Raw genomic sequence first — 57,671 nt, forward strand, 5'->3', positions numbered from 1 at the left:
CCGTTGAACTAATCGTCGGCGCATCGTTGACGTTTGTCACTGTAATGCTAAAGGACTGCTCAGCCGTTAAGCCATCTGTGTCCGTCACTCGTAAGGTGACCGCATGACTGCCCACATCCGCATTGCCTGGCGTACCACTGAGTAAACCCGTCGCCGCGTTGAAACTCAACCAGCTTGGGTTGGTCACTGCGCTCAAGGTTAAGCTGTCGCCAGTATCGGAGTCGCTGGCCACTAAGTTGTAACTGTACGCCGCATCTTGGGTTGCCGCCGTCACCGCCATTGAACTAATCGTTGGCGCATCGTTGACGTTAGTCACCGTGATACTAAAGCTTTGCTCAGCCGTTAAGCCATCCGTGTCCGTCACTCGTAAGGTGACTGCGTGACTGCCCACATCCGCATTGCTCGGCGTACCACTGAGCAAACCTGTCATCGAGTTGAAACTTAACCAACTCGGTTTATTGATGGCACTCAGCGTTAATACATCACCCACATCAGAATCAATTGCAGTCAAGGTGTAGCTGTACGCGACATCTTGGGTTGCCGCCGTCATCGCCATCGAACTAATCGTTGGCGCATCGTTGACGTTTGTCACTGTAATGCTAAAGGACTGCTCAGCCGTTAAGCCATCTGTGTCCGTCACTCGTAAGGTGACAGCGTGACTGCCCACATCCGCATTGCTCGGCGTGCCACTGAGTAAACCCGTCGCCGCAGTGAAGCTCAACCAGCTCGGTTTGGTCACTGCGCTCAAGGTTAAGCTGTCGCCRGTATCRGAGTCGCTGGCCACTAAGTTGTARCTGTACGCCGCATCTTGGGTTGCCGCCGTCACCGCCGTCGAACTAATCGTCGGCGCATCGTTGACGTTTGTCACCGTGATGCTAAAGGACTGCTCAGCCGTTAAGCCATCCGTGTCCGTCACTCGTAAGGTGACAGCGTGACTGCCCACATCCGCATTGCTCGGCGTGCCACTGAGTAAACCCGTCGCCGCGTTGAAACTCAACCAGCTCGGTTTGGTCACTGCGCTCAGCGTTAAGCTGTCGCCGGTATCAGAGTCGCTGGCCACTAAGTTGTAGCTGTACGCCGCATCTTGAGTGGCGGCTGTGATGGCCGTTGAACTAATCGTCGGCGCATCGTTGACGTTTGTCACTGTAATGCTAAAGGACTGCTCAGCCGTTAAGCCATCTGTGTCCGTCACTCGTAAGGTGACCGCATGACTGCCCACATCCGCATTGCCTGGCGTACCACTGAGTAAACCCGTCGCCGCGTTGAAACTCAACCAGCTTGGGTTGGTCACTGCGCTCAAGGTTAAACTGTCACCGGTATCGGAGTCAGTTGCAGTCAAGCTGTAGCTGTACGCCGCATCTTGGGTCGCAGCCGTCACCGCCGTTGAACTAATCGTCGGCGCATCGTTGACGTTTGTCACTGTAATGCTAAAGGACTGCTCAGCCGTTAAGCCATCTGTGTCCGTCACTCGTAAGGTGACCGCGTGACTGCCCACATCCGTATTGCCTGGCGTACCACTGAGTAAACCCGTCGCCGCGTTGAAGCTCAACCAGCTCGGTTTAGTCACTGCGCTCAGCGTTAAGCTGTCGCCAGTATCAGAGTCGCTGGCCACTAAGTTGTAGCTGTACGCCGCATCTTGGGTTGCTGCCGTCACCGCCATTGAACTAATCGTTGGCGCATCGTTGACGTTAGTCACCGTGATACTAAAGCTTTGCTCAGCCGTTAAGCCATCCGTGTCCGTCACTCGTAAGGTGACTGCGTGACTGCCCACATCCGCATTGCTCGGCGTACCACTGAGTAACCCTGTCACCGCGTTGAAACTCAACCAGCTCGGTTTGGTCACTGCGCTCAAGGTTAAACTGTCACCGGTATCGGAGTCAGTTGCAGTCAAGGTGTAACTGTACGCCGCATCTTGAGTTGCTGCCGTCATCGCCATTGAACTAATCGTCGGTGCATCGTTGACGTTAGTCACCGTGATACTAAAGCTTTGCTGAGCCGTTAAGCCATCCGTGTCCGTCACTCGCAGTAACACAGCATGACTGCCCACATCCGCATTGCTCGGCGTACCACTGAGTAACCCTGTCATCGAGTTGAAACTTAACCAACTCGGTTTATTGATGGCACTCAGCGTTAATACATCACCCACATCAGAATCAATTGCAGTCAAGGTGTAGCTGTACGCGACATCTTGGGTTGCCGCCGTCATCGCCATCGAACTAATCGTCGGTGCATCGTTGACGTTCGTCACAGTGAGATTGAAAGCGGGCAGGCTCGCACTGAGCACTCCATCACTCGCACTGATCACAATTGCCGTCGTCGTACCAACATCTGCATTGCTCGGCGTACCGCTCAATGCCCCCGTAGCTGTATTAAAGCTCGCCCACGAAGGTCGATTCGTAATATCAAAGACTAAACTATTACCGTCCGCGTCTGCTGCGATGGGCATAAAGTTATAAAGTGTACCTTGAGCCACATTGGTCGCAGGTGTCCCTAAAATAGTGGGTACACTATTCACCACAACATCGAAGGTCCGAGTGCTAGAATTACCCGCAATATCTACTAGCGTCAGGGTGATGGTGCTCGTGCCCGATCCCAGCGCAGTCACAGTCACACCTCTATCAGCATCGCTTCCTGCCAATACAACATCCGCAAGTGGAACCACAGAGGTATCAGAACTCGCTGGCGTTACTAGGATATCCGTTGCAGCGGTTACATCATCGGTAATAGTAAATGCGAGCGTAGATGAGCTCTCGCCAGGTTGAATGTTTTGATGAGCAATTGCCGAGGAAGTGGGTGCACTCGTATCAATAGTCACAGAAAGGGCACTCGATGCAACACTGCTATTTCCTGCAATATCTGTCGCTACCGCTGTGATGCTATGGGTTCCAGGGCTCACGCTCGTTGCGTTGACACTCCAGTCACCACTACCATCCGCATTGACTGTACCAAGCACTCCATCAAGATGGCTGCTAAGGACAACGCTGGCGCCGGCCTCTGCCGTGCCAGTCAGTATGAGAGTCGTATTCTTGGTGATATTATCCGTTGAACTCACACCTGAATCGCTTGCCGCATCGAGATCAGGCGCAGAAGGTGCGACAGGAACAGTGGCGTCTTGAGTAATAGTAGGGACATTCTGGGGTGCGGAAACATTGCTCGCTGCATCGCTGGCAATCACAACGAAATTATTGTCGCTGTCCGTCGATAATGAGGCACTCAGAGTCCAAGTGCCCGCGACCACTATAGTGTCATCCAACACAGTCGCGTTATCGGCAACACCGTCATTATCCACATCGGCATAGAGGCTGATTGTCACCCCATCGTCAGCGTGCGTTCCGCTGATCAATGTCGTTGCCAGATTGGTACTTATAGTGCCAGCAGGCGTAGTAACAATAGGATCGACGGGGGCAGTCGTATCGACAATTACATTGACACTGTCCCACTGGCTATAGCTTAAATCGGCATCGTTGCTGCCCGTATCCCGCATGGTGTCACCATTAAGCACTATGCCATTAGCATCGACAATTAAACCACTCGCCCCCGTGTTATCGCCCGCTTGGACTGTATATCTATAGGTCAGCACACCGCTGGTAGCTGATACGAATACCGCTTGACGAGCCACACCATCAATATCGAGCGTCAGCGTAGAAAGTGTGCCAGAAACCGTTACATCCTCGGTCAGAGTGAGAGTGATATCAATAGCACTGCCGACCCCATAATGGCCATCGTTAACATTAACCATATTCACTGCGGGAATTACAGCATCCTTCGATATGGTATCGGTCACTGCGGGACTAGAAACATTACCCGCCGCATCGGTCAGGGTAAGGCTCACTGTCAGAGTGCCATCCCCTAAGCCGCTCACGTCTATATTGACGATCTGTTGTGACGCACTTGCGACCGCAATAGATCCTGTAACAGGCGTGCCTGAACTGCCAGTAATAGTGTAATTTGCGCTGGTTCCCACCTCCGCACTCGCTAAGGTCAGGCTAATCGCATTTTGATTTGCCTGAGTCACCGACGTCTGGTCAAAACTGACACCCGAAATAGTTGGTGCATCCGTATCGACAGAGTGTGCAGTGCCAGCACTATAGGTACCGAGTGCATTACCCGCATCATCAACAATATCACTCGTTGTGTGGCCTACCTTCAGACTACCCGTACCCGATATGCCATTAACAGTGACGACAACACCAGTTCCAGAGCTAGCAGAAACGCTCGAAATAGTGCCAGATGCAGTGCCTGTGCTCGCCAGAGCAAAATCATCCGTCGTCAGACTATTCACAGATTCACTAAAGGCGAGATTGAATATCACACTGGCATCCGCGGCCGCGGCACCTCCTGCGGGAGCCGAGCTGGTTATCGTGGGGATTTGTGTATCGAGCGTAAGCGCAAGTGCCGTCGACACCGCGCCAGTATTGCCCGCAACATCGGTCGCAGTGGCCGTAATGTTATGCGCGGAATTGCTGGTTAATAGTGGCGTGGTAAACGACCAATTTCCAGAACCATCTGCAGTTGTGGTACCCAATACACCATCGATGCTGCTCGTGAGCGTCACACTACTATTCGCCTCAGCGTTGCCTGTGAGTGTCGGAGTGGTATCGCTGGTTAAATTATCTGTGCTGCTGATCCCGGAATCGGAAGCCGTAGCAAGATCGAGCCCCGAAGGTGCTAAAGGCGCATCGCGATCGACCGCATGACTTGTGCCACCAGTATAAGCGGCGGTATAGCCATTGGTTCCATCGCCATTACCGGAAGCATCTTGGATATTGGAATTCGCCTTGACATCGAGTCTCAGGTTACCAGTGCCGCTCACAGTATTCACAGTCACATCAACACTTGTGCCAGATGCCGCAGAAACGCTGGCAATACTGCCACTTGCCGAGCCTGTTGCCGTGAGCACAAAATCATCGGCAGATAGATTGCTCGCTACCTCATCAAAACTCACAGTAAACACTAGGCTAGCAGCATTCACTACGGGTGATCCCGTTACGACAATCCCAGTCACCACCGGCGGTGTAACATCGGCAACGGTAAAGTTCCAATCGGTTTTATTGCTAATCCCAGCGTAAAGGTTACCCGCCAAGTCAGTAATAGCCCCATTGGCGATTTGAATGTAATAACTGGTATTTTCCACTAGATTAGCGGTTGGGTTAATAGTCAACACACCCGCCGTTATCGTTAACTGTCCAGCAGGTGAACCCACATCAATCGTCGCTACGGGCACATCGTCGGTGTTGTAAATAACGATATTATCGCTACCGAGTTGAATACTTTCATTCATGGTCAGCACAAAATTGGCACCAACTGCCACCCCAACATCGCCATCTAAGGGGTTAAAACTCTGTACTGTTGGCGTGGCTGTATCCACGAGAATCGCGGTAGTAGAACCAACCGAGTTAAGCGTAAGCGCTAAATTATTACCCGCACCGTCAAGCAAGGTTCCCCCGTTGGCATCAACGCTAGATGCCAAGCCAATACCATCGGTATCGTTATCACCAGACTGCACTGTATAACTAAAGACTAAATTGGAGGTTCCGGATCCACTGATATATGGGGCATAACGGGTTATTCCGCCAATAGTCAAGACGATACGCGGCGTACCACCGACCGTATTAACAGTCACATTTTCAGTGCTGCTCACCGTAAAACTCAAGGTTTCTCCAACCACATAAGTATCACCCGCAGGGACCGCGACGCTACTCACAGTAGGCGCTATCGCATCCACTAAGACGGACGAGGTACTACCGACTGCATTTAAGGTTGAGCTCAAGCTATTACCAGAACTCTCTTTTAAGGTGCCACCATTGGCTTCTATCGATCCCGCGATCGCTATCCCATCGGTATCGAGATCGCCACTTTGCACTGTATAGCGGAAAGTCAATGCGCTGCTGCCAGTACCGGCAAGATAACTGGCATACACAGTGGATGCACCGAGCGTCAATGCAATACGCGGCGTGCCACCAACAGTAATAGCTTCGCTGGTATTGACGGTAAAATCGAGGGATTGCCCGGTAATATAAGTCGCATTAGCCGGAACGCTGACACTGGTTACCGCTGGCACCACATTATCCACTGTGGCATTACTGCTATCAGCCTGGGTTTTGCTATTGCCCGCATTATCCGTCGCCGTGATCGACACATTACGACTCGAGGCATTAATGGCACCGGCAACCAAGGTATAAGTCGCCGTCCAAGTACCGCTGTTATTGGTTGCCGTGACAGCTGCCCCGCCGCCAAACTGGGAGAAGTCAGCAGTCACAGCATTCATGGTGTCGTTGTTGTTATCACCACCAGCGGTGTTATTCCAGGTAGCCGTGACCGTATCGCCGGCGATATAAGCGCCCGCAGTACCAGTGCCGCCGGAAATGCCGATATACACATCGGATACCAATGGCGCAATACTATCGACTGTCGCGTTGCTGGTGTCTGCAGTTGTTGTAGTGTTGCCCGCGTTATCAATCGCAGTAAGACTGATATTGCGGTTTGTGGCATCAATAGCACCTGAGGTAATAGTGTAGGTTGCTGTCCAAGTACTGCTACTATTGCTCGCCGCCACCGCAGCACCGCCACCAAATGCAGAAAAGTCCACAGTAGCACTGCTGATAGTGTCGGTGTTGTTATCGCCACCCGCAGTATTATTCCAACTGGCGGTTACTGTATCGCCAATTTTATAGGCACCTCCGTTACCAGTGGCACCGCTGATGCTAAGACGGTTATCTGTGACAACTGGCACAACGTTATCCACAACGGCATTGGTTGTGTCAGCAGTAGTAGTGTCCCCTTGGGCATTGGTTGCGGTCACGCTGACATTACGACTGGATGCATCAATCGCACCAGAAGTGAGAGTATAAGTTGCCGTCCAGGTTCCGCTGCTATCCGTCGCAGCCACAGCGGCGCCACCACCAAATTGCGAGAAATCGACAGTCACACCTGTGATTCCGGCATTATTATTGCCGCCAGCGGTATTATTCCAAGTCACAGTGACGGTATCGCCAATTTTGAAGGCTCCCCCAGAACCTGTCCCCCCTGAAATGCTGATATTGCCATCGGTTACTGTCGGCGTGGTTGACGCCGTTAATTGACTGCTATCTGCCGTGGTTAAACCACCAGAAGATGCGCGCAAATTGAAAGCTTCACTACCCGCGCCAGAATTGGTGTAGGTAATTTGCATACTGGTAAAAGTGGATACGCCACTGCTGGGAGTGATAGACACTGTGGCACCATTACCATCGGTATCTCCCGTCCCCGTGATCGTCGCGCTGCCCGCACCGTTAACTTCCGCCAAGGTAATACCTGTAGCATAACCCGTGTCCACAATGCTGTTTGCATCGCGTGCCGATACGATTGGCACAGTAGAGAAAGCAGTGTTCTGACCGCTAATGACGCTAGTAGGTGCAGGTTGAGTATCGAATACCAATTGGGTGGCTACTACATCTGAGGTTACAGAATTGGCATCAACAGTCGGCAAATTTGAACCAACGCCATCCTGATCATTCGCGGTCAGAGTGAATGCTTGCTGATCGGCGGTGGCGGTATAAGTCAGGTTGCTAAATGTCGCCACACCCGCGGTCGCCGCTTGAGTAGCGTTGGTTAAGCTTCCCGCACTGGACTCGGTCAAGGTAAGGGTTTCGGCGAAGTCCACATCGGTATTGCCGAACGCATCACGCGCCACAATAACAGGTTGGGTCGTCAATGCCGCGCTGGAAACAGAACCCGCAGGCTGGGTGGTAAAGACTAGCTGGCTAGCGACCACATCAAGGGTTGTGCCGCTGCCATTGGTGACAGCACTCTGCCCGCTTGCCATTTGCGTACCGCTGCCACCGACCGTGAGGTTGGTATCGCCATCCACACTCAAAATAATAGTGTGATCTTCTGTGAGCGTCGTATTGTCGTTGTAGTAGGCATTAACCGTGTAAGTTTCATTGCCCCCGTCAGCAACGGACATAGTCAGGCCAGAGAAGGTAATAGTATCTGCACCAGCGTTGTAAGTACCGGTCACATTGCTGGCATCCGGCCCGTTCAGGCGCCAGGTAATTTTACTGCGTTCGGCGTCGGTACTGGTGCCACTAACGTTGACAACAATTTGAGACACTGTGGTCGCAAGACCATCAGAGGTGCCACCGTCGCTGATGGTGAAGTCAAAAACATCCACAGCTTCGCCGACCGAATCAATGGTGGTTGCCAGCCCGACAGGCTCAGCAACCCCGCCTGCGGCGGTGAGGGTGGCGTCGGCGTCAGTGCCTTGGGTGGTGAAGTTCACCAGGGTGGCTGAAGCTTGAACATTGGGAGTGCCTTCATCGTCTTGCGCAACAACATAAAGATCATAGTTGGTACCGGAGGATAAACCGCTGAAAGCTTCGCTGCCAGTGGTGGCAGTGGTCGTGAAATTGCCACTGACGAGCGCAGCCGCGCCACTGCTATTTTGCCCGGCAACTACCTGGGCGGCACTCGGTGCGCCTGCGCCATCGGCTACCACTACGTAGTAGACGGTACCTTCCTCATCAAGATCAGCTGACAAGGTGGCGCCACTCAGGGTTTGACTGCCGACAGCGGGTGTACTGTTTTGGAATACCGGTGGATTTTCATCCACAGTTACACCAACGCCTACAACAGAAAAATTATCCAGCCAGGCATATACCAAAGTGGACGAAATGGTTACATAAGTAACATTGGCACCAAAGGACGTTAGATCGATGGTTGCCGGAGTTCCATTGACAACGTTTTGCGAAAAACTGCCTTTATTGCTGGTAAAAGTAAAGGAATGGGTAGTGCCGCCTCCGCCAGCGATATTGGCTACCTTTAATGATTGCGGCGAAAACGGTTCATTATTATTAAAGCGTAATGTAACCGAATTTTCGGTATTCAGCGTAAAAGCTGCCTGCCCAGTGGAACCCAAGCCGGTATAAAGTTCAGTGGCCCGGGTTGCTCCATCGATGATGAGAAAATATCCCGAAGTGCCAGTGGCCCATACTTCAGCATTAACAGTTGCATTCCCGTAATAGTCCCCGGCGTTTTTGGTTTGGCTAAAATTAATTGTTCCGGTAAATGGCGCTAGCACACCCGAAAAATCCCTTAACGCCTTCTCAGAAAACGCCAAAGTAGATTCAATATTTCCGCGGGTAACTTCTAAATCCCAGTCGCCTTGTAATTCGGCATTACCGGTTAAATTATTGGAGGCGGCAATATCCAAACCCGTGTTATTGCTGATGATATCCAGCAGCGCTTCACCGCTTTCATTCGCGGCCAGATCACAACCATAAAATAATAAATCGCCACCTTCACGCACCGCGCCTTTTAGCGCAGCAAATGCCTGCACTTCTTGCTGGATTGTCTCTGGGGTAATACGTGAATTGCCTAGCAGTATCACACCAGCTTGTGCGTGGGAAACCACATGAATAGCAGCGAGATTTTTGTGACCATCAAGTACATTAATTAATTGCGGTAATCCAGCGATAGAAGAATCTAACTCTACCAATTGAACACTAGGTTTAAGGGCGCGACGCAATACCGATTTATCAGCTTCAGCCACTGCGCCATCAACAATCACCAGCTCACGCACCGGATGTGCACTCTGGATATCCAGTTGATCGCCAGATAAATCAATTAGATCCTGTGGTAAAGAGGTGTCTGAACGCAATAATAGATCGGTCGATGCACTTATCGATGAACTCAAATAGGATCGCTGATAACTCGGCGCTGCAATAGCACCAGCACCATAGAGTCCGAATGGTAATAACAGCGAGGAAAGCCCACTAAGCAGTGCGTGTCTCATGATAAGTGATTCCCTTCATTTTTTGCGTTAGGTGCTACAGGTTTTTTACTTGCAATAATATTGGCTGCAGTGCCAGTACTATCCAGCCAGAAGTCCATTTCTTGATACTTCATAAATAAGTCAGGCGGTAAAATACTGCGCCTACTTTTGTATTCCACTTTCCGCTTAACGCTATGCAAACCTTTGACCCCAAGATTGTGGTCAAACTCATTTTCAGCATATTCGACATGATTAAAATCGTGTTCGAATTGCGGTTCGCCAATAAAACGATAGATTAACTCCAGCGTGCGTGCCGGATGCTGGGTAAGCAGATCATAATCCACTAATAGCAAGCGATCAGAAAACTCGCCGTAATAGGCTTCCTTTAGTGCCGTCCATGCACTTCCAACCGCGCCACCAGCATTGATTAATGACTCGCAGCGGCTATACACAGTCTGGCGCGAGGCCGAATTGAACATACGGCTGTAATCAAAAGGGTTTTTACGGTAAATCACTTCAAAACTATCCATAATCCAAGCCGGATTACGCACACAACAAATCACTTTAAAATCATCAACCAACTCTACCAATTGGTGCAAACGAGCAGTCCAGTGACGATTAGTGTCGAAAATCACCGGATGGTTTTTATCTTGGTAATAAGCATCAATTAATGCCCGACAAATGACCTTACGCTTATGTTCATCGAAAAATGAATAGGACTCACTACCAGCCCCCATTTGTTCGAGGGCGCCATTAACAAGCCCTGCTACAGGGCTACTCATAGCCGCATGAAAGCGTGGATTTTGCCGGAGTATACCTGCAAGCAACGTCGAGCCTGCACGCGGTAAACCTGAAATAAAATGTAATTTGTTTGGCATCAATGTGACTTACTAATTAAAAATATTTATAAAAAACTTCCCGACAAACATGCCGGGGATCATTCATCAATTAATTGCGTGCCGGAAATACACCATAAAGGGCAATGCAATAATTCAATGCCAGAAATGGCTGACGGTTTTCATGGGGTAGACCACCACCACTTATACCTAAAGTCTGTGTTGCCATAGCGGTATTTAATGTACCCGGTGCGGTCTGCATATAGTTGACGATACCACTGCCACCACGAATATCCTTGGCCAGATAGGTATTCGCTGCCGGAGAAGGCAAAGTCCCCTGATTATTCAAACCGGTCAGCGTGTGGTTGTGCGCTGGCATTTCAGTGGCAAGCAGCGTCACCCCATTTTCGCCAAACTGTTCGCCCCAATCCCAGGTTCTCAGCCCGGGCCCCTGACCTACGCCCGCAACGACCTGCCCCTGCAAATTAGGTAATTGGAACGTGGTTGTACCATTGCCACCATAAGTAATTCCTATAATTGAAAACAACGCGGTATTACTTGCGATTGACAATGTTTGGCCATTACACAGCGCCCAATTGTGGGGAGCGAAGCTGAATGGCAACAAACGGATTTCACCAATAAATGGATCCATAATTTCGCTCCTTAATTACGCGATGGGAAAATGCCTTCAATACATATGATGTAATTTATCGCTGTAGTAGGCATGATGTTATTGTGTGGTTGTGTTCCCCCAGAAGCTTGCACACTGAGTGCATTCATAACTTGGAGATCGGCACCGCTAGATGGCAAAGGAGCATAAATATTATCGGTATTACTATGAGCAAAGACATTACCCGTAGGGCTGGGTGATGTGGAGGAACTTGCTGTGCTCGCCGACAAACTATGACTGTGTGAAGGTATTTGCGGCGTTAATAAGGTCACGGATTCAACACCAAACTGCTGACCGATAACACGGGGAGTCAGACCAGGGCCATTACCCTGCCCAACCGGAAGGCGACCGCGCAAATCCGGCAATTGAAATGTTGTTACCCCATCACCACCATAAGTGGTTCCGATAATTGCGAAAAGAGTGCTTTGCTCACTAATACTTAATAGCTGACCAGCGCACAACATCCAACCTCTAGGTGCAAAACTACCCGCAAAAAGACGGATATCACCGATATAAGGATCCATAGTGATTCTCCTCTAGTTACGTGAAGGGTAAATGCCTTGAGTGGCAATGCAATAATTCATTACCAGTGAAGGCTGACAATTTTCATGGGCTTGATTGCCGCCAGTACTGGATACCGTTGCAGGGTCCAACCCTTGTAAACTTGCAGCGGACCCATACAAATTGACCTCACCTGCTGCATTTTTGGCGGCGGCAATATTATTGCCTGCAAACAACGTGGTATCGCCGGCAGTAGAACTGGCCATCACAAGGTGATTGTGTACTGGCAGGTTGTTAGGTACTAGGGTTACATTTTCAACACCCGCCTTACTGCCCTGAGGCAAACCTGCACTAACATTAGGGTGAACTGGTACGCGACCACGTAAATCCGGCAACGCAAAAGTATTAATACCGTCGCCACCGTAGGTCGTACCCAAGAGTGAAAAAAGCGCTTGGTTGGTGTTGATTGGCAATAATTGCCCTGCACACAAAGTCCAATACTTAGGTGCCCAGTTGTATGGGAGAAGCTTAATTTCTCCGAGAAAAAAATCAGACATCCATGACTCCTTAATAAAAATAAACCTATCTATACATCATCTGTTTGATTACACACGCTTTCCTCTTCCCTCAAACAACACTACCTATGGTGATGGCCACGATAGCCACTCTTGAGTAGGTGATATTTCAAAAGGTGAGAAACCCAAACGAAGATATAACTGTTTCGCACGCATATTTTGTCGATCAACACTCAGACTCACACTCGCCTCTTTTGCTTGGGCATAGGCTTTTACCGAGTCCAAAATGACTGAACCATAACCATAGCCACGAAATTGCGGCGCGATGACAAAGTCAACGATATGCACACCGTTAACAGAGGGATTAAGTATGATTTTGCCAATAGAAATTGATTGATATTCAATGATCAGAGTCATGGCTTGAGGATATTGGGCTGCGTAACCCGCTTGCTGTAAGCGGTATTGTTGTTGCACGAACAACTCTCGTTGCTGTGGGGAAAGTGGTAATAGAGACAGTTCCGTCCTTGCAGAACAAAATAGTGAAAATACAAAAGCATCGTCATTTTTATACGCATAACGCAATGAATAGGCTTTAGGTAATACTATGTCTTCTACCATCAAATACATTCCCTGTAATAAGTAACTCTAACAGCGCTTTATAGTTCTTTAATTCGTCGTGGCAGCTCGGGGTTAACGGGCAAAACTCAACAAATCGAATGACAGGTTTAAAGAATGGCTCAGGGGAATGCGTTCGCAGAATAAAACGGCTAACGGCTTGAAATGACATGATTGCATTTTCCATCCCTAGGATAAAAACGTTAACTTGCTGATATTTTTTAATATAGATAGTTGGCTAAAGCTAGTTCACATCACACAAAAATACAATATTTATGTTAACTTTTGGTTTCAAAAAGGTGAAGATTAGACCAGTTACAATAACGGTGGATCTGTTCTTTTTGCTTAGCCGAAAAAAAACTTTGTTTAGATTGTGAATCTGCTACAAAGGGCTGCGTGGCTGTTTTAGCATGTATTAACTGACATTGTTCGACTTGGCTGCACTCTTCTTTAGAGAGAGCCAACGAAAACCAGTTTGCGATTTTATTCGCTATCGCGGGTAACAACTCCTTATAATCCACGACCATCACTTGGTTACGCTGACTCATCTCTAACCCATAACCCAATAACAAGCGCAATACCTTACATTGATAATCCAGTATCAACTCCCCCTCCTCTGGTACTGATAATTCAAGGAATAAAGGTCGAGACGGTTGTCGCACCATATGATATCCAGCAGACTTTTGCTGTGAGGCTAAGATCTCGACGGGGTCCCTAAGTAGCAATAACACGGGAACTTGAGGATAAAGTGATAGGATCAATGGCCAAAACTGCAAATCCCACGCATTCCATTTAATCAACAAATGCTGTTCAGGATGAAACAACTGACCTTCGGTGTTAATGCAAAATATTAAAGCTGCACGTCTTTGTGTGTCTGATAGGCTCCTGTCCAATAGCACTTGAGTCAGCAAAGGCGATTCAGATAACGCCCTGCATTTAGATAACCCCGCAAAACTGCGCGACACTAAGGTAGATCCACAGCGGGAGAGGTGAAATATAAATCCGGCAGGCTGCACTTGTTCTACTAGCCCTGAAAGATTTGGCACTGGTAACAGAGCAGTTTGAGGTTTGATCAAGGCGGACAATAACTGACCCCGCACGGCAGAAATATGCTCCGAGTAGAAAGGATGAATCGGTTTTTCTGCGGCGGACATCCACTCTAATACTCTGCGTTTAGGGTCATAGTCAGTTGGCGCCCAAAACTGGCAGAAGAGTGAATAATCCGGCTCTATCCTTTGTCGATTACCAGTATGCAAGATAGCCAGTAACGTATCATCACCACAGTCTGGTAAGTGCCAAAAAAGCCGCAAATATTGGCAAAAGTTGGTGAGAGTCATAACCTTGCCAAGCTCCCTCAGGGCGGCTGGATTATGAACTAACAACCAATAGCGTTGCTGTTGTTCTTTAAAATCAACCATTAGGATGCCATAGGGTAAAAGTTAATGTATTGCACCATACGCGGTAACGTCCCACGATTAGGACTGGCGCCGTGGGGCAAGGCATGGTGCCAAATGATTAAATCGCCCGCTTTAGCCGCTATAGGTTTTACTTGCCAGCGATGCCAATCCTGTTGCTGAAGCTCAATGTCAGGCTTGTTCTGTTCGAGAAGCCACTCCTCAATCTTGAGATGAAATCCGGGGACACAACAGAATGCGCCTTGTTCCGCACTGGTATCGGTTAAATAAATTAACCCTTGAGTCGCAAACTTAACGGGGAGCTGTAGCGGCATATCCCAGTGCATATCAGGACCGGGGAAATGCCAAGTTGGCGTTTCTGGTGGATTAAAGCTGACTCTATCGGTTGTCATAACTAAATCCGTTTGCTGCCACAATTGTTCAAACACTTGACGGATTTTGGGGACTTGTCGATTCGCGTCCAGTTGCGGATGGCGAAACAGTTGTAGCATGATTTTCTGCATAAACTCATGAGGTTGATACCAAGTGGTGGGATCTTGTTCATTGGCTCCTAACTGCTGCCAAATAAAATCTCGAGTTGCGGCGCATTGCTCTGCCGTGAGTACTTGCGGGATCACTAAGTAGCCTTCACTTTGCCAAAAATTGAGTTGTGACTCACTGAGTACTGCCGCCGGATTTGAGTCTTCAACCTCCGCTGAATTGAAGTCTTCGACTTCTGGTACAGTGACCGATGGCGTTAATCCATGGAAAATAGCGCCTAATTGCTGATTAATCCCTGCAATATCCGCGGCTGTCAGCTTGGCGATTTGCTGAATGTAAGCAACAAAAGCTGACTGATGATCGTTTTGATATAAAGCTCTTAGACCCGGCTCTAGCCCTATTCCACAAAGATCCAGCAAGGTTTTATCTAAGTGCCATTCATTAGCCAGTTCAGTGAATGGCACTCCCCGTTTGCGTAGCTGTATCTTTTGCCAAAGCCGCTGCAAATGATAAATGCCTAAGCAGCTCAGATCGTCACTCGACACCAGCACTGGTTTTTGCTCTATAACATCAAACACAAAATCGGGATGAGTACCCTGCTCATATCGAAAAGCAAGGCATGAGAGTGGCTTAAGCCAATGTTCACGTCGATATCGAGGTAACGTGAGTTGAGATTGGTATTCGCTCAGCGTGGAATTACCATAGACTTGAACGGAAGTCGTGAACTTAAGCGTTACCGCACTCGGGGTGAAATCGGGGAGCAGTAAAGTACCAGCCAAGAAGCTACGGTCTCCACTGGCAAGTAAGCGCGCAGTTTGCAGGTTGAGTGCAAACAAAGGTCCTAAATAATGCGTCTCCACAAAATCCTGCACAGTACGACACTCAAGCCAAGCGTCTAACTCAATATTTTGCGGGATGAGCACACCATCATCTGCAAGATACGCCTGTAAATGGGTAAAAATTTGCACTTGCGGCTCCTGTTGCAACAAGTGCTTCATGGTTTCGGAAAGAATCACATCAAACTTTACGACTGTATTTGGCTGCCAAAGCGTGGCGTCCGCACAGGCACTCTCCACCACACGATCAGCCAAATCAAAGTGTTCAATAAGCTTGGTGACTTTATCTAACGAGGCTTGATGAATGTCGAGCAAGGTCACTTGAATTTGACTCGCAGAAAATAACGGCAGCAGAGGTAATAATAACCAAGCAAAAGGCCCAGTCCCCGCATATAAGATGTTCACAATCTGCCCGGGATGAGCCTTTAGACGATCTTGTATTGCTTGATAAATCCCTTGTATAAAGACTCGACCCCGTTCGGGATCTTCGGCACACTGCGCCGCGGTAGTGAATGACACCGCCTTACCAAAAGGCGTATGGCTCGCCTCAGTATCCAAAAAAGACTCGGGGTGTAACTCCACTGCCGCTATTTGGCACAACTGCTTCAGCATGGGATCAATGAGCCGTTTAGACTCCCCTGCTGAGGTTGACAGCAGTAGCGAATTAGCAAACTGAGTTAATACAGCTACATCCAAACTATGCCCTAATTCAAGCTCTGATCTTTGCAGCATCGATTAACTCCCTTAACCAAGTATTGACCTCGCAATCAATCACTAAATTGATCCGCGCATCCTGCCCTTTATTTTCAACCCAATGGACTTGGTCGGCATTGATATACCAAAGCTCTCCGGCCTGCATGGGTACACGTTTATCGTCCACGTAAAAGTTGAGTTGCTCATTCGTTTGCAGTGGCAAATGCAGTCTTGCCTCGCCTTGTTCTAGGCAGAGTCCTTGATCTCTATGGGGTTTGATTTCTGCCCCCGCATGTAAGCGCATCAAACGCACGGATTTCACTGGGCAGGCTAAAGATTGTAGAAAATGGCATAACGCAGGGCTCGATTCGAGTTGAGGCAAATCTTGCCAGTGCTGACCGGTAGAAATTGAGAAGGCTTGCAAGATAGGATGAGCACCGCGATACTCTGCTGCACAGCGTAAGACGAGAACATCCCAACCACCCATATAATCACGCTGATTTACATGGGGTAACCAGTCTTGTTGCAGCAAAGCATTCAACTCTTGCTGTAAACTAAGGGGGTTTGAAACTTGAGCTAATAGGGCAAAAGAACAGATATCCATATCCAACCGCTTAATTTTCAGACTAAAAATAATTAATCATCCAAGACTAGCACAAAGATTTAAGCATACAAGTGACTCGAATCATCGTCATCACTGAGTATTACGCAGTGCAACAATCAATGCTAAGCGTGATTCAGTTTTGCAAAAATAGGAAATACCCATGTTTAACTGGAAGACTATCGATACGGTTCTGCTCGATATGGATGGCACCCTATTGGATTTGCACTTCGACAATCATTTTTGGCTGAATTTAGTACCGCAGGAATTGAGTCGACAACAAGGTTTGAGCCACAACGAAGCGCAGCAATTAGTTGTGAACGCCTATGAGAAAGTCGTAGGCACGCTCGATTGGTACTGTCTCGATTATTGGCAGGAGCAACTGCAGCTCGACATTATGGGCTTGCACCGCACTTTAGTGGATCGTATTCAACTGCGCCAAGACAGCATGCCATTTTTAGCGGCCTTAGCCTCTGCAGGTAAACGGCGCATCCTAGTGACCAATGCGCATCCTAAGAGTCTTGCCCTAAAGCTTGAACATACCGATCTGGCCGCGGGGCTCGATGCCATGATCTCCAGCCACGAGACGGGTTACCCTAAGGAACACCCACAATTCTGGCTCACCTTGTTTGAAAAGTTTCAACTTGAGCCAAGTCGCTGTCTCTTTATCGACGACAGCGAAGCCATACTCAAGGCCGCTAAACTTGCTGGCGTGGGCCATCAATTGGGGATTGCTAACCCAGACAGTAAAAAACCAATCAAAGTCTTTCACGATTTCCCCGCGATTACCGACTATCACTCACTACTGACTGATCTAACGCGATAAAAAAGACTATAAAAAAGGCACCTAAGGTGCCTTCGTTTCTATTCATCGCGTTGTTTTATGATCGAACGTTTTATCACAACTCTCGCATTACGGCCTTCACATCTGAGCACTCACATTAAGTTTAAGTGCTCATCTAAAACAGCACTATAACCCAGGGATCCGCCCCTGATATACCACAGGGAAATAACCATCCGCACCACGCTTACCTAAAATATTCAGCGACTCACGCATATCTTCCGGTTGCTCTGCCGTTTCTTTAATCTTAGCCTCAACCTTCACCATATTGCCTTCATCTAACTGTAAGGTACCAACAATACCAAGCTGGTTCTTGGTTTCATCTGTGGCCAATTGCGCTTTGCCTTCGACACAACTCAGTCCGAGTTCAATATTACCTAGAGGATAGTTACCAAACTGATTCTTAACATTGGTTTGATTCAAAAACAGCTTACCAGACAGCTGCTCGCACCAAGGCTTACCTTGCTCTAACGTCTCGACTAATAGGCTGACTTCACCGGATATTTCGGTTTTAAAAGGCAGTTTTGCATTGCCGAGTAAAAAGCTATCCGGCGCTTCGAAACGTAACCCCTTCGCACTTAAGCCTCCCATAGACCAAGAAATTAATCCCTTAGCACTGACAGGTGTTGCGCGGCTACCCACTTGAAAATCAACTTTCACTTTACCTAAAAATAGCGCCCAAGGACTCAGATCCCAACGCACTTGCTCTACCTGGCGCTGCGGCATACTTAAGGTTTCTATGCTGCCAGACCAAATACTGCCACTCACACCCGAAACACTGATATTCGCGGGCAATGGGGCTAACGCTATCGCAATCTTAGCGGGGAATAGAACGACTAAAAACATTAAATAAATCAGTACGCCTATGATGACTTTTTTTATCAAACTCACAGCTACACCTTAATTTATTGCGCTAATTGGATACGTCTCACTTTGACATAGCCAGGTACATCAGCCTCAGCCAAATCAACACTTTCGAGCGAAAGTCCTTTCTTCTGCACTAACTCACTCAAATAACCTAACAAGGCATCAAAAGGAACATCGTCCATCCACACTTGGATCTTATCGCCTTGGGGTTGCATGCGAGTAATCACTAACCCATAATTGCCCGCAGTTTGGTTAACCACTGAGCTTAAACTGCCCGACGTAGTTGGCTTAGCACCGTTCTGCTTAAGACTCGCTATTTTATTCGCCGTTTGTTTTACATAGTTCAACGTCTGTTGCTGTGCATTGAGGTTACGTAATGCATCGGCTTCAGCATTGGCAATCGGCGTCCAAACACCCCAATAAAAAATACCAATGACTAAAAATACCGAGCAAAAGCCTACTAACTGCTGCTCGCGCGATGCGAGCCCTTGCCACCAAGTCCGCAAATTATCCATCTTATTTGCTCCTCAAGGTTAAGGTACTGGTGACTTGCTCTTCACCGCTATTCATAGTGCCGCCATCGAGTTGAAAACGACGACCGACAATCTCTTTAAACTTCTCGATCTGCGCGTAATTTTTCGCACTCACTTGCATACGGATCTCGTTACGCGCGCTTTCGAATCTTAGGCTATTAGGTTTAAGTTCAGGCACTTGCTTAAAGGCATCCTGTAAACCATCGAGCATGGCAAAAAACTCGGCACCACTGCCCTGTCCCTGCAATGCACGTAACTGACTTTCCATCTGCGAACGTAGGTTAACAATGCGCGAATTTCCCGGGATCACTTGCTGATAAATGGATTCACTCTGGGCTTTAAGATCGGCAACCTGACCATTGACTTGATGTATAGTCAGCCCTTTATTCACTAAGGCCAGCACGCACGCGATGGCGATAACGATGGCAGCGCTCTTCCACATCACCAACTGTTTGCTGTATTCACGCTTCGGCGTGTAAACGCCGCTCAGTAAATTCACTGGCGCATGCAAAATACCGCGGGCTAACACTAACATAGGTAGCTCGAGTGACTGCGGCTTAAGCTCGACACCCTCGAGTTGCATCTCGGTATAACTGGCGACAGAGACTTCGCCCTGTGCAGGCTTAAGTTGTTCTAACGCAATTGGCAACCAAGGCAGAGGTAAGCTCTGGCCCGAAGCTAATCCGGTACGCAGCAATAGCTCATTGCCAAAATTCATTGCCGCCCATTGGCACTCTTGCAATGGCAAGGCTAAACAGTCAGGCACAATGCGCTTCACTTTTAAACCCGCTTCAGTCAAACAACTCAGCCAAGTCTGCATTTGCTCATGGGCCACTGCGACCACACTTAAGGCGTCACCGTCACGTGGACCAACAGTAAAATGCATAGCATCGACATCATCGGCTAAGGCTTCTTCGAGCATAAAAGGCAAGGCTTTCAATGCTTGGCGTTGGCCTTTTTCGGGCAAATGCACACTAGTGAGTGTCATTGCCGCGGCGGGCACTAACACATCGACGGGACGATTGCCCGCACGCTCAGTTAAGGTCGACAAACCTTGGGCATTGGCGAGCTCGCCAGAGGCGATAATTTCCTGTTCTTGCTCCGACCAAACGAGCCAAGAGCACGCTTGCTCTGCTGTTCTGCCTAAGCGAATAAATAGCCGTTCACTCACAGTTTTTCTCCACCAGTCCCAGTCAAGAAAGTGTGACTGAGCTCGTTGCTATTATTTTTGTCCACCAGATTCTGCCGGGTGAGCACTGCCATTATTTTTGCCCACCAACATCAAACCCTGACGGGTGAGCACTGCCATTATTTTCGGCCACCAACATCAAACCCTGCCGGGTGAGCACTGCCATTATTTTTGGCCACCAACATCAAACCCTGACGGGTGAGCACTGCCATTATTTTTGTCCACCAACATCAAACCCTGCCGGGTGAACACTTCCATTATTTTTGGCCACCAACATCAAACCCTGCCGGGTGAGCACTTCCATTATTTTTGGCCACCAAACTGACGGGTGAGCACTTCCATTTTATTGCCACCGCTCTTTTTGAGCACACTTTCCATTCTAAATACGGCGTTATCAACCTTCGCCCCCGAGGCCAATAAAAAATATTGGCTATCGATGACAAAGCTCGACTTCATGGCACCTTCCCACTTGATCGATCCCATGGATGAGCTTTCATAAAAATCATCTATCTTGGCAAAGCCATCGCCGGGGCGTTGGTTGATGATACTTTCTGCTTCGCCTACCGAAATCTGATTTTCAAGCATGCCAGCTAACAGTGCCGCTTGCTCGACTTCCAAGGTATTCACATTCAGTAATTGCCTGTCATTGCCAGGGATAACGCATACATAGGGCAAGAGTTTCAAATAGATATCTTGGGTGTATCCCATCACTGCCCGTAATTCGCTGCGATGATTCATCAGCGTATTGGCCGCACGGTAAGGCACATTTCGCGCTTCGTATTCCGCATCTTCGGCACCATAAGGGCTAGCAGTGGTGTCTTCGTCGATATAATCTTTTAAGGTCTGGGTCAGACGGTCCGCACTAAAGTCGTCCATCCCTAAACTCACCAACAAGGCCTTATATTGCTTCGCCGCCAGCGGCAGCTTAGGTTGACTGTTTTCCACCTCTTTCGTGGTCACAGACAAGGCATTTAAGTTAAAACAGGCGCGCATATCAGTGATCTTGCCAGCAATTTCACCGTATTCCGCCGGAAACACAACATCGGCCATGGCCCAATATTGTTGCCTGTGGACCCGGCCTTCCGAGTCGTCTAAATCTTGTTTTAAAATCTTCTTCGCCAGTTCTTCGGCAGAAATCGCGTACCAATAGGCTTGATCGTACTGGGCCAAGTTCAACGTTCGACGCATGGATAACTGATTACGGCCTGTGATATTTGTCGCGATGATCACCACCATGGCAACTATCAAGAGCACAACTATCAGTGCGACACCGCGCTGTTTAGACCGAGATTGGGTTCTCATTCGCGGCCCTCATCTTCAGGGTCGCCATCACCTGGATCACCAGAACCGTCACTTGGATCGTTCCCCGAGCCATCATCGACTCCATCTTTGTCTTTATCTTTGTTCGTATCGTCCGGATTTTCGTCTTTATTATCGTCATCCTTAGACTTTTCTGGTGCAACAGCACCCAGCGGCAACAAGAACTTACGTTGGATCTTGCCTAAACCTTCAATCTCAATCTCCATGGCGATCGCTTTAGGCAACTTAGTCGCCTCGACTTTGCGCTCCCACTTGTCTTCCATGAAGAAGGAATATTCCACCGACAGCACTTTGTCGATAATCACTGTCTTAATCGGCTCGGCGCCAAATTCAGGCTCAGGATAAGGAAAATACCAACGTTCCAGCCGCCCTTCATGCACCACATACGCCACAGACTGCAAGCTGCCTCGCGGTAATAAACCGTCGGGATTTAACCAGCCTAAGCGGTAAAACACTAAGGCTTCTGATTCCGAATCTAAGATATCATTGCCCGTTTGGAAGACGGTCGAACCTCGACCACCTTCGAGTAATCTTGGCGTGCGCGCCACCATTTGCGCGAGATCACGCTCAATCGCACCAAAGCCTTGTTGTAGAGCTTTAAGCCGAGTTGAAAAAGCGCGCGTCACTTCATCGTTAGTCAGCACTGTGCTGAGTACCGCATTAGAAGCCAAACCTATCATGGCGAAAATCGCGATGGCGATCAGCATTTCCAACAGGGTGAATCCCCGCTGCGCACTAGTTAGTTTTAAGGACATAACTGCTCACTTGTGCGGCAATACGCTGATAGCGTTCGTCCTCACTCACACTTATGCGGATCATACGAAAATTATCGTCCGTCGTTTTCACCACTTCTTTACGCCAATACCAATCCTTTCCTGCGAGCTCAACTTGACCTTCTTTTTTACCGATTTCAGGAAACTGTGGCTCGAGTCTGGCATCGACCATCTGATTATCAGCCACCCACTGTGCCAAAGTGCGCGATTCCAGAATCGGCATGTTTGCCATCTGCTCGCCCAAACTTTTAGTGATAGACACGGCCGCAATCGAAAATACGGCAAGGGCAACAATCACTTCGAGTAGGGTCATGCCCTTAACGCGTTTCATCGGGGCGCCCTATGGTTAATCTGCCCAGCGCATCACCGACCACTAACGTTTCGGCCTGCTGGCCTTTGTTAGTTTTAGCGATAAACGTCAGCTCAAAAGCGCTCATTTCACCGCTCGGGAATAGCATGACCTGTGGCTCAGGGTGTTTCTTCTTATCATCGGCAGAGGGTTCAATCAGCGGTTCTTCGAACCAAGAATCGTCTTTCTCATCCTCTTGTACCAAAGGTAAACCATCGAGCACTAAGTTCAGTTCAACCCCTGGCTCCATTTGCTTTTCAGATAAGAGTCTGTCTTTATCCAAAGGCTCCCACTTACCTTCTTTATAAAAAACAAACTGATAACTGGTTTTCTCAATCACAATACCAATAAACTGGCCACTTAAAACAGTTTCATCAAGCACCATTTCAGTGGCCGCAATAAACTGCCGCGCCGTTCTATCTAAGGCCTGTTGCGGCCCAGAATTGCCGATAGACATAGTCACAGCCGCAGCCGTGAGCCCCATCAACAAAATCACTAGCATCACCTCCATTAAGGTGAAACCAGCGTGACGCAGCTTTAGCATCTTATTGGAAATTCTGTAAATTCCAGTTACCGATGTCATCTTCGGTACCTGGTTGACCATCGGGGCCTGCACTGAAAATATCTAACTTGCCGTTTTCGCCAGGGCTTAACAACAGGTAGTTATTGCGCCATGGATCTTCTGGCAAACGTTTTACATAACCATCTTCACGGTAGTTACGTGGCTCAGGCGAAATCGTAGGCTTTTGCACTAATGCTTCTAAGCCTTGTTCGGTCGATGGATAGACACCGTTATCTAACTTATACATATCTAAGGCATTTTCGAGTGCAACTATGTCAGACACGGCTTTTTGTTGGTCAGCCTTATCTTTGTTACCCATCAAGTTAGGCACAACCATAGAGGCTAAAATCCCTAAAATCACGATAACAACCATCACTTCGAGTAAGGTAAAACCTTGATGTTTCTTGTTCATTTGCATCGACTACTTCTCCTAAAAAATCCTATGCCAATCGACTTGGTCATAATCCATAAATTCAAAAATTAACCGCTAATCAAGTTATTCAAGGCTAAAATTGGCTGCAAAATTGCCATCACGATAAAGAGCACAACACACGCCATACTGACCACCAGCATAGGCTCGAATACACCCAATGCTATGTTGACGTTACCTTCGAATTCCCTGTCTTGGTTATCGGCGGCCCGCTCTAACATCTGCTCAAGTTGACCACTCTTCTCGCCCGACGCAATCATGTATAACATCATAGCCGGAAACAACTTAGTATTAGTCAACGCTGCACCTAAGCTAGTTCCTTCCCGCACGCGTGCGGTCGCATCGTCAACTGCGGCGCGCACTCGCATATTCTGCAACACTTCACTGGCGATACGCATACCATCGAGCAAAGGCACTGAACTGGCGGATAAGATACTTAACGTCCGCGCAAAACGCGCCGTATTTAATCCCTTACTCACGCGGCCAACAACCGGCATGCTCAATAAAAAATTATCGTACTTCATCCGAAACGCAGGTGACTTTAACATGCGCCGAAAGAGTGCGAACAGCAGCACTAAGGCGATGACCACAAACACACCATAGTTTTGAACAAAGTCAGAGGCCGAGATCAAAAATCGGGTCGAGGCGGGAAGCTCCGCGCCCATGTGCTCAAACTGTCCGACCACTTTAGGCACAACCGCTGCTAGCAGGATTGAAATCACCCCTATCGCCACTGTGGTCAAAACCGCGGGATAAATCATGGCTTGGGTCAGCTTAGATTTAAGCTGTTGGCGTCGCTCTGTGTAATCTGCTAACCGATTAAGCACCACTTCTAAGTGACCGGACTTTTCACCCGAGGCCACCATGGCACGATATAAATCATCGAAAATATGCGGAAATTCAGCCAAGGAATCGGCCAGACTATAACCTTCCACCACCCGAGAACGTACCGCCATAATCATGCTCGCGAGACGATCTTTCTCGCACTGCTGACCAACGGCTTTAAGGGATTCTTCAATCGGTAAACCCGCGGCCACTAAGGTCGCAATTTGGCGGGTGATCAAAGCTAATTCAGCAACTGAAATACCACGTTTGAAAAACGAAAAACTGCTGCTCTTAGCTTTGGCTTCTTTTTCAGTAACAGGCAGTATTTCCAAGGGCATCATGCGCTGATCGCGCAGTTGGCTGCGGGCGTGTCTGGCGGTATCCGCCTCAATCACGCCCTTAAGCTGCTTTCCCTTGGCATCCAGTGCCTTATATTCAAATGCTGGCATAAATTACTCCTCGCGAGTCACACGTAGCACTTCTTCGAGAGTGGTGATGCCCGCGAGCACTTTGCTCATGCCATCGTGACGAATGCTCGGTACAAACTGACGAATATACTTTTCGATGGCTAACTCTCCGCGGCCGCCATGGATCAATTCACGCACATTATCGTCAACCAGTAATAGCTCATGAATACCGGTTCGACCACGGTAGCCATTGTTACCACAGGATTTACAACCATTGGCACGGAAAATACGCCTGTCATCATCAGCGGCTATGCCCAGCAACTCACGCTCACGCGCATCGGGCACATGCTCGATTTTACATTTAGGACAAAGGGTTCGGATCAAACGTTGAGCCAACACGCCGAGTAAACTTGAAGACACGAGGAAAGGCTCTACGCCCATGTCTTGCAAACGTGTAATCGCGCCAGACGCTGTGTTGGTATGCAGGGTTGAAATCACCATGTGGCCAGTGAGTGACGCTTGTACCGCAATTTGCGCGGTTTCGAGGTCGCGGATCTCGCCTATCATCACGACATCGGGGTCTTGACGCAAAATAGCGCGCAGACCACGGGCGAAGGTCATGTCGGCCTTAGTGTTAACTTGGGTCTGACCGATACCGTCTAACTCGTATTCGATAGGGTCTTCTACTGTGAGTATGTTGGTGTCTTTGGAGTTGATCTCCGTCAAACCCGCATACAAAGTGGTACTTTTACCCGAGCCCGTTGGGCCAGTCACCAAAATGATCCCGTGAGGGCGACGAATAAGATCTTCAAACTTAACCCGAATACTGTCGGTCATCCCCAATTGCTCTAAATCGAGGTTGCCAGTATTTTTATCCAGCAGACGCAGTACAACACGTTCACCGTGGCTCGATGGCATGGTCGATACCCGCACATCCACCGCACGACCTGCGATACGCAGCGAAATACGGCCATCCTGTGGCACACGTTTTTCGGCGATATCGAGGCGAGCCATAACCTTAATCCGCGAGACTAACAGCGACGACAGTTTACGGTTTGGCTTAAGGACCTCTTTGAGCACACCATCGATACGGAACCGCACTACAAGCTGTTTCTCGTAGGTTTCGATATGGATATCCGACGCTTCTTCTTTAATCGCTTCAGATAACAAGGCATTAATCAATTTGATGATAGGCGCATCATCATCACCTTCAAGTAAGTCTTCGGTCTGCGGCAGCTCTTCGGCAAGGGTGAATAAATCCATCTCGTTGCCAATGTCTTCCATCAACTGCTGCGCTTCAGACGAGTTCGCCTGATATGCTTGAGTGAGTTTGGCCTCAAACTTTGCCACTTCGAGCTTAACCAAAGGCAAATCAACACCCGAATAACGCCGCGCTTCGAGCATAGCCGTTAAGGGTGTTTTACTCGTATAGAACAAGCTTAACTCGCCCGTTTCACCCAGCGCGAGCACCACATCGTGGCGGTGTGCAAAGGCAAAAGGTAAACGCTCTTTACTGCTCGAACGAAATACCTCATCACCTTCAGCTTCAAGGCCTAGCTCATTAGAGACTTGGCTGAGGTCATCGACTTGGGATAGTTGAATTTCACTCATTGGTTTTATCTTTGTTTTTGTTTTCATCGAGCGTTTTGAGCGTTGGATCCGTTTTACGCATCTGAGTATCTAAGCCTTTACCTTCTTTATAACGCTCTAAAATCTCGTTAACTTCAGGAGGTAAATACTCAGACTGATTCCATTCTTCCAACACTGGCACTTGAGTATTTGGCATTAAGTTCACGCCCCGCTCTTGCTGTTCAAGCTGTAATGCTCTGAAATAATTATATTTACGCCCAGCAATCCCTTCCATCGTGATGCCATCACGTATGATCGTTGGCTTGATGAAGATCATGAGGTTTTTCTTCGTTTTTTTGCTCGAAGAAGATTTAAACAAATGTCCTAGAATAGGGATATCACCCAAGAACGGTACTTTTTGTATACTTTCTTGTACTTCTTCGTTGATCAAACCACCGAGTACCACAATTTGACCAGAATCCGCCATAACGGTAGTGGTTAAGCGACGAGTCGCGAAGGAAATATCCACGCCTGTATTACCGTTAACCCCAGAAACTTCCTGTTCAATCGTCAGCTTAACTGAGCTGCCTTCGTTGATCTGTGGCACCACTTTCAGTTTAACCCCAACCTCTTTACGCTCAACGGTTTGGAATGGGTTGCTGTTGCTCGAGCTGGCGGTAGAACCTGTCAGAATAGGCACTTCGTCACCCACAATAAACGAGGCTTCTTGGTTATCTAAGGTCGTAATAGAAGGCGTTGCCAGTACGTTTGAGTTAGTGTCACTGGATACGGCTTGGATCAGCGCACCAAAGTCACCCATGGCCACACCCCATGCCATACCGTTCACTTTACCTAAAGCTTGGGCAAGTAAGGTAACATCGCCCTTCGTACTCGGGTTTTGACCTATCACCTGACCAGTACTCGGGTTAGTGATGAATGTGCCTTCTTTATCTTGCGCCTGCCATACACCAGCGCCAATCTCACCTATGGTTGGGCCTAAGTTATTAAACTGAGTGCCGCCGCCCGCTTTCGCCGCCCATTGCACCCCAAAGCCGACACTGTCGCCTTCGGCAACTTCGACAATAATGGCTTCTACGAGTACCTGAGCACGGCGGATGTCGAGTTGATTAATCACGCTCTCGATAGTGCGCATCTGATCGGGTTCAGCACTGATCACTAAGGCGTTGGTTTCAGTATGCGCCATGATATTAATTTCATTACGGCGTTTACCACCTGCAGCCTGAGCGCTCGGATCTTTCTCGCCTTCCAACTTTTGGGCAAAACCGGTCAGCACTTCAACTAAATCTTCTGCTTTGGCATAACGTAGATAACGAACTTTTGTGTTACCTGTGCTGGCTTGTTCGGCATCGAGACGACGGATAAGCTCGACCACACGTTGGCGGCTCTTCTCATCACCGCTCACGACTACGGCATTGATACGTTCGTCAGCAACCACTTTTGGCGCTTGGCCTGGCAATTGGGATTGGTTAGCAGTAGCACGATAAAGGGTATCTATGATTCGTACCATTTCACCCGCGGAGGCAAATTCTAACGGCACCACTTGCACCGAGGTATCGCCTTGCTTATCCACTCGACGGATAATTTCGACTAACTTGTTCACGACAGCAGCACGGCCAGACAACATCAAGACATTGGAGGGGTCGTAGTTCACTACGTTGCCGCCACCCGCATTATCATTAAGTTGACGTAATAACGGCGCTAATTGCTTAGCCTCAGTGTTATACAAGGCCACGATACGCGTCACCATTTCATCACCAAGGCCGGGGTCATTATCGTTAGCGACTCGAATTGCAGCGGTTTTGGCATCTTTGTCTTTGATGACTTTAATAACGTTATTTTCCATCTCAACGATGGCATAACCGTAAACTTGTAAGACGTTGAGGAAAAACTGGTAATACTGTTCATCGTTCAACAGATCATAACTGCGAACGTTGATTTTGCCGCGAATTGTCGGGTCAACTATGATGGTCTTATTCAGGTTTTTACCAACGATATTGATAAATTCTTGAATATCCGTGCCTTTAAAGTTGGCCGCATACTGTTCAGACCAAGCGAATTGGGAGGAGAACATGGCTGCACCCGCAACAACCCCAGCAATCAGCTTGCGTCGAATCCTTTTGTTATTCATTCTTTTTCTTTCCTCTAACGCGTGTTATTGCGGCAAACTAAACATGATTTCAACCAATTGTCCTTCCCGCTCAACCATAATAGAAACTTCGGTTAACTCGGGTAATTGGCTCATCATTTCTAACGCTTGACTCATTACGGTCAAGTCGTATCCATTAATCGATTTGGCTAAATCGTTAGCTTTAAAACCCGCCTGCTTAAACAAATTGGCGTCTTTCCCTGGATTCAAGCGATATCCCGCCACAGCGTCACCCTGTCTGACAGGTGAAATGGCAATATAATCGGTGATCTTACTGGGATCGGCTAACAATTCGGTGCGGGATTCGGCGAGTTCTTGGGAGATTTCGGCATTTTTACGTTGATCGACACGGCTCACTGCCGAGCCAGTCTTATTAGTCTTAGCTTGTTGTAACTGTTGATTGGCTGGGCTTTGGCTAGTGTAAACTAAGCCATCGAGCATTAATGTCTCGTAACGGCCAGCGTTAGTGATGATAATACGGTCGGCATAGACTTCTTTCAGTGATGCCGAAGTGCCCTTGATTTTATCGCCTAAGCTGTAGGTCTCTTGGCTGCCGTTTGACTCAATGATTGCTAAGCCTTTCTGATCCGCTGTCGATGCAACAACGCCAGTGAGCTGAATAGAGAGTGTGGTCTTAGGCGCGTCGGTCACAGTCTCAACAACCTCAGTTTTTGGCTTTTCAGATTTAGCATCTGCCTTACCAAAGAGACCAAGCTGCTGTAAACCCGCAAGATCAACCTGCCCAGCACCTTTACCCGTCAGGTTAACGGGCGTTGGCGACCAAGCACTGGGTGATGAGCTAGTAGGCACTAATTTCCATGTAATTTGCGCGGCTAACAACATGATCACAATAAAACCCAACCAGAAGACTATCCGGCTTAAGGGCTTATGGGGCATGCCAATGGCTTTTGCGATAACTTTATCTAATAAATCCATATTTTATGTGGACCCTCGATACAGGTCTCTGTTCTGATTATAATAATTAGGCGGTTACCGTCTCATGCTAACCTAGGCAGCATTTGGCAACAAGCCCATAACAGCATTCAAATTGGCGAAAATAGGCCAATTATGCTAACTTTGCCCGCCATAAAAGGGTGTGAAGCACGCCACCCTTTAACATAATAGAAATGCTCTTCACGCATTTTCTTGCTCGGCATGTGAACTCATCGATCTTTTAGCTGGAGACACTATGACTCAAGGTCAAAGCGATAAAACAGACATTCGACTCGATAAGTGGCTTTGGGCTGCACGTTTTTATAAAACCCGTGCCATCGCCAAAGAAATGATTAACGGCGGCAAAGTACATTACAACGGCCAGCGTGCCAAATCTAGTAGGAATGCCGAGATAGGCGCCGTCCTTAAGATACGCCAAGGATATGACGATAAAGAGATCGTCATAAAAAAATTATCGCAATTACGCCAAAGTGGTGCGATTGCACAAGAATTGTACGAAGAAACCGCGACAAGTCTGGCTAAACGGGCCATTAATGCTGAGCAACGACGCCTCCACATGCTCAATAACCCGATACCCGATCAGAAACCAGATAAAAAGCAACGACGCCAGCTCATGCGCTTTAAAGACCTTTAACAGTGAGATACACGATGAACCAAGATACTTTACACCGCTACTTGTTCGATAATGCCGATGTGCGCGGTGAACTGGTACAGTTACAAGACAGCTATCAACAAGTGATCAGCGCCCAAGAATACCCAGCCGTACTGCAAGTGCTACTGGGTGAATTAATGGCAGCCACCTCACTATTAACCGCTACATTGAAATTTAGCGGTGATATCAGCGTACAGTTACAAGGCAACGGCCCTGTTTCTTTAGCGGTGATCAACGGTAACAATTTACAAGAGTTACGCGGTGTGGCTCGCTGGAATGCTGAACTCGCCGATGATGCTAGCCTCACAGAACTCTTCGGCCAAGGCTATATGGTCATCACCTTAACACCCGACGAAGGTGAACGCTACCAAGGTGTCGTTGCACTAGACAAGCCAACGCTTGCTGCCTGTGTTGAAGAATACTTCAATCAATCTGAGCAGTTACCTACTGGAATTTGGTTATTTGCCGACGGCAAACAAGCGGCGGGCATGTTCCTACAAATTCTGCCAAGCCAGCAAGATCACAACGCTGACTTCGAACACTTGAGCCAACTGACGTCGACCATCAAGGCCGAAGAGCTATTTACTCTTGATGCAGAAAGCGTGTTACATCGCCTCTATCATCAGGAAGAAGTACGCTTATTTGATCCTATCGATGTGAGCTTTAAATGCACTTGTTCCCATGAACGCAGTGCTGGCGCGATCAAAACCTTAGATCAAGCAGAAATCGAAGCCATACTCGCCGAAGATGGCAAGATAGAAATGGGTTGCGAATATTGCCACGCTAAATACACCTTTGATGCCATAGACGTAGCAACCTTATTTGCTAACGGTCAAACATCAACAACCCAGCAGTAAAACGACTCCCGCTAAAAAATGGGCGCCCTATTTGGCGCCCATTTTTTATTCATACCTATAATCCCCTCACACATTGCACTCGGCTTAGGCTACAATCGCCCTCACTTTGTCACCTAGCACGACTCAGGCGATAAATAAAATTAAATCGGCAGACGATCGATATTAAAATAACCTTACAAATCAAATGGAGACCTCACTATGGCGGATGGATTAAACCGCGTTCACTTTAACCCCTCAACAGCACAACTTGTCGAATTTGCCCTGCTACGCGGCGAAGGTGAATTGACAGCCAATGGCGCATTAGTTGCTAAAACAGGCGCTCGCAGCGGTCGCTCACCTGGCGATCGTTTCATTGTAAGAGAACCCAGTTCAGAAGCTGATATCGAATGGGGCCCAGTCAATCAGGCTTTCGATCCAGGTGCTTTTGAAGGTTTATGGGCACGGGTTGAAGCTTACCTAGCCGATAAAGAACTGTTTGTATCTGATCTCGAAGTCGGTGCCGACACTGAACATTACCAACCAGTACGTGTTACTACGCAATACGCTTGGCACCAACTGTTCGCCCGCAATCTATTTATCATTCCTGAAGAATTTAATCGTAAAGACAAACCAGTGTGGCAGATCATCAATGCCCCTGACTTTGTTTGCGTACCAGAACGTGATGGCACTAACTCAGATGCGACCGTGATTTTAAACTTCGCCGAACGTAAAGTGCTGCTCGCTGGCCTGAAATACGCTGGCGAAATGAAAAAGTCTATGTTCTCAGTACAAAACTTCCTACTGCCAGCCCAAGGCGTGCTCCCAATGCACTGCTCGGCCAACGTAGGTAAAGATGGCGACACTACGCTGTTTTTCGGTTTATCTGGCACAGGTAAAACCACACTCTCTGCCGATCCAAAACGCTTCCTCATTGGTGACGATGAGCACGGCTGGGCACCCGGCGGCGTATTCAACATCGAAGGCGGTTGCTACGCCAAATGTATCGATTTAAGCCAAAAGAATGAGCCCGTGATTTGGGATGCGATTCGTTTCGGCACCGTGCTTGAAAACGTAGTGATGGACGAACACCGTGTACCTAACTACAAAGACAGCAGCCTAACGGAAAATACTCGCGCAGCCTATCCGCTGGAGCACATCGCCCAACGTAAAGAAGACAACTGCGGCGCTGAGCCACATGCGGTTGTATTCTTAACCTGCGACGTATATGGCGTATTACCACCGGTTTCTATCCTGACCAAAGAACAAGCGGCATACCACTTCTTATCTGGCTATACCGCCAAAGTGGGCTCGACTGAAATCGGCTCAACCTCGGCGATTCAATCCACCTTCTCAACGTGCTTCGGCGCACCTTTCTTCCCTCGCCCTGCTGGCGTGTACGCAGAACTGTTGATGAAGCGCATTGAGTCATTCGGTAGCCAAGTGTACTTAGTCAACACAGGCTGGACTGGCGGTCCACACGGTGTGGGTAAACGTTTTGACATCCCAACCACCCGCGCCATCGTCGATGCGATTGTCAGCGGTGAATTGAAAGATGTGGAAACTGTCCACTTAGACACCTTGAACCTCGCCGTTCCTGTGGCAGTCACAGGCGTAGACAGCAATTTACTCAACCCAATCAACACTTGGGGCGATAAAGCGCTATATGCCGAATACGCCCAGAAGCTGGCCGAAGCTTTCACTAAAAACTTCGCTAAGTATCAAGTGTCAGACGCTATCCGCAACGCAGGTCCAAAGGCTTAAGCACGTAGCGGCTCCATTCGGATAATGTAATCAAACACATTGTTGAGTAAAAAAGCGCGGGTTCAGTCATGAACCCGCGCTTTTTATTTGCGGCTAAATTGATTTAGTGATGATTAAATCCACCCGCACTAAAGCCACTGCGATAGATTTTTATGTGTTTTATTTCTTATCGATTAGTTAAACCAAGCTTAAATTAATGCTGCGTTTTTATAATCACCGATAACAATCATCATTTTTTAGGAAGCGGCACCCAAATGGAAAATCATAAACCTGTCACTGGATTCCAGCGATTTCTCAATGGCGTCGAAGTCGTCGGCAATAAACTGCCTGATCCGGCGGTATTATTTGCGATGTTTCTGGGCTTAGTCTGGTTGATCTCTTGGGGATTATCGGGTGTCAGTTTTGATGAAATCGACCCTCGTACTGGTAACCCGATTCAAGTCGTCAATATGCTTGATGGTGGTGCGTTAACCGCTTTTACCTCGGCGATAGTCACGACCTTTGTCACTTTCCCGCCGCTAGGTGTGGTGCTTGTGGCCATGCTGGGCCTAGGCGTTGCTGAACATACTGGCTTTATTAATGCAGGGCTGCGCTCCATTTTATCTATTACCCCCAAGATGTTACTCACTCCGGTATTGATAGCCGTGGGTATTCTAAGCCATGTCGCGGTTGATGCGGGTTATGTACTCGTTATCCCACTCGGCGCGGTGATCTTCTATGCCGCGGGTCGTCATCCCTTAGCCGGTATTGCCGCCGCTTTCGCTGGCGTATCCGGCGGTTTTTCTGCAACCGTTGGCGTGCCATCCAGCCTTGATCCTATGTTAGCGGGCTTAACTCAGGCAGCGGCAAGATTATCGGCCGATCCCGCGGCCGCCACATTAACGATTAACCCACTGAATAACATCTTTTTTACTTCGGCTTCTGCCATTTTAATTATCTTAGTTGGCTGGTTCTTAACGGATAAAGTTATCGAGCCGCGCCTAAAAAACACTGCGGTGAATGGCGATCCCAGCACGCTCCCAACCCTAGATGAACTGCAACCCCATGAGCGCCGCGGACTCAAATTCGCCATGGCCGCCATGTTGTTGTGTGCATTAGGATTAGTATTAACCGCCTATGGTGAACATTCTGCTTGGCGTGCTACTGACGGCGCCTTAACCAGTGCTTCAGCCCCCTTAATGCGCTCCATTGTGGCGATTATTTTTGTGTTCTTCCTCGTGCCCGGCATAGTGTATGGCTATGCCGCTGGCACGGCAAACAACCACAGAGCCATTATTCAAGGCATGAGCAAATCCATGAGCGGCATGGGTTATTACATCGTGATGGCCTTCTTCTGCGCCCAGTTTATTTATGCTTTTGGTCAATCTAATTTAGGCGCGTTAATGGCCATTAAAGGCGCGTTGGCGTTAAAGGAATTAGCCCTTCCTATGGGTGTGACTTTGGTGGGAATTGTGTTTCTCACGGCGTTCGTCAATCTATTAGTGGGTTCCGCTTCAGCCAAATGGGCATTGATTGGTGCCATTATGGTGCCCATGTTAATGGAGCTGGGTGTATCACCGGATTTGACTCAAGCCGCTTACCGAGTGGGCGACTCATCCACTAATATCATCACCCCACTGATGCCTTACTTTCCGTTAATTGTGGTGTTTTGCCAAAAATACGTTAAGGAATCAGGCATCGGCACCTTAGTGGCACTGATGTTACCGTTTTCAATCAGTTTTCTTTTACTTTGGAGCGGTTTCTTACTGGCATATTGGGCCTTAGGCTTGCCTCTAGGGATTGGCAGCTCGCTCTCCTTCCCGGCACTATCTTAGTGTGAATATCGCTTGGCTGAGATTTTCGGCTGAGCGATCACAGATAAACAAAAATGGCGCCCACTTAGTTAACTGTGAGCGCCATTTTTATATCTATTGAATCAAGCTATTGTGTTTACTTAGTATCCGATCTCAGCACTAACTCTACTCGACGATTCTGTTGTTGCCCCGCCTCATCATTATTGCTGGCAATGGGCGCATGCTCGCCAATACCCACAGCTTCAAGCTGTTGAGTTTTAATACCATGACTTGCGGTAAGCAACTTGACGACTGCAACAGCACGACGTTGTGACAAACCTTGGTTATAAGCTTGGTTGCCTTTGTCATCAGTGTGGCCAACCACATAAAATGCGCGGCTTGGGTTAGCGCTTAAATAACTCGCCAGCACTTCCACAACGGGCAGAGCTTCTGGTAATAACTTGTCGCTATCGTACTCAAATAACAGCCCTTCTAGGGTGACATGTCCTTTAGCTTCAATTTGATCAGTCAAAGCCGCAAGGTTGATACCGACACGGTCATCCTTAAGTTGAGTTTCTTCCAATACCCGTAACTCTGTCCATAAGCCGCCAATAAAGCCAATGGTATAAGTACTTACATGCACATTGCCCTCGGGGCGAGTTAAGGTATACCAGCCATAAAACTGGCTCTCTTCATTACCAATATTGACTAAAGAATCAATTGCCTCGACAAATTTTCTTTCAGGGCCACAGGCCTCTCCCTTACACTCAAATTGCGCCTCGAAGCCGAGTTTAGTCAGCGCTGCTTTATAGTTGCTAAACACCTCATAACTTGAGTATTCCTTTGGCAACTGATAACCATTCTGAGTCAGCTTACCTGCACGCTCCACCACCACAGGTTTGTTGGTAGCATCCATAGCAGATACGAAAGCTGTGCTAGCAAAACCCTGACGTTTAAATTCATGAATCACAGCGCCCTTTAAGCGACTTAGCAACGGATGATCTTCAGCACCTTCAGTGTCCTTTTGTACATTGTCATTAAACTCAATCTGCTTAGGTGCTTGTTGTAAAAATGCCGCATTAGCAGTGACTAAACCTAAAGGTTCAGGCACAACTTCTAAGGTCGTGATATGGATAGTTGCATAAGAATTAGTCGTGCTTGCAGTTTGTATCGCAGTATAAAACTCTTTCTGCTCATGCTTAACTCGAGCGAATAAATAACCATTATCGACACCAATCACGCCATCCAACAAGGCAATATTCTCTTGCAATAGACGAGTATTACCGCACGTTTCAAGACGACACTCGAATAATACTTCACCGCCAAGCCTTTTCAATTGAGCCCGATAATTATCGAGTATATGGTTAGGACTATATTCAGGTGCTAATTCGTATGTTTGCTGCTGTAACTGGCCAAATATTGGCTTAAAGCTAAAGTCCGCTCTACTCTCGCCAACGCTGATAATAAAAGGATACTCAACATAGTGGCGAGTCAGCTCTTCTTTTAACTTTGCCGTAGGAAACAGTGTAAATAATTCCTCATCGGCCGCCTGTAACGGCAACGACGTAAAAGTACCCATTGATAACGCCAATAAACCCACTAAGCAACCTGAACTGAAAACACGCATTAATATTTACCCTCCATAGAAATACTGGTGAGCAAGTTAACACTAAATGCAGTATCAAATAACAAATCAGAAACAAGTTAATACTTTAGCGTGATTGTGATGATGAACTCTACACGCAAAAATAACTGACGAAAAAAACAGGCTAACAACATATTAGATGTCAATCGCTTAGCCTGTCTGTTAGCCGAGATTCACTTTCATCACCAGGACGTTTATTTTGCGACTAACCCACTCCGCCCGAACTCTATCCATAATCGTCCTTTTATTTATGCCGCTATGTGTGCAAGCAGTAAATCAAAAATTAGACGATGAATTAACCCAACGCTGCTTAGGTACTTTCGATTTTATTAAGACCCAAGACCTAGCGGCCTTTATCGCTCTTATGCCGTACGCACCAACTCAAAAAGAACAGGAATATGCGGGCGAGATTTTGCAACGATCCCACAAGCGCTGGTATGTTGACCGAACCATGGATGAAATTACTCCCAAAGGCGTGAGCTATAGCACAGCAGACGAATTTAAACGGCAAAAAGGCGCTATCCAAGAAGCAAGAGTTAAACTGCTGATCACCAGCCCCAATAATCAAGCCTCGGTCAGTTGCAAATTTGTCGAAACACCAAAAGGTTGGTTCCTTTCCAAATTGCCGTAAGTGACCTAAAACAGACAACGACATAAAGGCAAGGTAGTAATGCAGTATTCGCAATTATCTAAAAAGGCCCAAAGGTTTATCAATCCTGATGGATTACCTGAACAGCTTCGCCTTGCAACTAAGGGGCATTATGCTCGTCGAGGGTTAGCATTATTGGCGCTATTGCCACTTTCGGCGTCTCTTATCATGGCGATCACCCTCGACGGCGGTGAGCAGACTTTTTACCAGTTTGTGGTGGCATTATTGCTACCTGTAGTGCTCATTCTCTGGGCGTTCAAGCAGCATTTGGTACTTGATAATCCAAGTCAGCAACGTTTCGTACAATCACAATTTTTGGGTTATCACTTCAAAAAAGTCTACCTAGCCCCACTGAAATCTACCGAGTTACTACTGCGCCACGATAGTTATAACAGAAACCAATATGAGCTTAAGTTGCATAATCTTGTGTACCCCATCGGCAGTTTAACCGATACCACTCAAGCTATGATGTTCTTTGCACAGACATTTAATCTTCCTGCCAAAGAGCAAATCACCCAATTCCCCAATATCCATGAGCTAGATATACTCTCATCGAATGAACCACTTATCGCATCACTCTCGCTAAATGATCAGAATAAACCGCTAGTGCAAGAGGTCGGCACCATCAACACTGTCGATGGATATAGCGCACAGGCGACTGACGTTAAAGAGAATGGCAACCTTACTCATCGTCCGCTTTCGGCAGATATCGAACCACTTTGGTCCCCTAAGTTAATACTTAAACTGTTTGATCCGCTGCCATTTATTATGGTGTTTGGCTTTGCGATGAAGTTTATTGGAAGCTTATAGCAATGCACTTTAAACAACTCTCACCGACCATAGCAATCATAGCTAAAACTCGAGCACAAACCATTGGGCGCTGGATTTTTGCAAGCCTAGTCGCTTCACTCACCTTATTTAACACACTAGTTTTTGAGCATTGGTCCTATGCCGAAGTGATTATCTGGTCGTTCCTTGCACTTCTTAGTTGGCATCTACTATTTGCTCGTAGGCGTATTCAGTTTGATCTCGAACGACAACTAATCACCATTAACGTCAGTTCGCTCTATCCGCTAACCCAACAAGTCATCCCCATCAACCACATTGCAGCATTTCAAATACAGCAACGTCTCGGCCAGCCCCATGGGTATGATTTGTTGATAGTGATGGATACTCAAATTGAACCATTGAAATTTCAATATGGTGACTTGCACCAAATACAGGAGATAGGTAAGCAATTATCAACATTTTGCAATGTTCCCCTGCTTAGCTAACTGGAACCTACTATGTATGTTTTTAAAATAATCTGAAAATTGAAGCTAAACGGATATTGATACTTATGGAAAAGATAAGAATTATTGCACTGTGTAGTTTACTTGCCTGCAGTATTTTTCCTGCTAGCGCCGCACAGGATAGAGATCAGGCTTTGGCGACTTTTGACAGCCAAACAGTACCACTCATAGAGCAAGCCATTGCATTAGGGGAAACAGCGCCTGAGGACAAAATTGACGATGCGTTAGATCGTCATCAAGGCGATGCACTTGCCGTTATAAGGGAAGGCATTCCTCAACGTCTGGCGATTAAGGCAAAGCAACAGCTTACGTTAGCGAATGAGTACCTTAGGTATTTTAAAGAATTACAGCAGCAAGTTCCGCATGCGAGTCAATGCCATCAACCAGAACTTGTGGCAGATTTCAGAACACAAATCAAAGAGCTCAACGCCTATGTGGATAGGCTCAACACTTACCCTAAACTCCAAAACCTAGGCGACGCTTTTCCAGCCTTAATGGACATGAATATTAATCAGGCACGGGTTAACACCTTAACGAGTCTGTTTCATCGATTTCGGCTCTGTGTTTTAGGCGATGATACACCAGCTATTGTCGATGGACTCACAGGCGAGAAAGGGGATGCAATAGCCAACGCCTTGACCAATGCATTTGCTGCTAAACAGGGCTTGCCCCACCCAACTGCATCACAAAATATGGCGGATGAAATGGCTGAAGATGATGCGCCAATACTCGATGATATGGGAGATGAACAAGCCATCGAAGAGGATACTGAGCAAGACAATAGCGAGTCTGATGAGCCTGAAACTGAGCTCGCTACTGAAATTTCACAACCGATATCCGCCGTTAAATTCAGCAATATGCCACTTAATGACTGCATCCAAAAACAATCGAAACTCTTCGCTATTCAGCAGAGCCAAGAACTCAGCCTACTTAACTGCCAATTTAATCCCACTGACATAGTGACGCTGCAAGATCTCAGCGCCTTTACCCATCTCAACACCCTAAGCTTAAAAGGTGGCACGCTCAGCACACTCGGTAATCTGAACAGTAATAATCTTAAAACCTTAATGCTGACCGATATGAAGGTAACTGACTTTTCTGGTAAAAACCTGCAACTCGATAGCCTGTTCCTCAGCCGCATTAGCTCAAATAATTGGCCAAGCTTAATCGAACTTAACGTCCAGACCATCAGCATTGACAAAACAGTGAATTGCGCTGAACTCAAACCATTATTGGTATCAGAAAAGCTTATTCCTATCCATCCTGGACTGAGTCCAACAGACATGGCAGAACGTATGCAACAAGCTGAAGCCAATGGCATACCACTGTTAATGCTCGAATGTGCGATCTAACCAGCTCAAGTCTCCCATTAAAATCTTCAAGCTAAGTATGCACCTTTCATACTTTTGTATACTTGATTGATTTTTAAACAGAAAGGAAAATACACAAGCAATTAACACTAGCACAACAGTCGCCTGAGTTAATTACAGGATTGGATGTTAAGTCGTAGCGAAAGGGATTTCTCTAAAAAATGGTAAACGTCTCATCAAAAGCGTTCTCAATTGCTATCCGCTATTGCCTACCCCGTCATCGTACCCAATGTAAAGCCAATCACATTTTAACAATAGAAAAACGCTCCAAGATATTGATTCATATTAAAATAAAATAGACACAGCTTAAATAATGGCGATGGAAGTTGCCGAGTATATTCACGTAAGGATACAAGATGTTTAAACCTAAACTGCTCTCTTTGCTTATCGCCACTAGTTTACTGACGGCATGTTCTGGCTCGGACGATAAAGATGATACAACACCGATCCCAGAACCTACTCCACCGACTGAATATGCGCATAACGTTACTGGGCAAGTCAGCTATATCGGTGCCATCGCTGGTGCAAATGTGTGTGTCGATCTCAACCAGGACTTAAGCTGCTCTGAGGGCGAACCCAGCACAACGACGGATAGCGATGGTAAATATCAAATAGATTGGAAAAGCGAGACCGAAAAACCGAACTATTACCTGCTGGCAAATTGGGTTGATAGCGCGCCTTCATCTTCACGCTCAGCCTTGGCGGTTAGCCCAGCCGCAGATTATGCCAACACCACAACAGGCGGCGTGAATATCGTTGCCCTGCCCGATCACGCAGGTCACATCAACGCACTGACGAATATTGAGTTTTCACGCTATCGCAAGATGATTGAGGCCGACTTAACACCACAACAAGTGATTGAGTTCCGTGCAAAACTCAAAACCTTATACGCCAGTGGATTTAAACAAGTCGAAGTCGATTTATTTAGGCTTTCTCCCGAAATCACCCTGCAACCAACATTTATCGACACGCTGCTGTTACACGATTATCTGCTAAACCTCACCAATGAGCGCACAGTGGAAATTTTGGCAGCCATCGAAGTGTTAATCGCCGGATTTGAAGCCTTCGAGAATTTAATCAAGGGTTATGGCTTTGGGACAACGGCTTACCTGCAAACTAATCCCGTCGCCATCACCAATAAGGTTGAAAGCACACTAGTGTCCTTCGGCTATATGGAAGCGCCAGTTGATGATAAAGCGATGAACAGCACTGACTGGGATACAGTATTTAGCAGCATGCTCAACCATGCTGGCGAATCTCATCTGCTCAATATCGAAACTGTTCGTAGCAGCCATTTCATTACCTTAGATTATGGTGTTGAGCATCAAAGCATGCTTGGCGTGATCTCAGGTAGCGCAGTGATGCTTATCGACCAAACGCCGGGAGAGGAGATCGCCAACGAATGCTGGAATGAGCCGATGAAAAAATGGATTAATCCCTCGCGTAACGATCAAGGTTATATCCTTAAAGAACCGATTATCGAAGGTAATCTATTAAAAACCGTTTACGCTGGTACTGATATCGAAATCCAGATGAATTTTAATAAGTATCAGAACACGGCCGCCGACTGGCAGGATTTGCTGGCAAACCTTCCTTCAGATCTTAAGCTGACGTCACTCTCTTGGCCGGCGCAAATATATCGTACGGATGTAAAACAAGCAGCCGACGTAATTTGCCGCGCAGAAGATCCCATTACCTATGAAACAGACGTTGAAACCGCAAGCCAGCTGTCCTCTAGCTTGTTGGTAGAGCTGTTGTGGCCCCACGCTTACCCCGAGAGTTACATTGAGGACTCAGCAAATAAATTCACCATTCTCGATAGTTTCGGTCAGCCCGAAGGCCAATATGAATGGGAGATTAGCGCCAGTCCAAACGGTGGCAAGCTGTTAACCATCACTGAAATCGTCGTAGAACCGATTGAAAACAAAATCGTGCGACCATACCACTACCTTGTCACCTCCAACTTGCTAACAGAGGCTGATCTATACAAGGCTTTTGATTCTGCTGAAAATAAACAGTTTTATCGCTTCACCTACGACAGCAGTTTCAGCAATACGCTGTACAACCACTTTAAGTCCTTAGCAAAGTAAACCTTAATCCATCCGAGCCCCTGAAGTGACATTTCGGGGCGTTTATCTGGGCTCATCTTAAGTGGCTAAGCGCCAAGGTAACGTAGGGGTGACTCGTCACCCATAGCGCCATCAAGCAAATTAGCACCGATTAAAGGCTTATAAACGCATCTCGCTCATAGTAAAAGATAATAGCTTCAAGCAGTTCCTGTTCACTGGGCTGAGCTTTTTGCTGCTTAAGATTATCGATTACATCCTCGATTTGATCCATATTGAGCAGATAGCAATAACCATTGTTTATCAGACTATCTTCAAACTCATCGATTTCTTCATTAGACCAATCCCTCATATCATCGACAATTGGCAGTAGCTGCGTGGTCAATTGGAGAGTTTCATTTTCCGCAGTATCTTGATAAACAAGCCAATATTGTAAGCCTCGCTGAGTAATACACTTATTAATCCAGTTTTTTAACGGCTCTGATTCGCCAAGGAATGATCCTATATCCACCAATGTCTCCTTCATATTAACGTCAGAGTGACATGTTAACTTGCTTAAAAAACATAAGTCTATGGCTTTAAGTTAATCTGCTCCTTCCAATCACTTGCAGTCAGTTCATCCATAAATAATGGAAAAAACGGGTTGTATACCACAGAAAAAACTACGCAAAGGTTAAAATTGATACTTTCAACAGTCGTTATATCTACCCAACGCGACTCTGCAACCCAACGCAAAATCACAATTCATCAATCCAGAAGTTAAAAAAACACAATAAAATAAGCTTTATTCATTTTTAAGCGCATAAATTTAAGCATTTCTCATTTAACGTTAACGTGATTTAGACTTTGGTTATTTTGAAACCAAGGTTGGTGATGTTTCACAATCCCCTACTATGCAATTGTGGTACTTTAGCCGGACAAAGATGTCGGGCATTTGCCTTTAACATAGAGTGAACCTTTAGCCTAGAGTAAGCCTTAATCATTAAAGCTTGAGTCGTCTAGGTTCAAATCGTCTGTGCATGACACAAAATGCTGCGGCAACTGGGGAGTTTCGCAAGAATGAAGAGCAAGAGTTTATTAGGTAACATTGGTGTGCAAGTGGTTATTGCCATGATTATCGGCGCACTGGTGGGTTTTATCATGGGCGAGAGTGCAAGCGTGTTTGCACCACTCGGAACCATTTTCATCCATTTAATCAAAATGCTCGTGATACCACTGGTATTGGTTTCTATCATCAGCGGCGCGGCGAGCTTAGGTGACAGCCCATCGGCGGGTAAGATTGGCATTGGCACTTTCGGCTTTTTTATTGTCACGTCGGGCTTTGCCGTTGTGCTTGCACTCTTGATGGGTAATCTGTTCCAACCGGGTGCAGGCGTTGATTTTACCGCCCACAGCAGCACAGACTTGATGGAAGTAACCAAGGAACATGGCGCATTACCCGGGGTAATGGATACCTTTATCGGCATGATCCCAACCAATGTGTTCGAGTCGCTGAACGGCGGTAACATATTACAAATCTTAGTCTTTAGTATCTTCTTCGGCATCGCACTGACTAAAGTTAAAGGCGATGGCGCTAAGCCTATTTTGGCCGCACTCAACACAGTCGTCGATGCATTTGTGTGGATGATCAACTGCGTGATGATCATTGCCCCTATCGGTGTATTTGGTTTGATGGCCGATTCTGTCGGCACTTTCGGTTTCGATGCACTAGAAGTCGTGTTTAAGTTATTCGCCGTGTTTGTGGCTGCGATTCTGATCTACGGCTTTATCTTCTTCCCATTAGTGGTGCAACTCTTCTCAAGAGTGTCGGCGCGCCAGTTTATTTCGGCAATGAAGAAGCCGCAGGTAATGGCCTTATCGACCGCCTCTTCAATGGCGACTCTGCCAGTGAATATGGAAACCTGTGAGGAAGATCTTAAAGTCTCTAAGGCAACCACGGCTTTTGTATTGCCGTTAGGCGCCACCATTAATATGAGCGGCAACGCGATTTATTATGGTTTAGTGGCCATGTTCTTCGCCCAAATGTATAACGTTGATCTGTCGATGACAGCCTATGCGGCCATCATTTTCACCTCAACCTTAGGTGCAATTGGTCAAGCTGGTGTGCCGGGCCCATCCTTCTTAGTGGTGGCAGTGCTGTTAGCTGCAGGAATTCCTATCGATGGTTTACCTTTGCTGTTTGCGTTAGACAGGGTTTTTGACATGATCCGTACCGCACTCAATATCACTGGCGATGCTGCTTGTGCCTTGATCATGGATAAATACACAGAAGTTGATGTTAAAGCGGATAGTGAGCGCAGCTTAAGCTAACTCAAACACTTTGAATATAGGCTTGAATAGGCAACGCTTATTCAAGCCTTTTTTATCTGCAGCACGGTATAATGGCCAGCCTCTACACGCATCAGTTAAGCCTATTTAATCTGAGTGTTAATGTGATCTCTCCCGCGCCATCCACTAAGCTCAATTTGCTAGATTTCGCAATTTACATTTCTTTATGGCGCTATGGCCGCAAGTGACACGGTTTTTCTGCGATACTGCTACCAGATTAACATCGCTAAGTTAGCTCAAAGGAATTTTGCCCTATGTCTGTATTTGCCCCAGCCACACCCTTTGCCGACTTTATCTATCGCCATTTCCGCTCAATTCACGCCCTAAAGCTCGGGCTAGCCTTACTCGTTGCTGTCACTATTAATGCCATTTGGGCGCCACCGCATTTTATTTGGAGCATGGTCACGATAGTGATCATTATGATGAGCTTACCTCAGGTAGGCGGCGCGATTGAAAAGTCGCTACAAAGGGCTATAGGCACTTGTTTAGGCTCAGCTTATGGGGTGATGTTAGTTGCCACAGTGGACAGTTATTGGCTAATCATGAGCCTGCTGATCTTAGCCGTTAGCTTGATTTGTTTTATCTCGGCCGGACGTTATAGCTATGCCTATTTAGTGGCCGGATTTACCATCATAATCGTGGTCGGCGACGCCAACCATGACACCTCTGAGGCACTATGGCGCACGGCCAACATCCTCTCCGGCTGCGTGATTGCTATTTTGGTCTCACTGTTCATTTTCCCGATTAAAGCTAAACAAGATTGGCGCTCCCAACTCACCCATGCCATCGACAATATGGCCGAAGTATTAGCCGAGCATCTTAAGGCGCCCGCCAATCATGATCTCGATTTTCGCGCTAGACTGGAGGCTGCGATGAAGGCCGTACTCACTCAAAAGAAACTGTTTTTCTCCTTGGAATGGGAAAGTCAAACCCTCAAAAAACACAAAGTGCTACTGTCGCAGTTAGCCAATAAACAAGTGCGCTTAATCACCTTACTCGAACTCTTACCCTTAACCCGCTGGCAGGAAGAAGACAAAGACGCCTATCTGCAGATTAATGCGGTTGCCTCTGAGCTTGCCTTCTATTTGCAACAACTTGCAGAATTTGTGGCGGGTAAAGCTCAACAATTGCCGACACTGCCAGAATGCTTAGATCAAGAATTGCAACACAGACTCCAGCTTGCCCTAGTCGCAGCCACTCAAGCATCAACCGCAGATCCAGTGACAGCCGTAAACGACCAAGTGCCGCAGGGATTTGCGCTCACAGGTTATAGCTGGCTAATTTATCAGCTCGCGATTGCCGTCGAAGCACTTTATAAAGACATTGCCATTATCGACATTGCCTATCACAAGCGGCCAGCTTCTCAGATAACGCCCAACAAAACGGCTTAGTCGATTTTCCCATTTCGCTTAGTGCTTAAATCCATGTCAGAAATGCCGGATAACCCTTAGCCGCCCTTGCGTTAACGGGGCGTTTAATGAAAAGATACCGTCCTAATAAAAATTCGATAGATGGACTCTTTTCATGCGCTTGTTTTCTTTCTCCGTTATCGCCATTGCCTGTCTCTCTACGGGCAATCTGTACCCTGGTAATGCTTTTGCCAATGATGCGAAAACCACAACCCAAACAACTCCGGCAGCCACTATGGCGCAAGCCTCTACCACCGAAACATTGGCAGTTGGCTCCCCAGTAATCACAACGTCACAGGATGCAAGTCCAGCAGCGAATAGCCAAGCGACTGAAACTGCGACTAATGTACTGGCCGATACCACAGTTGCAGCGCCAGAAGCACAACCAGCGCCCATTCCTGAACGAGCCAACACCTTTGTCAACGATGCGATTTTACCGCCAAACATCACTTGGTCTGGCGCCAGCGAATCGCTCATGTTAAGTGTTGATAGCGAGTGGGCGACTCCCTTTGAGCAAAGTGGCGGTATTGAAAGTCCAAGCTACGATGCCACTATCGCTTGGCTCGACAAACTCGCGGGCGAGACAGATAAATTACAAAAGGTGAGCTTAGGTAAGAGCCCACAAGGGCGCGATATTTGGATGTATATCGCCAGCAGTGAAGGCATTAATGAATCGGCACGCCTCAAACAAAACACTAAGCCAACAGTGCTAGTGCAGGCGGGAATTCATGCGGGAGAAATCGACGGTAAAGATGCCGGCATGATGCTGCTACGTGACATTATCCAAGGCGATAAAAGTGCCCTGCTCGATAAAGCTAACCTCTTGTTTGTGCCTATTTTTAGTGTTGATGCCCATGAGCGCAGCGGCGAATTTAATCGTGTAAATCAACGTGGCCCTGTGAATATGGGCTGGCGCACTACGGCTAATAATCTCAACCTTAACCGCGATTATGCTAAGGCCGACAGCTTAGAAATGCAGCACATGCTGCGCGCAATCAACGTATGGCAACCGGATCTGTATATCGATGTGCATGTTACTGACGGCATCGACTATCAATACGATGTTACCTTTGGTTATAACCTTGCCCAAGGCTTAAGCCCTGCGAGCTACCGCTGGCTCGAAAACAGCTACAGACCTGCGGTTGAAGCGGCATTAACGGAACAAGGCCATATTCCCGGCGCACTGATTTTTGCCGTGGATAACGCCGATATTAACAAAGGCATGTCGCTGTGGAATCCAAGCCCGCGCTTCTCTAACGGTTATGGCGATGCTCGCCATTTGCCCACCATTCTGGTTGAAAACCACAGCCTAAAGCCCTTTAAGCAAAGGGTGCTCGGCACTTATGTGATGTTAGCGCAAACCCTCAAAACCGTGGGTGAACAGGCGACGAAACTTAAGAGTGCGATTCAAGAAGATAAATACCGCGCCTCACCGCTAATCACCCTTACTTGGAAATTAGCACCATTAGAAAAAGGCTGGGATTTTAAAGGCATAGATTATCAACTTGAAAAGAGCCCCATCAGTGGCGCTGAAGTTGTGCGCTGGACAGGTGAACCTAAGCTTTACCCTAACTTGCCTGTGATGGCTGAAACAGTGCCCGACATTAAGGTCACTCGTCCGAGTGCTTACTATATTCCAGCGCAATGGACTCAAGTGATTGATCGTCTTAACGTGCATGGCATTCGCATGACCACGCTCAAAAAGCCAACCGAGTTGAAATTGCAGCAATATACCCTCAGCAATCCCGTGTTTAACACTAAGGATTTTGAGGGCCGCCAAACGGTCAAAGCCGAGTCAGAGTTAACCAAAGTCAGCACAACTCTGCCCGCTGGCACCATTAAAATCAGTACGGATCAACCGCTAGGTGATCTGGCGATTTTACTGCTTGAGCCGCAATCACCAGATTCTTTACTGCAATGGGGTTTCTTCAATCCTATCTTCACTCGTACTGAATACATTGAAGATTATGCGGTAGAGCCACTGGCGGCCAAGATGCTAAAAGATGATCCTAAGCTACAAGCTGAGTTCGACAAAGCACTGACCAATGCCGAGTTTGCCGCCGATCCTGAGGCACGCCTACGCTGGTTCTATGAACGCAGCCCTTACTACGACAACCAATACCTTAAGTATCCGGTTTACCGTAGTCGTTGATCATCGCGATTACAAAAGGCTGTGATTACGCTGGCTTACGCGCACTGATGCTATACACCAAGGGCACCTTCTGCCCTTGGTGTGTTAACACATAACGACCATCTTCTTGCGCTTCGAGCCCTTCAAAGCAGTTATAGGGGCTGAAATCAAACTCGTGGAAAAACTCCAACACTAAGCCCGCCTGTAATAACGCATTGATCACTTCAGATAAACTGTGCGACCAGCACATTAAGGTTTGCTGATCATCACAGGTATTTTCGGTATATGTGCCTTCCTGCTCTATGTCTGGCTCACCCCGATTAAAATAGCTATAGCCATCGAACAACTGCTGCGCAGAATGGAACTCGGCCATGTAAAACTGTCCGCCGGGTGTTAAACAGGCAACCACCGTCTGCGCCCACAGAGTTAAATCCGGCAACCAAACAATGGCACCATAGGACGTAAACACAATATCGTGAGGCTCAACCTTGCTCGCCACACTGTAAACATCGCTACAGATAAACTCGGCGGACAACTGTGTCCGTTCTGCCAGCTTTTGCGCTTCAACAATCGCCACCGCTGACAAATCGACGCCTGTGACTCTGGCTCCCATTCGCGCCCACGACAAGGTGTCTAAGCCGAAATGACATTGCAGATGCAGCAAACTTTTACCTGCAACCTCGAGTTCACCTAGCTCAATTTCCCGCAGCGAAGTCTTACCATTAAGAAAACCCGCCACATCATAAAAATCAGAAGTTAAATGTACCCGAGTGCGCGCATCCCAAGCCGTTTTGTTCGTCGTTAAATAATCCATCTGCATCCCTTCTTGTATTTTTTTGTATTTTTGATTCCGCGTGACTTACGGAGCTTAAACTAACTTAATAAATGAGCAATTTCACTAATCTATGAGTAAATCACCCATGTAGCGGACATGTCCGCATAGTGAACCCTGGACACTTTTTAGCTTAACCAATTGATTATAAATAAAACTTAAAATTGGCATGGGCTGTGCAATGTCTTATTCATCGCAAGACGACTCAGCGCTCACCCGAAAAACGAGTGCTAGATAAACAAGGAAGCTAACATGTCACTACGCCCATTTATATTCACCCTCGCTTTTATAGTGTTTTTTACTGCTGGAGTATCGCTCACTGGCTGCATTCTTAATGTGAACGCTGCAGGCATGCCAGACTTAGACCACCAGCAACGCGAACTCACACTCGATAGCCAAGACTTACAAGGCCTGATTGCAGAAACTGGCGCAGGCAGTCTCGAAATTATCGGTGTCGAAGGCCTAGCCCAAATTAAACTCATCGCCGACATCTATAGCAATAAGGACGGCAACGATGACAGCAAAGTCATTCTCACCCTTGAGAAAAAAGCCAATAAAGCCAAGCTCAAGGCCAACTTTGAGCAAACAGATTCTAATAATGACTCGCCCTATATAGACCTAAAACTGCAAGTCCCTGCGAACTTTACACTGGATATTGATGACAGCTCAGGGGCTATTTTGATCAGCAAGATGACGTCAGATATCAATGTCAAAGACGGTTCAGGTGAACTCACTATCAACGGTGGTAACAATATCAACATAGAGGATGGCTCAGGTGATATTGAAATCAGCCAAATCAACGGCAGCCTAACCATTGAAGATGGCTCTGGTGCCATCAAGCTGACCGATATTCGCGGCAATACCGCAATTGATGACGGCTCGGGCAACATAGAGGTCGCCAATGTGCAAAGTGCTGTGACCATCACAGACGGCTCAGGCAATATTAATGTCTTTAACACCAAGGGATTAACGATTCTTGCGGCAGGTTCTGGCGATGTGACATTTAACAAAATCGACGGCCCAGTGAGCATGCAATAACGCGCCGTTTTACCCCTCCACTCCCAAAGGTTTTACCCACTTCCCGGCGTAGAGGCTGATGTTGCAACGGTTCCCAGCCAAGATGTCAGTCTTCTACCCACCCTTTTAAGCGTATGCCAGACTTATGCATTTATGCCACTAACCCCTTGTAGTGGCATTTTTATACCGAAATTAAGCTTGAGTTTGCAGAAATGATGTTGATTTTATTCAGACCGTTACGCTTTAACCTTGTGGATTTGCTAAGATTGTCAGCCTTCCCACTTCAATAGTCGAAAAGTCACACTGTATTGCCAGTAAGGTCGAGAATATGGATCAGTTTTCGGAATACCAAAAAGAAATTGAAGCGCTTTCTCTATCGGATAACCCTAGACAGATAATGGAAGGACTAGGGGATATTTGTTTTGATGGCGAATCTTTTTATCGCAACGGCAATAAAGCCCTAGCCAAACACATTTTCAAGCATATTTACGCCTTAGATGCGCACTCAGACTATTTCTCACACGCCAGGACTGTCGCAAAAGCCTTTCTTATAACCTTGGAAGAAATTCCCCCTATCTCCCTAGAAGAGGCTATTTTACAGATAAAGCATGAGCATGCCTCATTAGCTGCACATCAATTAAATCTGCTGATTGCAAAGCGTATTTTTAGGGAATTTAGTCACCATCAAGACGCTATCCACATCACTATGCAATATCTCACCAAAGCCGAGGCACTTACCCCTCTGAGCAAGAGTGACCTTCGCTTTAAAGCTTTAGTCAGCTCAAATAAGAGTGAGTAAAGGGATAGCGTGACAGAATAAATCATCAGAATTTAGAGCCGCTTCTCAAAAGAAATGCAAAAATATACCGGAAGTGATCAACGTTCTGAATTCGACAACCCAATTTTAATTAAGTGATAATATGGACATTTCATCTTTTAAGAAATATATAAAGTTAGCACCAGAAAATGTTTCAGAATGGCAGAGGTGGGAAAATTCATTACCTACCTTCGATTCTATATTACCAACATTGGATTATGTATATAACACTGAGTGGCAGCGAGATGATTGGAAAGCCATAATGGCATTCATTCGGAAAGGTTATGTTGAGCAAAATGAATCATCTGAATTGGTTGACGGGATTAAGCATGTAAATATATTCAACTCCAAAGTTATTAATCTAAAAGTTGATGTCGCAATTTCATTAAACTGCTCCATTGTTCGCTCATTAGAGTCAATTAATTTATGCTCAGACTCCGTTGAATCATTAAGTGTGTCCCATGCAAGCAAACTCTCTGAAATTACTGGAAACACCCAGAATTTAAGCTACTTATCTTTAAATAAATGTCAAAAGTTAGATTTTGGTTCTATCATTTCAACGCTTGACAGCGTAAAAATTTTAGACCTCAGTGGAAACCCACAGTTGTCCAGTATTGATGAGTTGTGTGGAAATAAAAATATTTTTGCGTTATATCTTGTTGAAACAAATGTAATCAAGACTAAAGAGACAGTAGAAATCTTGGCTTCGATACCAAACTTGAAAAAACTTTGGATTAAAGCAAACAAAAAGGAGTTGGAACTTTTAAGAGAAGCCCTACCAGGGATTGTAAATTAAGCATAGAAAAAGACCGGACATGTAGTTCAAGAGCGTGAAAAGATCTGTGTAAGTGGCATTCTTAAGCTGTTGAATGGAGTTCAGAATACCAATAGCAGACAAACTTATCGCTCAGCAGAAGAAAAAATCGACTCACCCCAATAATAAATCCGGCAATAAACCGGCCAGTGGCATTTTTTTAACTCTCAATTTCTACTTCTCTAACCCCAATGCAGACCAGTCTTTGGTGACGACTAAATCTTAACTATTTGATTTATTATGAAAGTTAATCGTTAAGCTATTAAGCACTGCCATTCCAGTGACTCGCCGCCCTGTCGTTTAACAAGAAGTGTACCTATAGGCTCTACGGCGGCATCTGCTGCATACAGAAGTGCAAATACCGCGATCACATGGATGTGAAAGAGCGGCCATGCCGCCAACGGTTACTTCCATGACAGTGCTTAATCTCATTAACCTTTGAGTATACCTGTGGCCAAATTGAACAATGAATGCCTTAATAAACTTCACATATAATGTTGCATTCAAGTATGAGCAACATTGCCACTAGCCCCCAACCTTGAACTAAAAATACCAAGCTTTAGGAATCACTCTTAAATGCTTTATTATCTTAATGACTTTCGACCAAACCTCTCATAATCATGGACAATAGCTTCAAACAGTTTTGAACCTACCACTTTATCCACATTATCAATCACATAATTTTCAATCTTTGCAAGCTGTTCTTCTGGGATTTGCTCGTATAGTTCAGATATTTTATTTGCAGCATCCCTGATATAACCATCAAAACCGTCAGGAAAGACGTACTGTCTTGGGGATATTGTTCCACCGCGAATAGCCACACGGCTAGATCGCATTTGTTTCGATTGCTTTGACTTAATTACACCTATAACAATAAACGAAGGTAACTTCGTATAAATGTACGTGCCTTGTGAGTTACCCACAATATCCATGGCAATAGCACGAAGGAAATACCGATTGATGTTTGTTGGAAGATTATCGAAATTTGTTGACTCAATAACATCAAGAGGAAATATGTGTTGCTCAAATTCGTATAAGTTTGAAGATTTACCAAGTAAGAAGTTGGCTAACCCCTCTTCAGCTTTTGCCAACATTTCTAGGTATTCTTGCGGTTTAGTTTCATGGCTATTTTTGCTGCGAACATAAGTAAGTGTTCGCCAAGACAAAGAGGCTGCAAATTTTGACAACCAATTTCCATACACTGCTACTAAACTCGAGTTTTTCATATAAGGGTGGAATATTTTAACCGAAAAAGTTCTTTCCCATGTTGAAAATAAATCTTCGCAAGCTCCACATAACCAATATTCTTTGGCTATATCTTGCTGTCGTTTACTTACTTGATTTCCATCTCTTAAATACCCCGTAATTGAAGTCTTCTTAAGCCACTTTCCTATAAATTTTGGAATAAAATGACTCAACTCAAGCTTCGCTTCTTGATTACATAATTTGCAAACGCCATGCATATAAAAAAGACCTCCATTAAGATAACCTTTGAATAGTGTGCATGCTCGCTTACCTCATTAGAGCAGAGAAAGCGTGCATCGTTAACTATTTGTATCAAAATAAATTAATCAGATTTCTATCACTTTCCTTACACAACAATCTATCAGACAGAATATCCCATGTGCGAGTTACAAACCTATCATATATTGCAATAGGATCATGCCAACTAAGATAGATAGTTCTGTCTGACATTAGGCTTAAGAGAATGCTCTAGGTAACAGGATACTATGCAGTTAACCAGATTAAGCGCTGACATGGAAGTGACCGTTGGCGGCATGGATGCCGTCGTCGAGCCTATAGGGATATATCTACGGCGAGTCACTGGAATGACAGTGCTTAATCATTACTAGTCACAGAACAAGTATGATGCAGTGTTAACGATCTACTAATCCACGCTCTGACTCAATCAACACCAGCTTTTGACTGCGACTCAGCTTTTTAACTGCAATCTCACGCCGCAGTGCATCACCCTGACTGCCAACCTGCTCTTGATACATCAGCGTTAACGGACCTTTACCGCGCAGATACTTAGCGGATTTGATGCCACCCGACTGATGCTCGCTAAAGCGTCGTGTGACATCTGTGGTGACGCCTGTATATAAATGCCCGTTCGCGCAGCGGACTAAATACAAATACCAGAGGGCTGAGCCAGTCACTTGCGAATGACCTACTTCGCCATACCTAACAGACTCAAGAAGAAGGCATATTCTTGGGCTGTGTCTTGGTATTGGCGATAGCGACCACTCTTACCGCCGTGGCCAGCTTCCATATCCACATTGAATAACAACACCTTATCATCCATCTTGTACCACTTATTCTGTACATCGCGCAGTTTAGCGACCCACTTGGCGGGTTCAAAATACTGCACTTGGGAATCATGCAAACCTGTCGTCACTAGCATGTGTGGGTATTCTTGCTCGGTGACATTGTCGTAGGGCGAGTAACTCAACATGTAATCAAAGTAAGTTTTCTCGTTAGGATTGCCCCACTCGTCGTACTCATTGGTCGTCAACGGAATCGACTCGTCCAGCATAGTCGTCACCACATCAACAAAAGGTACATGGGCTGCAAGGGCGAAATACTTATCCGGAGCTTGGTTAGCAATCGCGCCCATTAGCAAACCACCCGCGCTGCCGCCAGAGGCAACTACCTTGTTTTTGTCGCCATAACCTTGCGCCGTTAATGCCGTTGTTACGTCAATAAAATCATTGAAGGTATTCTGCTTATTCAACAGCTTACCATTGTCATACCAAGGGCGACCTAGCATTTCTGAGCCGCGCACATGGGCGATGGCATACACAAAACCGCGGTCGAGCAAACTGATAACGGATGAAGAGAAATCGGGTTCTACTGTGTAACCGTAAGATCCATAACCGTATTGATACAGAGGGTTAGTGCCATCTTTCTTGAATTTATCTTTGCGATATACCAAAGAGACGGGCACTTTTGCACCGTCGCGGGCCGTCACAAATATCCGTTCGGCACGATACTGGCTGGCATCGAAGCCGCCTAAGACTTGATCTTGTTTTAATAAATCACGTCTATCGGGATTCACCAGCGAATATTCGTATACGGCTTCTGGCGTCGTTAGGCTGGAGTAAAATATGCGTAACTTATTGCTGTCTTGCTGGGCATTAACATCTAACCCCATCACATAGGCAGGTTCATCAAAGCTCAACTCGAAGGGCTTTTGACCATTGAGCGGCATCACTTTAATCCGCGTCAGGCCGTTTTCACGGGTCTGAATAATCAGATAATCCTTGAGCACTAACTCGTCTTCGATACGGGCATTGGGATTATGCGCAACCACTTCTTGCCACTTAGATTTGTCCGCCGCATCTTTGATGGCAACTTTCATCAAACGGAAGTTAGTCGCCTGCCAGTTGGTGAGAATGTAATAAGTATCACCCAGCTTAGACACACTGTATTCGTGACCTTCTTCCCGCGCTAACACTGGTTTGAATAAACCTAAAGGCTCGCTGGCGTCGAGAATAGACACTTCACTCGTCGTGGTGCTTTCTTGGAACAACACAATTTGCGACTCATCTAAGGTTTTACCAAGTGAAATATAAAATGAATCGTCTTGTTCTTCATACACTAAGACATCGCTCGATTGCTTAGTACCCAGCTCGTGGCGATACACTTGATAGCCCAGCAAGGTTTTTAGATCTTTGGCGATATAGAACACATGCTTGTTGTCGTTCGCCCACACTACGCGACCTTCGGTATTTTCAAGCACGTCGGTGATCATGTCGCCCGAAGCCAAGTCTTTAAAATAGATGTGATATACACGGCGGCTGAGGACGTCTTCGCCAAAGGCCAACATGGTTTCATCAGGGCTCACACTCGCGCCGCCTAAACCATAAAACTCATGGCCCTTAGCTCGCTCGTTAACGTCGAGCATCACTTGCTCAACACCATCGGCGCCCTTACGGCTGATCAGCGGATATTCGCTGCCCTCTTGGTATCTGTGATAGTAGCTGTGCTGATGCCATTGGTACGGCACACTCGACTCATCGGCGACTAAACGCTCTGTTAACTCTTTATAAAGGCCATCTTGCAGCGGCTTTAATGGTTTGAAATAAGCAGCGGTATAACGATTCTCAGCGTTGAGATAGGCCAACACTTTAGGATCTTTGCGCTCATCATCACGCAGCCAATAGTAATCATCGGTACGCGTTACGCTATGTAAAGTCATCACATGGGGAATTTTTTCAGCAACCGGGGCAGGTACTTGCCCTTTGGAGGTCGAACAAGCGGATAACAGCATAACAATACCTAAAGTGAGTAGCAGAGAGCGCATTTATACGTCCTTGTGACGTCCATAACGACCGTCGAAGAATGCGACGGCAAGTCAATTAGCTTATGTGTTCAGTATGATAGTGGTCAGGTGTGCACTAGCGCAAACATTGAACGCGAGAAGTTGCCATTCGCGGTAAATAAGAGCAACATAACCGCGTTTTTGAGCGCAAATGGCTCAAAAGCAAATTCTCAGGGCGGGGTGAAACTCCCCACCGGCGGTAAATGGGTAACGACTAAGTGATTATTTTGCTGAGCGACACCCAAAGCCCGCGAGCGCCCGAAATCACTTTCGGGGTCAGCAGATCTGGTGCCTTAGATTTTGCCTAGTGCAAAACTGACTATTCCAGAGCCGACGGTAATGGACTGTTTGCTTTAATGGCGACAGTGCTGAGTCCGGATGGAAGAGAATGTAAGACAACATTGTGGTATCTCAGTGCAATGCGCTGATATATCTCAGTGTTAGCCTCATGTTTTGCAATAACTTCACCCCAAGTGAAGTGATATTGCTACAGCAAAATCGAGCCATTTGGTTTGATTACGTTGTATTTCTGCACGCCCTGATTCTGGATATTCCAATGTCGTATTTTTTAAGGATATTAACCATGAATCAGTCTTTACTTGCTCCTTTTGGTACTGCTATCGAACGTGTTGAAGCGGGTCTTAATGCTCTGCGTCAAGGCCAAGGTGTGTTAGTTGTCGATGACGAAGATAGAGAAAACGAAGGCGATTTAATTTTCGCTGCCGAGACGCTGACTAACGCTCAAATGGCCATGCTCATCCGTGAATGTAGCGGTATTGTTTGCCTGTGTTTACCCGATGCAAAAGTCAAAGCCCTCGAGTTGCCCCCTATGGTGGAAAACAACTCGAGCCAATACGGCACTGCGTTTACTGTGAGTATTGAAGCTAAAGTCGGTGTGACTACAGGGGTTTCTGCCGCCGATCGCGTGACCACCATTAAAGCGGCGATTGCCGATGACGCTAAGCCAAGTGATCTCGCTCGTCCTGGCCATGTGTATCCACTTCGCGCCCAACCGGGTGGGGTATTGACCCGCCGTGGTCACACTGAAGGCACTATCGATTTAATGCAACTCGCGGGTTTAAAAGCCGCTGGCGTATTGTGTGAAGTCACTAACACCGATGGCACTATGGCGCGTTTGCCCGAAATTATTGCCTTCGGTGCGCAGCACAATATACCCGTATTAACGATTGAAGATATTGTCGTTTATCGCAAATCATTGCTGGCCAATGTCGGCTAGATAACATGCCAATCGCCTGAATCTAGGGCATTGATTTAAATAGAAGGACGTTTAGCTGCGGCAAGCGTCCTTTTTATTTAAGTAGATTTACCGTTAACAATCGCGTTCCACCTAATGCACTAAAAAAACCGATAAAAGGTAAAGTTAAACAAGTCATTCTTTCGAATGATGAAATACTGCTTCACATCACAGACAAGACAAATGCTTGTTTGATAGGTGCAAAATAGGTTAATAAAAATAGTCTCTTAGCATGATATATAACAATTTGCTTAATTTCGTGACCTAGATTAGATATCCATAAACTAAAGGTCGCGGTGGCTGGCCGCCTATGTTAAATATCCTCACCCTGTGCCTAGTCCTATTTGTAACTCGGATTCAACGTTATTACGTTGAATTTTCTTTTTCTGCCTAGGTGAACGAGTGGAGTGATCTTTAATGCCGTCAGCGCTACACCATCTCAGTTTGAAGCAAAAGCTCATTCTGTTTTCGTTAGTCCCATTATTAATGATGAGCTTTTTCATTCTGACGCGCATGCATGACTTGATAAAGGAATCACACTCGGCCAAGCACAATCATCTTGCGGTACAAACGACGGTACAAATCACTGAGCTACTCTATCAGTTGCAAAACGAATATGGTCTAAGTACAAATCAGCGACCAACCGATGAAGTGCTATTACAGCAACAAGCGACTAGGTCAAAAGCACTCGATGCATTACTGAACAGTGAGCCTTTAGAGCATCTTCTGGAGGCGCTCGACCCTAAAAGTATTGAAGCAAACAAAATGAACGCATTGTTGGATGCGCTCAAACTCACAGGCAACAAACTCGCTAACGTTCACCAAAACCACACAGACGAAACACTGAGTCAGTTTACGGAACTCTATAATCAATTCCACACTCAGCTTTTACAGCTCATCCAGTTATTACAGTTACAAACCAATGAAATCAGTCAGTCCCGTGCCTATACCGATCTATTGAACCTGCTTATGGTGCAGGAGTTGGCCGTAAAAGAACGAAGT

46 protein-coding genes, 1 pseudogene and 1 riboswitch (1 of these 48 running past the window's edge) are annotated in these 57,671 nt (G+C 46.8%); of the genes and pseudogenes, 19 read left to right on the top strand and 28 right to left on the bottom strand.

Features of this window, described 5'->3' with window-relative positions:
• The 10 genes from L5L77_RS07265 to L5L77_RS07310 form a co-directional block, all read right to left on the bottom strand.
• Positions 1–9,772: putative Ig domain-containing protein (locus L5L77_RS07265; RefSeq protein ID WP_263222462.1), on the bottom strand; the 9,772-nt coding region annotated here is incomplete at its 3' end.
• On the bottom strand, positions 9,769–10,629 hold the full coding sequence (locus tag L5L77_RS07270) for a sulfotransferase family protein (RefSeq protein ID WP_263185006.1): 861 nt from the start codon (positions 10,627–10,629) through the stop codon (positions 9,769–9,771). The genes L5L77_RS07270 and L5L77_RS07265, both read right to left, overlap by 4 nt.
• A gap of 70 nt (positions 10,630–10,699) precedes the next feature.
• Positions 10,700–11,239 carry a phage tail protein gene (locus L5L77_RS07275; protein ID WP_263185007.1) on the bottom strand — a complete coding sequence of 180 codons (540 nt, stop codon included), beginning with the start codon at positions 11,237–11,239 and terminating at the stop codon, positions 10,700–10,702.
• Between the two features lie 11 nt (positions 11,240–11,250).
• A complete protein-coding gene (locus tag L5L77_RS07280; protein WP_263185008.1) occupies positions 11,251–11,781 on the bottom strand; it encodes a phage tail protein in 531 nt (176 codons plus the stop codon).
• A gap of 12 nt (positions 11,782–11,793) precedes the next feature.
• Positions 11,794–12,315 carry a phage tail protein gene (locus L5L77_RS07285; protein WP_263185009.1) on the bottom strand — a complete coding sequence of 174 codons (522 nt, stop codon included), beginning with the start codon at positions 12,313–12,315 and terminating at the stop codon, positions 11,794–11,796.
• 84 nt (positions 12,316–12,399) lie between these two features.
• Positions 12,400–12,891, bottom strand: coding sequence for a GNAT family N-acetyltransferase (locus L5L77_RS07290; RefSeq protein WP_263222464.1), 492 nt, complete (start codon positions 12,889–12,891; stop codon positions 12,400–12,402).
• Positions 12,866–13,060, bottom strand: coding sequence for a hypothetical protein (locus L5L77_RS07295; protein WP_263192115.1), 195 nt, complete (start codon positions 13,058–13,060; stop codon positions 12,866–12,868). The genes L5L77_RS07290 and L5L77_RS07295 overlap by 26 nt, the downstream gene beginning before the upstream one ends.
• Positions 13,061–13,166: 106 nt before the next feature.
• Complete coding sequence (locus L5L77_RS07300; RefSeq protein ID WP_263192116.1) at positions 13,167–14,306, bottom strand: sulfotransferase family protein; 1,140 nt, start codon at positions 14,304–14,306, stop codon at positions 13,167–13,169.
• Entirely contained in the window at positions 14,306–16,351 is a 2,046-nt protein-coding gene (locus L5L77_RS07305; protein WP_263192117.1) for a phytanoyl-CoA dioxygenase family protein, read from the bottom strand. The genes L5L77_RS07300 and L5L77_RS07305 overlap by 1 nt, the downstream gene beginning before the upstream one ends.
• Complete coding sequence (locus L5L77_RS07310; protein WP_173242591.1) at positions 16,329–16,916, bottom strand: aspartyl/asparaginyl beta-hydroxylase domain-containing protein; 588 nt, start codon at positions 16,914–16,916, stop codon at positions 16,329–16,331. Before L5L77_RS07310 ends, L5L77_RS07305 begins: the two co-directional genes overlap by 23 nt.
• A gap of 160 nt (positions 16,917–17,076) precedes the next feature.
• Here L5L77_RS07310 and yrfG point away from each other — a divergent pair, with 160 nt between their 5' ends.
• Entirely contained in the window at positions 17,077–17,739 is a 663-nt protein-coding gene (yrfG, locus tag L5L77_RS07315) for a GMP/IMP nucleotidase (RefSeq protein ID WP_263222467.1), read from the top strand.
• 144 nt (positions 17,740–17,883) lie between these two features.
• On the opposite strand, the gene L5L77_RS07320 is transcribed toward yrfG, so the two are convergent.
• The 12 genes from L5L77_RS07320 to gspC all read right to left on the bottom strand — a co-directional run bounded on the left by L5L77_RS07320 (position 17,884) and on the right by gspC (position 29,681).
• Positions 17,884–18,645, bottom strand: a complete 762-nt coding sequence (locus tag L5L77_RS07320) for a type II secretion system protein N (protein WP_263222469.1) — start codon at positions 18,643–18,645, stop codon at positions 17,884–17,886.
• Between the two features lie 14 nt (positions 18,646–18,659).
• Entirely contained in the window at positions 18,660–19,136 is a 477-nt protein-coding gene (locus L5L77_RS07325; protein WP_105251002.1) for a type II secretion system protein M, read from the bottom strand.
• Between the two features lies 1 nt (position 19,137).
• On the bottom strand, positions 19,138–20,325 hold the full coding sequence (gene gspL, locus L5L77_RS07330; RefSeq protein ID WP_263179884.1) for a type II secretion system protein GspL: 1,188 nt from the start codon (positions 20,323–20,325) through the stop codon (positions 19,138–19,140).
• A gap of 321 nt (positions 20,326–20,646) precedes the next feature.
• Positions 20,647–21,645 (bottom strand): type II secretion system minor pseudopilin GspK, encoded by a 999-nt coding sequence (gene gspK / locus L5L77_RS07335; RefSeq protein WP_105251000.1) that lies wholly within the window; start codon positions 21,643–21,645, stop codon positions 20,647–20,649.
• Entirely contained in the window at positions 21,642–22,418 is a 777-nt protein-coding gene (gspJ, locus tag L5L77_RS07340) for a type II secretion system minor pseudopilin GspJ (protein ID WP_263222470.1), read from the bottom strand. Before gspJ ends, gspK begins: the two co-directional genes overlap by 4 nt.
• Positions 22,399–22,767 (bottom strand): type II secretion system minor pseudopilin GspI, encoded by a 369-nt coding sequence (gspI, locus tag L5L77_RS07345; RefSeq protein ID WP_263222472.1) that lies wholly within the window; start codon positions 22,765–22,767, stop codon positions 22,399–22,401. Before gspI ends, gspJ begins: the two co-directional genes overlap by 20 nt.
• Entirely contained in the window at positions 22,754–23,329 is a 576-nt protein-coding gene (gspH, locus tag L5L77_RS07350; RefSeq protein WP_263185064.1) for a type II secretion system minor pseudopilin GspH, read from the bottom strand. Before gspH ends, gspI begins: the two co-directional genes overlap by 14 nt.
• A gap of 1 nt (position 23,330) precedes the next feature.
• Positions 23,331–23,765 carry a type II secretion system major pseudopilin GspG gene (gene gspG / locus L5L77_RS07355; RefSeq protein WP_105250996.1) on the bottom strand — a complete coding sequence of 145 codons (435 nt, stop codon included), beginning with the start codon at positions 23,763–23,765 and terminating at the stop codon, positions 23,331–23,333.
• A gap of 62 nt (positions 23,766–23,827) precedes the next feature.
• A complete protein-coding gene (gene gspF, locus L5L77_RS07360; RefSeq protein ID WP_105250995.1) occupies positions 23,828–25,051 on the bottom strand; it encodes a type II secretion system inner membrane protein GspF in 1,224 nt (407 codons plus the stop codon).
• A gap of 3 nt (positions 25,052–25,054) precedes the next feature.
• Complete coding sequence (gene gspE, locus L5L77_RS07365; protein WP_105250994.1) at positions 25,055–26,620, bottom strand: type II secretion system ATPase GspE; 1,566 nt, start codon at positions 26,618–26,620, stop codon at positions 25,055–25,057.
• A complete protein-coding gene (gene gspD, locus L5L77_RS07370; RefSeq protein WP_263142178.1) occupies positions 26,613–28,727 on the bottom strand; it encodes a type II secretion system secretin GspD in 2,115 nt (704 codons plus the stop codon). The genes gspE and gspD overlap by 8 nt, the downstream gene beginning before the upstream one ends.
• A gap of 24 nt (positions 28,728–28,751) precedes the next feature.
• Positions 28,752–29,681, bottom strand: a complete 930-nt coding sequence (gene gspC, locus L5L77_RS07375) for a type II secretion system protein GspC (protein ID WP_131525237.1) — start codon at positions 29,679–29,681, stop codon at positions 28,752–28,754.
• A 253-nt stretch (positions 29,682–29,934) separates the two neighbouring features.
• Between gspC and hslR the strand changes: the two genes are divergently transcribed.
• The 4 genes from hslR (at position 29,935) to L5L77_RS07395 (ending at position 34,762) form a co-directional block, all read left to right on the top strand.
• Complete coding sequence (hslR, locus tag L5L77_RS07380; RefSeq protein WP_011848177.1) at positions 29,935–30,333, top strand: ribosome-associated heat shock protein Hsp15; 399 nt, start codon at positions 29,935–29,937, stop codon at positions 30,331–30,333.
• Positions 30,334–30,347: 14 nt separating this feature from the next.
• Entirely contained in the window at positions 30,348–31,208 is an 861-nt protein-coding gene (gene hslO / locus L5L77_RS07385; RefSeq protein WP_105250990.1) for an Hsp33 family molecular chaperone HslO, read from the top strand.
• Between the two features lie 198 nt (positions 31,209–31,406).
• Complete coding sequence (locus tag L5L77_RS07390; RefSeq protein ID WP_263222475.1) at positions 31,407–32,948, top strand: phosphoenolpyruvate carboxykinase; 1,542 nt, start codon at positions 31,407–31,409, stop codon at positions 32,946–32,948.
• Between the two features lie 254 nt (positions 32,949–33,202).
• On the top strand, positions 33,203–34,762 hold the full coding sequence (locus L5L77_RS07395) for an AbgT family transporter (protein ID WP_263183184.1): 1,560 nt from the start codon (positions 33,203–33,205) through the stop codon (positions 34,760–34,762).
• 115 nt (positions 34,763–34,877) lie between these two features.
• Here L5L77_RS07395 and L5L77_RS07400 read toward each other — a convergent pair whose 3' ends face one another.
• The gene (locus L5L77_RS07400; RefSeq protein ID WP_263185019.1) at positions 34,878–36,347 is read right to left on the bottom strand and encodes an OmpA family protein; all 1,470 of its coding nucleotides are present in this window, start codon (positions 36,345–36,347) and stop codon (positions 34,878–34,880) included.
• 280 nt (positions 36,348–36,627) lie between these two features.
• Here L5L77_RS07400 and L5L77_RS07405 point away from each other — a divergent pair, with 280 nt between their 5' ends.
• From L5L77_RS07405 to L5L77_RS07425, 5 genes are all read left to right on the top strand, one after another.
• A complete protein-coding gene (locus L5L77_RS07405; RefSeq protein ID WP_263147076.1) occupies positions 36,628–36,996 on the top strand; it encodes a hypothetical protein in 369 nt (122 codons plus the stop codon).
• 39 nt (positions 36,997–37,035) lie between these two features.
• Positions 37,036–37,824: a hypothetical protein gene (locus L5L77_RS07410; protein WP_263185020.1), complete on the top strand. Its 789-nt coding sequence runs from the start codon at positions 37,036–37,038 to the stop codon at positions 37,822–37,824.
• A 2-nt stretch (positions 37,825–37,826) separates the two neighbouring features.
• Positions 37,827–38,288 (top strand): hypothetical protein, encoded by a 462-nt coding sequence (locus L5L77_RS07415; RefSeq protein WP_263185021.1) that lies wholly within the window; start codon positions 37,827–37,829, stop codon positions 38,286–38,288.
• Between the two features lie 65 nt (positions 38,289–38,353).
• Positions 38,354–39,658: a hypothetical protein gene (locus tag L5L77_RS07420; protein WP_131525704.1), complete on the top strand. Its 1,305-nt coding sequence runs from the start codon at positions 38,354–38,356 to the stop codon at positions 39,656–39,658.
• Positions 39,659–40,032: 374 nt separating this feature from the next.
• Complete coding sequence (locus tag L5L77_RS07425; protein WP_131525703.1) at positions 40,033–41,766, top strand: hypothetical protein; 1,734 nt, start codon at positions 40,033–40,035, stop codon at positions 41,764–41,766.
• Between the two features lie 130 nt (positions 41,767–41,896).
• On the opposite strand, the gene L5L77_RS07430 is transcribed toward L5L77_RS07425, so the two are convergent.
• Positions 41,897–42,253 carry a hypothetical protein gene (locus tag L5L77_RS07430; RefSeq protein WP_131525702.1) on the bottom strand — a complete coding sequence of 119 codons (357 nt, stop codon included), beginning with the start codon at positions 42,251–42,253 and terminating at the stop codon, positions 41,897–41,899.
• Between the two features lie 548 nt (positions 42,254–42,801).
• Here L5L77_RS07430 and L5L77_RS07435 point away from each other — a divergent pair.
• The 3 genes from L5L77_RS07435 to L5L77_RS07445 all read left to right on the top strand — a co-directional run bounded on the left by L5L77_RS07435 (position 42,802) and on the right by L5L77_RS07445 (position 47,631).
• Positions 42,802–44,052, top strand: a complete 1,251-nt coding sequence (locus tag L5L77_RS07435) for a dicarboxylate/amino acid:cation symporter (protein ID WP_105250986.1) — start codon at positions 42,802–42,804, stop codon at positions 44,050–44,052.
• Between the two features lie 272 nt (positions 44,053–44,324).
• The gene (locus L5L77_RS07440; RefSeq protein ID WP_263222478.1) at positions 44,325–45,461 is read left to right on the top strand and encodes an FUSC family protein; all 1,137 of its coding nucleotides are present in this window, start codon (positions 44,325–44,327) and stop codon (positions 45,459–45,461) included.
• Between the two features lie 133 nt (positions 45,462–45,594).
• Positions 45,595–47,631, top strand: a complete 2,037-nt coding sequence (locus tag L5L77_RS07445) for a M14 family metallopeptidase (RefSeq protein WP_263192132.1) — start codon at positions 45,595–45,597, stop codon at positions 47,629–47,631.
• 25 nt (positions 47,632–47,656) lie between these two features.
• Here L5L77_RS07445 and L5L77_RS07450 read toward each other — a convergent pair whose 3' ends face one another.
• The gene (locus L5L77_RS07450) at positions 47,657–48,424 is read right to left on the bottom strand and encodes a class I SAM-dependent methyltransferase (protein ID WP_263222481.1); all 768 of its coding nucleotides are present in this window, start codon (positions 48,422–48,424) and stop codon (positions 47,657–47,659) included.
• A gap of 270 nt (positions 48,425–48,694) precedes the next feature.
• On the opposite strand from L5L77_RS07450, the gene L5L77_RS07455 reads away from it, so the two are divergent.
• The 3 genes from L5L77_RS07455 to L5L77_RS07465 all read left to right on the top strand — a co-directional run bounded on the left by L5L77_RS07455 (position 48,695) and on the right by L5L77_RS07465 (position 51,072).
• Complete coding sequence (locus L5L77_RS07455) at positions 48,695–49,480, top strand: hypothetical protein (RefSeq protein ID WP_263222483.1); 786 nt, start codon at positions 48,695–48,697, stop codon at positions 49,478–49,480.
• A gap of 307 nt (positions 49,481–49,787) precedes the next feature.
• On the top strand, positions 49,788–50,258 hold the full coding sequence (locus L5L77_RS07460) for a hypothetical protein (protein ID WP_263173754.1): 471 nt from the start codon (positions 49,788–49,790) through the stop codon (positions 50,256–50,258).
• 121 nt (positions 50,259–50,379) lie between these two features.
• Positions 50,380–51,072, top strand: coding sequence for a hypothetical protein (locus tag L5L77_RS07465; protein WP_263222486.1), 693 nt, complete (start codon positions 50,380–50,382; stop codon positions 51,070–51,072).
• A 602-nt stretch (positions 51,073–51,674) separates the two neighbouring features.
• On the opposite strand, the gene L5L77_RS07470 is transcribed toward L5L77_RS07465, so the two are convergent.
• The gene (locus tag L5L77_RS07470; RefSeq protein WP_263222488.1) at positions 51,675–52,553 is read right to left on the bottom strand and encodes a hypothetical protein; all 879 of its coding nucleotides are present in this window, start codon (positions 52,551–52,553) and stop codon (positions 51,675–51,677) included.
• Between the two features lie 267 nt (positions 52,554–52,820).
• Here L5L77_RS07470 and L5L77_RS07475 point away from each other — a divergent pair, with 267 nt between their 5' ends.
• A complete protein-coding gene (locus L5L77_RS07475; protein ID WP_263222491.1) occupies positions 52,821–52,943 on the top strand; it encodes a hypothetical protein in 123 nt (40 codons plus the stop codon).
• Between the two features lie 24 nt (positions 52,944–52,967).
• On the opposite strand, the pseudogene L5L77_RS07480 reads toward L5L77_RS07475, so the two are convergent.
• Positions 52,968–53,240, bottom strand: a pseudogene (locus L5L77_RS07480) (GIY-YIG nuclease family protein); the annotation flags it as partial.
• A 20-nt stretch (positions 53,241–53,260) separates the two neighbouring features.
• Entirely contained in the window at positions 53,261–55,396 is a 2,136-nt protein-coding gene (locus L5L77_RS07485) for a S9 family peptidase (protein ID WP_263222492.1), read from the bottom strand.
• A 180-nt stretch (positions 55,397–55,576) separates the two neighbouring features.
• Positions 55,577–55,808, top strand: a riboswitch (FMN riboswitch).
• Positions 55,809–55,997: 189 nt separating this feature from the next.
• On the opposite strand from L5L77_RS07485, the gene ribB reads away from it, so the two are divergent.
• On the top strand, positions 55,998–56,651 hold the full coding sequence (gene ribB, locus L5L77_RS07490) for a 3,4-dihydroxy-2-butanone-4-phosphate synthase (protein ID WP_131525667.1): 654 nt from the start codon (positions 55,998–56,000) through the stop codon (positions 56,649–56,651).
• A gap of 435 nt (positions 56,652–57,086) precedes the next feature.
• On the top strand, positions 57,087–57,671 hold the beginning of the coding sequence (locus L5L77_RS07495; protein ID WP_263222495.1) for an EAL domain-containing protein. The gene runs 2,640 nt beyond the window's last position; 585 of the gene's 3,225 nt are visible here — the first part of the coding sequence; it begins with the start codon at positions 57,087–57,089; the stop codon falls past the right edge of the window.

Source organism: Shewanella sp. SM29, assembly GCF_025654245.1.
Taxonomy (GTDB): domain Bacteria; phylum Pseudomonadota; class Gammaproteobacteria; order Enterobacterales; family Shewanellaceae; genus Shewanella; species Shewanella oncorhynchi.

What these genes read in the sequence shown, in the direction of transcription:
- yrfG (WP_263222467.1), top strand. Translation starts at nt 17,077, where the DNA reads ATGTTTAACTGGAAGACTATCGATACGGTTCTGCTCGATATGGATGGC.
- gspJ (WP_263222470.1), bottom strand. Translation starts at nt 22,418, where the DNA reads ATGTCCTTAAAACTAACTAGTGCGCAGCGGGGATTCACCCTGTTGGAA.
- L5L77_RS07415 (WP_263185021.1), top strand. Translation starts at nt 37,827, where the DNA reads ATGCACTTTAAACAACTCTCACCGACCATAGCAATCATAGCTAAAACT.
- gspG (WP_105250996.1), bottom strand. Translation starts at nt 23,765, where the DNA reads ATGCAAATGAACAAGAAACATCAAGGTTTTACCTTACTCGAAGTGATG.
- gspF (WP_105250995.1), bottom strand. Translation starts at nt 25,051, where the DNA reads ATGCCAGCATTTGAATATAAGGCACTGGATGCCAAGGGAAAGCAGCTT.
- gspI (WP_263222472.1), bottom strand. Translation starts at nt 22,767, where the DNA reads ATGAAACGCGTTAAGGGCATGACCCTACTCGAAGTGATTGTTGCCCTT.
- L5L77_RS07400 (WP_263185019.1), bottom strand. Translation starts at nt 36,347, where the DNA reads ATGCGTGTTTTCAGTTCAGGTTGCTTAGTGGGTTTATTGGCGTTATCA.
- L5L77_RS07485 (WP_263222492.1), bottom strand. Translation starts at nt 55,396, where the DNA reads ATGCGCTCTCTGCTACTCACTTTAGGTATTGTTATGCTGTTATCCGCT.
- gspE (WP_105250994.1), bottom strand. Translation starts at nt 26,620, where the DNA reads ATGAGTGAAATTCAACTATCCCAAGTCGATGACCTCAGCCAAGTCTCT.
- L5L77_RS07270 (WP_263185006.1), bottom strand. Translation starts at nt 10,629, where the DNA reads ATGCCAAACAAATTACATTTTATTTCAGGTTTACCGCGTGCAGGCTCG.
- L5L77_RS07295 (WP_263192115.1), bottom strand. Translation starts at nt 13,060, where the DNA reads ATGTCATTTCAAGCCGTTAGCCGTTTTATTCTGCGAACGCATTCCCCT.
- gspD (WP_263142178.1), bottom strand. Translation starts at nt 28,727, where the DNA reads ATGAATAACAAAAGGATTCGACGCAAGCTGATTGCTGGGGTTGTTGCG.
- hslO (WP_105250990.1), top strand. Translation starts at nt 30,348, where the DNA reads ATGAACCAAGATACTTTACACCGCTACTTGTTCGATAATGCCGATGTG.
- L5L77_RS07300 (WP_263192116.1), bottom strand. Translation starts at nt 14,306, where the DNA reads ATGGTTGATTTTAAAGAACAACAGCAACGCTATTGGTTGTTAGTTCAT.
- L5L77_RS07410 (WP_263185020.1), top strand. Translation starts at nt 37,036, where the DNA reads ATGCAGTATTCGCAATTATCTAAAAAGGCCCAAAGGTTTATCAATCCT.
- L5L77_RS07285 (WP_263185009.1), bottom strand. Translation starts at nt 12,315, where the DNA reads ATGTCTGATTTTTTTCTCGGAGAAATTAAGCTTCTCCCATACAACTGG.
- hslR (WP_011848177.1), top strand. Translation starts at nt 29,935, where the DNA reads ATGACTCAAGGTCAAAGCGATAAAACAGACATTCGACTCGATAAGTGG.
- L5L77_RS07455 (WP_263222483.1), top strand. Translation starts at nt 48,695, where the DNA reads ATGTCACTACGCCCATTTATATTCACCCTCGCTTTTATAGTGTTTTTT.
- L5L77_RS07290 (WP_263222464.1), bottom strand. Translation starts at nt 12,891, where the DNA reads ATGGTAGAAGACATAGTATTACCTAAAGCCTATTCATTGCGTTATGCG.
- L5L77_RS07390 (WP_263222475.1), top strand. Translation starts at nt 31,407, where the DNA reads ATGGCGGATGGATTAAACCGCGTTCACTTTAACCCCTCAACAGCACAA.
- gspC (WP_131525237.1), bottom strand. Translation starts at nt 29,681, where the DNA reads ATGGATTTATTAGATAAAGTTATCGCAAAAGCCATTGGCATGCCCCAT.
- gspK (WP_105251000.1), bottom strand. Translation starts at nt 21,645, where the DNA reads ATGAGAACCCAATCTCGGTCTAAACAGCGCGGTGTCGCACTGATAGTT.
- L5L77_RS07470 (WP_263222488.1), bottom strand. Translation starts at nt 52,553, where the DNA reads ATGCATGGCGTTTGCAAATTATGTAATCAAGAAGCGAAGCTTGAGTTG.
- L5L77_RS07465 (WP_263222486.1), top strand. Translation starts at nt 50,380, where the DNA reads ATGGACATTTCATCTTTTAAGAAATATATAAAGTTAGCACCAGAAAAT.
- L5L77_RS07445 (WP_263192132.1), top strand. Translation starts at nt 45,595, where the DNA reads ATGCGCTTGTTTTCTTTCTCCGTTATCGCCATTGCCTGTCTCTCTACG.
- L5L77_RS07310 (WP_173242591.1), bottom strand. Translation starts at nt 16,916, where the DNA reads ATGGATATCTGTTCTTTTGCCCTATTAGCTCAAGTTTCAAACCCCCTT.
- L5L77_RS07280 (WP_263185008.1), bottom strand. Translation starts at nt 11,781, where the DNA reads ATGGATCCTTATATCGGTGATATCCGTCTTTTTGCGGGTAGTTTTGCA.
- L5L77_RS07395 (WP_263183184.1), top strand. Translation starts at nt 33,203, where the DNA reads ATGGAAAATCATAAACCTGTCACTGGATTCCAGCGATTTCTCAATGGC.
- L5L77_RS07325 (WP_105251002.1), bottom strand. Translation starts at nt 19,136, where the DNA reads ATGGATAATTTGCGGACTTGGTGGCAAGGGCTCGCATCGCGCGAGCAG.
- L5L77_RS07435 (WP_105250986.1), top strand. Translation starts at nt 42,802, where the DNA reads ATGAAGAGCAAGAGTTTATTAGGTAACATTGGTGTGCAAGTGGTTATT.
- L5L77_RS07305 (WP_263192117.1), bottom strand. Translation starts at nt 16,351, where the DNA reads ATGCTGCAAAGATCAGAGCTTGAATTAGGGCATAGTTTGGATGTAGCT.
- L5L77_RS07475 (WP_263222491.1), top strand. Translation starts at nt 52,821, where the DNA reads ATGCAGTTAACCAGATTAAGCGCTGACATGGAAGTGACCGTTGGCGGC.
- gspH (WP_263185064.1), bottom strand. Translation starts at nt 23,329, where the DNA reads ATGCTAAAGCTGCGTCACGCTGGTTTCACCTTAATGGAGGTGATGCTA.
- L5L77_RS07460 (WP_263173754.1), top strand. Translation starts at nt 49,788, where the DNA reads ATGGATCAGTTTTCGGAATACCAAAAAGAAATTGAAGCGCTTTCTCTA.
- ribB (WP_131525667.1), top strand. Translation starts at nt 55,998, where the DNA reads ATGAATCAGTCTTTACTTGCTCCTTTTGGTACTGCTATCGAACGTGTT.
- L5L77_RS07425 (WP_131525703.1), top strand. Translation starts at nt 40,033, where the DNA reads ATGTTTAAACCTAAACTGCTCTCTTTGCTTATCGCCACTAGTTTACTG.
- L5L77_RS07275 (WP_263185007.1), bottom strand. Translation starts at nt 11,239, where the DNA reads ATGGATCCATTTATTGGTGAAATCCGTTTGTTGCCATTCAGCTTCGCT.
- L5L77_RS07440 (WP_263222478.1), top strand. Translation starts at nt 44,325, where the DNA reads ATGTCTGTATTTGCCCCAGCCACACCCTTTGCCGACTTTATCTATCGC.
- L5L77_RS07450 (WP_263222481.1), bottom strand. Translation starts at nt 48,424, where the DNA reads ATGGATTATTTAACGACGAACAAAACGGCTTGGGATGCGCGCACTCGG.
- L5L77_RS07420 (WP_131525704.1), top strand. Translation starts at nt 38,354, where the DNA reads ATGGAAAAGATAAGAATTATTGCACTGTGTAGTTTACTTGCCTGCAGT.